At 42.4% G+C, this 57671-nt stretch carries 51 protein-coding genes and 3 tRNA genes (1 of these 54 running past the window's edge); 26 read left to right on the top strand and 28 right to left on the bottom strand.

Going from position 1 to position 57671, the window contains the following annotated elements; genetic code table 11:
- From G509_RS0109170 to fabD, 4 genes are all read left to right on the top strand, one after another.
- Positions 1-68: the 3' portion of an adenine nucleotide alpha hydrolase family protein gene (locus G509_RS0109170; RefSeq protein WP_026991253.1), read on the top strand. The gene continues 655 nt to the left of window position 1, outside the view; only the last 68 of its 723 coding nucleotides appear in the window; its start codon lies off the left edge, out of view; it ends in the stop codon at positions 66-68.
- A 38-nt stretch (positions 69-106) separates the two neighbouring features.
- Complete coding sequence (locus tag G509_RS0109165) at positions 107-1057, top strand: bestrophin family protein (protein WP_026991252.1); 951 nt, start codon at positions 107-109, stop codon at positions 1055-1057.
- Between the two features lie 315 nt (positions 1058-1372).
- On the top strand, positions 1373-1801 hold the full coding sequence (tnpA, locus tag G509_RS0109160) for an IS200/IS605 family transposase (RefSeq protein ID WP_026991251.1): 429 nt from the start codon (positions 1373-1375) through the stop codon (positions 1799-1801).
- Between the two features lie 205 nt (positions 1802-2006).
- A complete protein-coding gene (gene fabD / locus G509_RS0109155; RefSeq protein ID WP_026991250.1) occupies positions 2007-2888 on the top strand; it encodes an ACP S-malonyltransferase in 882 nt (293 codons plus the stop codon).
- Between the two features lie 280 nt (positions 2889-3168).
- Here fabD and galE read toward each other — a convergent pair whose 3' ends face one another.
- The 3 genes from galE to G509_RS0109140 all read right to left on the bottom strand — a co-directional run bounded on the left by galE (position 3169) and on the right by G509_RS0109140 (position 5849).
- On the bottom strand, positions 3169-4185 hold the full coding sequence (galE, locus tag G509_RS0109150) for a UDP-glucose 4-epimerase GalE (RefSeq protein ID WP_026991249.1): 1017 nt from the start codon (positions 4183-4185) through the stop codon (positions 3169-3171).
- 111 nt (positions 4186-4296) lie between these two features.
- Positions 4297-4719, bottom strand: a complete 423-nt coding sequence (locus tag G509_RS21775; RefSeq protein WP_035738792.1) for a hypothetical protein — start codon at positions 4717-4719, stop codon at positions 4297-4299.
- Positions 4719-5849: a DegT/DnrJ/EryC1/StrS family aminotransferase gene (locus tag G509_RS0109140; protein WP_026991248.1), complete on the bottom strand. Its 1131-nt coding sequence runs from the start codon at positions 5847-5849 to the stop codon at positions 4719-4721. Before G509_RS0109140 ends, G509_RS21775 begins: the two co-directional genes overlap by 1 nt.
- Before the next feature lie 102 nt (positions 5850-5951).
- Between G509_RS0109140 and G509_RS0109135 the strand changes: the two genes are divergently transcribed.
- Together G509_RS0109135 and G509_RS21770 are read left to right on the top strand one after the other, a co-directional pair.
- Positions 5952-7196, top strand: a complete 1245-nt coding sequence (locus G509_RS0109135) for a 3-deoxy-D-manno-octulosonic acid transferase (RefSeq protein ID WP_026991247.1) — start codon at positions 5952-5954, stop codon at positions 7194-7196.
- Positions 7177-7629: a GNAT family N-acetyltransferase gene (locus tag G509_RS21770; protein ID WP_242604885.1), complete on the top strand. Its 453-nt coding sequence runs from the start codon at positions 7177-7179 to the stop codon at positions 7627-7629. Before G509_RS0109135 ends, G509_RS21770 begins: the two co-directional genes overlap by 20 nt.
- Before the next feature lie 51 nt (positions 7630-7680).
- Here the strand turns inward: G509_RS21770 and G509_RS0109125 are convergent, their stop codons facing one another.
- The 7 genes from G509_RS0109125 to G509_RS0109095 all read right to left on the bottom strand — a co-directional run bounded on the left by G509_RS0109125 (position 7681) and on the right by G509_RS0109095 (position 13338).
- Entirely contained in the window at positions 7681-8115 is a 435-nt protein-coding gene (locus G509_RS0109125; RefSeq protein WP_026991246.1) for a carboxymuconolactone decarboxylase family protein, read from the bottom strand.
- An 80-nt stretch (positions 8116-8195) separates the two neighbouring features.
- Positions 8196-8768 (bottom strand): Crp/Fnr family transcriptional regulator, encoded by a 573-nt coding sequence (locus G509_RS0109120; RefSeq protein ID WP_026991245.1) that lies wholly within the window; start codon positions 8766-8768, stop codon positions 8196-8198.
- Between the two features lie 121 nt (positions 8769-8889).
- On the bottom strand, positions 8890-9366 hold the full coding sequence (locus G509_RS0109115; protein ID WP_242604886.1) for a cupin domain-containing protein: 477 nt from the start codon (positions 9364-9366) through the stop codon (positions 8890-8892).
- Between the two features lie 47 nt (positions 9367-9413).
- Entirely contained in the window at positions 9414-9818 is a 405-nt protein-coding gene (locus G509_RS0109110; RefSeq protein ID WP_026991243.1) for a Dabb family protein, read from the bottom strand.
- Positions 9819-9828: 10 nt separating this feature from the next.
- Positions 9829-11154, bottom strand: coding sequence for a hypothetical protein (locus tag G509_RS0109105; RefSeq protein WP_131450750.1), 1326 nt, complete (start codon positions 11152-11154; stop codon positions 9829-9831).
- Between the two features lie 127 nt (positions 11155-11281).
- A complete protein-coding gene (locus G509_RS0109100) occupies positions 11282-12652 on the bottom strand; it encodes an ATP-binding protein (protein ID WP_026991241.1) in 1371 nt (456 codons plus the stop codon).
- The gene (locus G509_RS0109095) at positions 12649-13338 is read right to left on the bottom strand and encodes a response regulator transcription factor (protein WP_026991240.1); all 690 of its coding nucleotides are present in this window, start codon (positions 13336-13338) and stop codon (positions 12649-12651) included. Before G509_RS0109095 ends, G509_RS0109100 begins: the two co-directional genes overlap by 4 nt.
- 140 nt (positions 13339-13478) lie before the next feature.
- Between G509_RS0109095 and G509_RS0109090 the strand changes: the two genes are divergently transcribed.
- From G509_RS0109090 to G509_RS0109070, 4 genes are all read left to right on the top strand, one after another.
- Positions 13479-15611 (top strand): S46 family peptidase, encoded by a 2133-nt coding sequence (locus G509_RS0109090; RefSeq protein WP_026991239.1) that lies wholly within the window; start codon positions 13479-13481, stop codon positions 15609-15611.
- 226 nt (positions 15612-15837) lie between these two features.
- Complete coding sequence (locus G509_RS23535) at positions 15838-16041, top strand: hypothetical protein (RefSeq protein ID WP_026991238.1); 204 nt, start codon at positions 15838-15840, stop codon at positions 16039-16041.
- Between the two features lie 140 nt (positions 16042-16181).
- A complete protein-coding gene (locus G509_RS0109080) occupies positions 16182-16706 on the top strand; it encodes a hypothetical protein (RefSeq protein ID WP_026991237.1) in 525 nt (174 codons plus the stop codon).
- Positions 16707-17357: 651 nt separating this feature from the next.
- Positions 17358-17843: a hypothetical protein gene (locus G509_RS0109070; protein WP_026991235.1), complete on the top strand. Its 486-nt coding sequence runs from the start codon at positions 17358-17360 to the stop codon at positions 17841-17843.
- Between the two features lie 116 nt (positions 17844-17959).
- Here the strand turns inward: G509_RS0109070 and G509_RS0109065 are convergent.
- The 4 genes from G509_RS0109065 to mutS form a co-directional block, all read right to left on the bottom strand.
- Positions 17960-18032 (bottom strand) — tRNA-Gly (locus G509_RS0109065).
- A 178-nt stretch (positions 18033-18210) separates the two neighbouring features.
- A tRNA-Leu gene (locus G509_RS0109060) sits at positions 18211-18296 on the bottom strand.
- A 16-nt stretch (positions 18297-18312) separates the two neighbouring features.
- Positions 18313-18385: transfer RNA gene (locus tag G509_RS0109055), tRNA-Gly, on the bottom strand.
- A gap of 146 nt (positions 18386-18531) precedes the next feature.
- The gene (mutS, locus tag G509_RS0109050; RefSeq protein WP_026991234.1) at positions 18532-21138 is read right to left on the bottom strand and encodes a DNA mismatch repair protein MutS; all 2607 of its coding nucleotides are present in this window, start codon (positions 21136-21138) and stop codon (positions 18532-18534) included.
- Positions 21139-21323: 185 nt separating this feature from the next.
- On the opposite strand from mutS, the gene G509_RS21765 reads away from it, so the two are divergent.
- From G509_RS21765 to G509_RS22830, 3 genes are all read left to right on the top strand, one after another.
- Positions 21324-21734: a hypothetical protein gene (locus tag G509_RS21765; protein ID WP_051200083.1), complete on the top strand. Its 411-nt coding sequence runs from the start codon at positions 21324-21326 to the stop codon at positions 21732-21734.
- 266 nt (positions 21735-22000) lie between these two features.
- On the top strand, positions 22001-22531 hold the full coding sequence (locus G509_RS0109040) for an RNA methyltransferase (RefSeq protein ID WP_026991233.1): 531 nt from the start codon (positions 22001-22003) through the stop codon (positions 22529-22531).
- 33 nt (positions 22532-22564) lie between these two features.
- On the top strand, positions 22565-25387 hold the full coding sequence (locus G509_RS22830; RefSeq protein WP_081663278.1) for an Ig-like domain-containing protein: 2823 nt from the start codon (positions 22565-22567) through the stop codon (positions 25385-25387).
- On the opposite strand, the gene folK is transcribed toward G509_RS22830, so the two are convergent.
- Positions 25376-26518, bottom strand: coding sequence for a 2-amino-4-hydroxy-6-hydroxymethyldihydropteridine diphosphokinase (folK, locus tag G509_RS0109030; protein ID WP_026991232.1), 1143 nt, complete (start codon positions 26516-26518; stop codon positions 25376-25378). The genes G509_RS22830 and folK overlap by 12 nt on opposite strands.
- 132 nt (positions 26519-26650) lie before the next feature.
- Between folK and sppA the strand changes: the two genes are divergently transcribed.
- Both sppA and G509_RS0109020 read left to right on the top strand, forming a co-directional pair.
- Complete coding sequence (gene sppA / locus G509_RS0109025; protein WP_026991231.1) at positions 26651-28426, top strand: signal peptide peptidase SppA; 1776 nt, start codon at positions 26651-26653, stop codon at positions 28424-28426.
- Positions 28427-28470: 44 nt separating this feature from the next.
- The gene (locus G509_RS0109020; protein ID WP_026991230.1) at positions 28471-31110 is read left to right on the top strand and encodes an AsmA-like C-terminal region-containing protein; all 2640 of its coding nucleotides are present in this window, start codon (positions 28471-28473) and stop codon (positions 31108-31110) included.
- Positions 31111-31300: 190 nt separating this feature from the next.
- On the opposite strand, the gene G509_RS0109015 is transcribed toward G509_RS0109020, so the two are convergent.
- Positions 31301-32095: a DUF2797 domain-containing protein gene (locus tag G509_RS0109015; RefSeq protein WP_026991229.1), complete on the bottom strand. Its 795-nt coding sequence runs from the start codon at positions 32093-32095 to the stop codon at positions 31301-31303.
- Positions 32096-32136: 41 nt separating this feature from the next.
- Between G509_RS0109015 and G509_RS0109010 the strand changes: the two genes are divergently transcribed.
- Both G509_RS0109010 and G509_RS23315 read left to right on the top strand, forming a co-directional pair.
- Positions 32137-33675: a GH3 auxin-responsive promoter family protein gene (locus tag G509_RS0109010; protein WP_026991228.1), complete on the top strand. Its 1539-nt coding sequence runs from the start codon at positions 32137-32139 to the stop codon at positions 33673-33675.
- Between the two features lie 77 nt (positions 33676-33752).
- A complete protein-coding gene (locus G509_RS23315) occupies positions 33753-33932 on the top strand; it encodes a hypothetical protein (RefSeq protein ID WP_131450779.1) in 180 nt (59 codons plus the stop codon).
- 85 nt (positions 33933-34017) lie between these two features.
- Here G509_RS23315 and G509_RS0109000 read toward each other — a convergent pair whose 3' ends face one another.
- The 7 genes from G509_RS0109000 to G509_RS0108970 all read right to left on the bottom strand — a co-directional run bounded on the left by G509_RS0109000 (position 34018) and on the right by G509_RS0108970 (position 43450).
- Positions 34018-36114 carry a glycoside hydrolase family 97 protein gene (locus G509_RS0109000; RefSeq protein ID WP_026991227.1) on the bottom strand — a complete coding sequence of 699 codons (2097 nt, stop codon included), beginning with the start codon at positions 36112-36114 and terminating at the stop codon, positions 34018-34020.
- A gap of 589 nt (positions 36115-36703) precedes the next feature.
- Positions 36704-37936 (bottom strand): ATP-dependent Clp protease ATP-binding subunit ClpX, encoded by a 1233-nt coding sequence (gene clpX / locus G509_RS0108995; protein WP_026991226.1) that lies wholly within the window; start codon positions 37934-37936, stop codon positions 36704-36706.
- Positions 37937-38012: 76 nt separating this feature from the next.
- Positions 38013-38687 (bottom strand): ATP-dependent Clp endopeptidase proteolytic subunit ClpP, encoded by a 675-nt coding sequence (gene clpP / locus G509_RS0108990; RefSeq protein ID WP_026991225.1) that lies wholly within the window; start codon positions 38685-38687, stop codon positions 38013-38015.
- A 94-nt stretch (positions 38688-38781) separates the two neighbouring features.
- Positions 38782-40107 (bottom strand): trigger factor, encoded by a 1326-nt coding sequence (gene tig / locus G509_RS0108985; protein WP_026991224.1) that lies wholly within the window; start codon positions 40105-40107, stop codon positions 38782-38784.
- Between the two features lie 127 nt (positions 40108-40234).
- Positions 40235-40573 (bottom strand): phage holin family protein, encoded by a 339-nt coding sequence (locus tag G509_RS0108980; RefSeq protein WP_026991223.1) that lies wholly within the window; start codon positions 40571-40573, stop codon positions 40235-40237.
- Positions 40574-40649: 76 nt separating this feature from the next.
- Entirely contained in the window at positions 40650-42194 is a 1545-nt protein-coding gene (locus tag G509_RS0108975) for an SGNH/GDSL hydrolase family protein (RefSeq protein ID WP_026991222.1), read from the bottom strand.
- A gap of 11 nt (positions 42195-42205) precedes the next feature.
- On the bottom strand, positions 42206-43450 hold the full coding sequence (locus G509_RS0108970) for an OmpP1/FadL family transporter (protein WP_026991221.1): 1245 nt from the start codon (positions 43448-43450) through the stop codon (positions 42206-42208).
- Between the two features lie 307 nt (positions 43451-43757).
- Here G509_RS0108970 and G509_RS0108965 point away from each other — a divergent pair, with 307 nt between their 5' ends.
- Positions 43758-45311, top strand: a complete 1554-nt coding sequence (locus G509_RS0108965) for a hypothetical protein (RefSeq protein WP_026991220.1) — start codon at positions 43758-43760, stop codon at positions 45309-45311.
- Positions 45312-45495: 184 nt separating this feature from the next.
- Here G509_RS0108965 and G509_RS0108960 read toward each other — a convergent pair whose 3' ends face one another.
- Positions 45496-46257 (bottom strand): alpha/beta fold hydrolase, encoded by a 762-nt coding sequence (locus G509_RS0108960; protein ID WP_026991219.1) that lies wholly within the window; start codon positions 46255-46257, stop codon positions 45496-45498.
- Between the two features lies 1 nt (position 46258).
- Positions 46259-46972 (bottom strand): pyridoxine 5'-phosphate synthase, encoded by a 714-nt coding sequence (locus G509_RS0108955; RefSeq protein WP_026991218.1) that lies wholly within the window; start codon positions 46970-46972, stop codon positions 46259-46261.
- Between the two features lie 99 nt (positions 46973-47071).
- On the opposite strand from G509_RS0108955, the gene G509_RS0108950 reads away from it, so the two are divergent.
- The 8 genes from G509_RS0108950 to murI all read left to right on the top strand — a co-directional run bounded on the left by G509_RS0108950 (position 47072) and on the right by murI (position 55350).
- Positions 47072-47731: a CBS domain-containing protein gene (locus G509_RS0108950; protein WP_026991217.1), complete on the top strand. Its 660-nt coding sequence runs from the start codon at positions 47072-47074 to the stop codon at positions 47729-47731.
- Positions 47732-47733: 2 nt separating this feature from the next.
- Positions 47734-48618: an NAD kinase gene (locus G509_RS0108945; RefSeq protein WP_026991216.1), complete on the top strand. Its 885-nt coding sequence runs from the start codon at positions 47734-47736 to the stop codon at positions 48616-48618.
- A gap of 158 nt (positions 48619-48776) precedes the next feature.
- Positions 48777-49466: a type IX secretion system protein PorG gene (gene porG, locus G509_RS0108940; RefSeq protein ID WP_026991215.1), complete on the top strand. Its 690-nt coding sequence runs from the start codon at positions 48777-48779 to the stop codon at positions 49464-49466.
- Between the two features lie 4 nt (positions 49467-49470).
- Positions 49471-50211, top strand: a complete 741-nt coding sequence (locus G509_RS0108935) for an undecaprenyl pyrophosphate synthase (protein ID WP_026991214.1) — start codon at positions 49471-49473, stop codon at positions 50209-50211.
- A 7-nt stretch (positions 50212-50218) separates the two neighbouring features.
- Positions 50219-52822, top strand: coding sequence for an outer membrane protein assembly factor BamA (bamA, locus tag G509_RS0108930; RefSeq protein WP_026991213.1), 2604 nt, complete (start codon positions 50219-50221; stop codon positions 52820-52822).
- 37 nt (positions 52823-52859) lie between these two features.
- Positions 52860-53948: an OmpH/Skp family outer membrane protein gene (locus tag G509_RS21750; protein ID WP_081663277.1), complete on the top strand. Its 1089-nt coding sequence runs from the start codon at positions 52860-52862 to the stop codon at positions 53946-53948.
- Positions 53949-53988: 40 nt separating this feature from the next.
- The gene (locus tag G509_RS0108920) at positions 53989-54498 is read left to right on the top strand and encodes an OmpH/Skp family outer membrane protein (protein ID WP_026991212.1); all 510 of its coding nucleotides are present in this window, start codon (positions 53989-53991) and stop codon (positions 54496-54498) included.
- A 66-nt stretch (positions 54499-54564) separates the two neighbouring features.
- A complete protein-coding gene (gene murI, locus G509_RS0108915; protein ID WP_026991211.1) occupies positions 54565-55350 on the top strand; it encodes a glutamate racemase in 786 nt (261 codons plus the stop codon).
- Between the two features lie 2 nt (positions 55351-55352).
- Here murI and G509_RS0108910 read toward each other — a convergent pair whose 3' ends face one another.
- The 3 genes from G509_RS0108910 to G509_RS21745 all read right to left on the bottom strand — a co-directional run.
- Positions 55353-55862 carry a gamma carbonic anhydrase family protein gene (locus G509_RS0108910; protein ID WP_026991210.1) on the bottom strand — a complete coding sequence of 170 codons (510 nt, stop codon included), beginning with the start codon at positions 55860-55862 and terminating at the stop codon, positions 55353-55355.
- Between the two features lie 65 nt (positions 55863-55927).
- On the bottom strand, positions 55928-56926 hold the full coding sequence (locus G509_RS0108905) for a PorP/SprF family type IX secretion system membrane protein (protein ID WP_026991209.1): 999 nt from the start codon (positions 56924-56926) through the stop codon (positions 55928-55930).
- Between the two features lie 235 nt (positions 56927-57161).
- Positions 57162-57671 (bottom strand): T9SS type B sorting domain-containing protein (locus tag G509_RS21745; protein WP_035738789.1); only part of this gene is annotated, 510 nt, incomplete at its 5' end.

The following is a 57671-nucleotide window of genomic DNA, read 5'->3' as shown; positions in this document are numbered from 1 at the left end:
AAAAGAGCAAAATGTCGGTTAACGAAGCATTGGGGATGCCGGTACTTTCGTTGTGCGAAACGATTTAATGAAGAAGAAAGAAAGATTAACTTAAGTTACCCCGGTTATGCTGTTAAAGAAAAGAATACCCTTGGAATATGTACTGGGCAAGATAAAAATAGAGCTTGCACTGGTAATACTATATACAGTTGGTTTTGAGGTGGTACACCATTTTTACCACGCCGTATCCATCAACATACCTATTGCCGTACCCAGTATATTGGGTACTATAATATCGTTGTTGCTGGCTTTTAAAAGCAATCAGGCGTACGACCGTTGGTGGGAAGCCCGTATTGTTTGGGGCGGTATTGTAAATGATTCGCGCACGCTACTCCGCCAGGTTATTATATTTTATAAAGACCCTGATTTCTCTGTAGAGGCTAACGAATTTAAAACCGGCTTTGCCAAGCGGCAGGCGGCATGGTGTTATGCACTGGCACAGGCGCTAAGGGGCAAAGACCCTATTAAGCCTTTAACCACATTGCTTACGCCGGATGAAATGCGCTTTGTAAAAAACCATAAGCACGTGCCTAATGCCATATTAATGCTGCACGGCAAAGAGCTTAAAAAAGCGTTGGAGCAAGGCAGGCTTAGCGTATACCAACAAGTAGAAATAGACAATACACTAACTCGATTGTGCGATGGAATGGGAAAATGCGAACGTATTAAGAACACCATTTTCCCTACCACGTACAGCATGTACATACGCTTTACGCTGTGCCTGTTTATCATGCTGCTGCCTTTTGGCCTTACTGATTATTTGGGCTGGCTGCAAATACCTGTGGTTGCTACCATTGGGGCAGCGTGTTTTCTGATCGAAAAAATGGCGATACACCTTCAGGACCCGTTTGAGAACCGCCCTACCGATACGCCTATGATCTCTATTTCTAACAACATAGAGAACAACCTAATGCAAATGGTAGACGAGTACCGCAACGAATTTGAAAGTGAGGCGAAGCCGGAAGATGTAAACCTGCACCATATACAGCCTGTTAAAAATGCTTACTTTGTTTTATAATAGTTATAGTTTTTATGTTTTGTTCCGCCTGTAAAAGGGCATTATGCACTCTGTGCGCAGGCACAGGGAGTTTGTGTTTCCGGTTTGTTACCGGTTGTTATGTATAGTTTGCCGCCCTGAGTAGTTACGGGGCGGCTTTTTTATGGGATTATAATCGTATTATCTCACTCGGTAATGCCTGGGGGTTAATATGTGCGACCCTTTCAGGGTCGGTATATTAGGAATGCATTTGTACATAGGGCGTTGCCCTATGCTAATTTGTAAGACCCTTTCAGGGTCATCTATAAATTTATATATTCGTATTTAAAATAGTATATGCCGCAATCGCTCGCTTACAATTATATCCATTTGGTCTTTAGCACAAAACACAGAGAGCATTTGATTTTACCAGAAATCGAATCTAAACTCTATGCCTACATCACCGGGATTTGTAAAAATTCAGAAAGCCCTGCACTACAAATTGGTGGAATGCCAGACCATATTCATATTTTATTTGTACTGTCAAAGAAAATATCTTTAGTAAAATTTATAGAAGAGATAAAGAAAACATCATCTAAATGGATTAAATCTATAGAAGGTGGACATCCTGATTTTTATTGGCAGGACGGTTACGGAGCATTTTCGGTAAGCCCAAAACATATCGAAATGGTTAAAAATTATATTCTTAGCCAGAAGGAACATCATAAAGAAAAAACATTTAAGGAAGAATACATTACATTTCTAAAACAATATAATGTTGATTGACGAACGATATCTTTGGGATTAGCTAATGTCGAGCCCTGAAAGGGCGGCAACAAATTAGCATGGGGCAACGCCCTATGTACAAATCGCATAGCTCACATTCCCCCCGACCCTGAAAGGGTCTAACATGCTAATCTCAATCAACTCTCGCCAAATACATAAAAAACATTATTTTTGCAGTCACAAATAAGCAAAAACACACAATAGTATGAAAGCATATGTATTTCCCGGGCAGGGCGCCCAGTTTACGGGTATGGGTAAAGAACTTTACGAAAGCTCGGCCGAGGCAAAAGAATTGTTTGAAAAAGCCAACGATATATTAGGGTTCAGGATAACAGATGTTATGTTTGAAGGCACTGCCGACCAGCTTAAAGAAACCCGCGTTACACAGCCTGCGGTATTTTTACATTCGGTTATACTTGCAAAAACGTTGGGCGAGAGCTTTAAGCCCGAAATGGTTGCAGGGCATTCGTTAGGCGAATTCAGCGCGCTTGTAGCTGCCGGTGCCTTAACTTTTGAGGACGGACTTAAACTGGTTTCGCAACGTGCCCTTGCCATGCAAAAGGCCTGCGAAATTACGCCAAGTACTATGGCTGCCGTTTTAGGTCTTGAAGATAAAATTGTAGAAGATGTGTGTGCACAAATAGATGGTGTTGTTGTACCGGCTAATTATAACTGTCCGGGCCAGCTGGTAATTTCTGGTGAAACTACTGCCGTAGAAGCCGCCTGCGAAGCCATGAAAGCTGCCGGTGCTAAAAGGGCCTTGATACTGCCTGTAGGTGGTGCTTTCCACAGCCCTATGATGGAGCCTGCACGCGAAGAGCTTGCTGCTGCCATAGAGCAAACCACGTTTACCAAACCAATTTGCCCGGTATACCAAAACGTACCTGCAACAGCGGTTACCGATGCCGATGAAATTAAACGCAACCTTATCATTCAGCTTACTGCTCCTGTAAAATGGACACAGAGTGTGCAGAACATGATTGCCGATGGTGCTACCCTGTTTACAGAAGTTGGCCCGGGCAATGTACTGCAAGGTTTAGTAAAAAAGATAAACAAAGAAGCAGAAACAGCATCTGCAGGAGTTTAGTATTCCGTTTGCAGTATTCAGTGGTCAGTCACAGTATTCAGTGTTCAGTCGCATTTTTCAGTGATTTGCTTTAACTGAACCCCACATAAAAACAAAATCCCAAGCCAGTAATGGACTTGGGATTTTTTATATTTGAGATTTTTCGACTACGCTGCGCCTACCTATCGGCAGGCAGGCTGCGCTCAGAATGACAAACTCATGTGAAACTGAAATTGCGACTGTAAAACTGCGACTGAACACTGAACACTGAATACTGTGACTGACCACTGTAAACTGCAAACTACTTACCGCGTACCTTCTGTTCCCATTTCCAGGCAGAGGCAAGGGCTTCGTCTAACGATAATTCGGCTTTCCAGCCCAGTACATCGTTAGCTTTGGTAGTATCGGCGTAAGCCTCAGTAACATCGCCTTCCCTTCTTGGCACTATTTTATAGTTAAGGCTTTTGCCCGATGCTTTTTCGAATGCCTTAATAACGTCGAGCACTGATTTTCCGTTACCGGTACCTAAATTAAACACCTCAACTTTATCGGTATTCTTTTTATCCGTAAGCCTTTTAAGAGCCGTAACGTGTGCTTTGGCAAGGTCTACAACGTGAATGTAATCGCGCACGCAGGTACCATCGGGCGTTGGATAATCATCGCCAAAAACCGATAGCTGCTCACGCAGGCCAATAGCCGTTTGTGTAATAAATGGCACAAGGTTTTGCGGTACACCAAGTGGCAATTCGCCAATATTGACTGATGGGTGTGCCCCAACCGGATTAAAATAACGCAGTAATATGGCGTTGATGTTGCTTACGTTAACCACATCGCGAATAATCTCTTCGCCTATTTGCTTGGTGTTGCCGTAAGGCGACATAGCCGGCTGTATAGGGGCATTTTCGGTAATGGGCATTTTTTCGGCCTGACCGTATACGGTACATGATGAGCTGAATATAAAATTAGCCGCATCTTTTTTCTGTAATTCCTGAAGGATGTATACTAAAGCACCTAAGTTGTTCTCGTAATACAGTAATGGGTTTTGTACGCTCTCTCCAACAGCTTTAGAAGCTGCAAAGTGTATTACGCCATCTACATCATTATATTTTTTGAAAAAGCTTTGTACAGCCGCCTTATCTCTAAGGTCAATCTGCTCAAAATCGGGCTTTTTACCCGTAATGGCAGCAATGCCGTCTACCACTTCTGCAGACGAGTTAGAAAGGTCGTCTATAACAACTACATCAAAACCTTCGTTTTGAAGTTCAACCACTGTATGCGAACCAATAAAGCCCAGGCCGCCGGTAACAAGTATTTTCATCTATTTAGATTTTTCGATTGTTGGTTAATCCGATTCTGCAAATAGTTATAACTGTTAAAGGAAACGTTTAATAAACCGATTTATTACAGTTTTAACCTATTAAAACCTGATCTATTTTTTTGGCGAAACGGTATAGTTAAAAAGGTGCCTGCCGTTTTTATCGCGGTAATCGTAGGTTAGCGCAACGTTGCCTTTTTTAAAGGTTTCCATAGCCGGGTTGGTATCCAGGTTATCCTGTGCCTTTTGCTTAAGCTGTACCTTAACCTCTTCTACATTATCCGGCAGGGCATCTACATTAGCGGTTGTAGCCGTGTAATAGTAAATAAGCGTTAAGGGGGTTTCTTTGGCAGCTGTACTGTCTAAACGTGTGCCGCTATCAATAACCATAGGGCAGGTTTTGTTCATTTGTACAGATATATCTTCCAGCTCGGCAAAAGCATCGTTTTTTGCACAACCTGTAAACAAAAAGGCAGCAGGCAGTATTAAGAAACACTGCCTGATACCTGAATATATTTTATTGAATCTGCTTTGCATTATGCAAGAAATTCTATTACGCTATCGGTAATAAATTTAATCTGCTCGTCATCCAGTTCGGTATGCATTGGCAACGCTATAACCTCTTTTACCAATTGGTTGGTAACCGGAAAATCAGCTTCGTTGTAACGGGCATCGGCGTAGGCCTTTTGGCTGTGTAACGGAATTGGGTAGTAAATAGCGCATGGTATGCCTTTATCAAGCAGGTGTTTCATAAGGCCATCCCTGTCGGCGTTAAGAATCCTTAATACGTATTGGTGAAACACGTGGCTATCTATAGTACCGGTTATAACCGGGGTAACAATATTAGTATGGCCTGCAAAGGCAGCACTGTATTTGGCAGCTGCTTGCTGGCGGGCCTGGTTGTAACCATCTAACAAAGGCAGTTTTGCGTTAAGCACCGCCGCCTGAATACTATCCAGCCTTGAGTTTACACCCACAACATCGTGGTGGTAACGCTCGTACATGCCGTGGTTTACAATACCTCTAAGGGTGTGTGCAAGGGCATCATCATTAGTAAAAATGGCACCACCATCGCCATAGCAGCCCAGGTTTTTAGACGGGAAGAACGACGTAGAGGCTACATCGCCAATAACGCCCACCTTCTTTTTAGAGCCGTCGGCATAAGTATAATCGGCGCCAATAGCCTGTGCGTTATCTTCAATAACATAAAGGTTGTGCTCTTTGGCAATTGCCAAAATAGCCTCCATATTAGCCGCCTGGCCAAAAAGGTGCACCGGAACAATGGCTTTAGTTTTTGGCGTAATGGCTTTTTTAATAGCATCTATAGAAATGTTGTAGGTATCTGCATCTACATCTACCAAAACGGGGGTAAGTTGTAGCAGGGCAATAACCTCTACCGTAGCGGCAAAAGTAAAATCGGCTGTAATAACCTCATCGCCGGGCTTAAGGCCAAGGCCCATCATGGCGATCTGCAGGGCATCGGTACCGTTAGCACACGGTATTACGTGCTTTGCGCCAAGGTACTGCTCCAAGTCTTTTTGAAACTTATGAACCTGAGGCCCGTTAATATATGCTGTGTTATCTAATACTTCCTGAATAGAAGTGTTTACGGTATCTTTTATACTTTCATACTGGCCTTTAAGATCGACCATCTGGATTTTTTTCATTATTCTGAAATTAATTAAATCAACGCAAAACTACTAATTTAATAACTCTGCACCAATCAAAATGGTATAAAGTATGTAATTTAGCACTCCAATATTTTACCTATGTTTTTACTGTACAGCCTGCTTACCCACATTGCCAGTTTTGCCCTAAAAATCGTTGCGCTTTTTAGCCCAAAGATCAGGCTTTTTGTGCAGGGCCGTAAAAACGTTTTCGAGGTTTTGGCGCAAAACATAAGCCCGGCTGATAAGACCATGTGGTTTCATGCCGCATCGTTAGGCGAATACGAGCAGGGCCTGCCCATTATGGAAAAAATGAGGCAGCTGCACCCCAACCATAAAATAGTGCTTACGTTTTTTTCGCCATCAGGATACGAGATCCGAAAGAACACCAAAACCGCCGATGTAGTGGTTTACCTGCCCTTAGATACCCTGGCAAATGCCAAAAAATTCGTAGCACTGGTACATCCATCTATGGCATTTTTTATTAAGTACGAGTTTTGGCCCAACTACCTTAACGAACTTAAAAAACACAATACCCCTACCTACCTTATATCTGGATTGTTCCGGCCTAACCAGGCATTTTTTAAATGGTACGGTGGTTTTTACCGTGAGGCTTTTAAGGCCTTTAACCACTTTTTTGTACAGTACGACAGCTCTAAGCAATTGTTAGCATCGATTGGTTTTACTAACGTTACCATAAGCGGCGATACCCGTTACGACCGCGTAAGCGAAATACTTAACCGCGATAACAACCTGCCTTTTATAGAAGAGTTCATTAACGGAAAAACAACTGTGGTACTTGGCAGCTCATGGCCGAAAGATGAAGCGCTTATACTGCCTTTTATTAATGCATCTGTAGATGTGAAATTTATTATCGCCCCGCACACTTTGGGCGAAGACCACATAAACGATATTAAGAACAGGCTTACCAAAAGCACGGTTCTATTCTCCGAAAAAGAGGGTAAGAACCTGGCAGAATATTCGGTTTTAATTGTAAACACCATTGGTATACTGGGCAAGATATACAGCTATGCCGATGTGGCTTATGTGGGCGGTGGTTTTGGCACTGCCGGGCTGCATAATATTTTAGAGCCTGCCGCTTTTGGCGTGCCGATAATTATAGGGCCCAATCACCAGAAATTTCCTGAGGCGGTAGCACTCGTGCAAATGGGCGGCGTTATTGCCGTTAAAGATAAGACGGAGATGGAAGACGCCCTGTCATCTCTAATTTATAACGACGATTACCGTTGGGAAACCGGGCACACCGCCGGTACTTTTGTAAGCATGAACCGCGGTGCGGTAAACATTATAATGAACCATATTAGTAATGATGCAGACCACCTTTAAACCCTTCGACGCTACTGATGCCCCTGCCGTAGTTGCCATGATGCAGGAGTTTTATGCCATAGATAATTACCCTATTGATGCAGCGGTTAGCAAAGGCCTGTTTTTAGAATTTATAGAAAACGACTCTCTTGGCCGTGGTTGGGTTATTGTACACAATGGCAAATCCGCCGGCTATATAATACTTACGTTTGTTTTTAGTTTTGAATACCAGGGGCGCATTGCCTTTTTAGATGAGTTGTTTGTTTCGCCGGAAGCGCGCGGTGCAGGCCTGGGCAAACTGGCACTCGATTTTATTGCCGAAGAGGCCAAAGCTTTATCTATTAAAATTATTTATCTGGAAATTGAGCCCCATAACGAGGCAGCGCGTAAGCTGTACCTTTCTAACAACTATACGGTACACAAACGCGGGTTGATGCGTTTGGTAACAAAATAAAAAATGCCCAAAATTATGTTTTGGGCATTTTTTATTCAATACAAATCAGCTTTACTCCGGCATCATGCCTGTGGTTATGGCTATACGGTTCCAGCTGTTTATTACAACAATATTCATAATAACCTGGGCGGTATATTTTTCGCCAAGTACGGCAACGGCTTCGTTATAAGTAGCATCAGAAACATGACCTGCAATCAGGGTAACCTCTTCGGTTAACGCCAGTATAGCCTGCTCTTCTTTACTAAAAAACGGCGTGTCTCTCCAGGCGCTAACAGTGTAAATGCGCTGCTCTGTTTCGCCATATTTGCGGGCATCTTTAGTGTGCATATCAAGGCAATAGGCACAACCGTTAATTTGCGATGCCCTTATTTTAATAAGTTCTTTATGTATTTTAGTAAGCTCTGTAGCGGCAAGGTATTTTTCTAAAGCAAGCATGGCCTGGTATCCTTCTTTTTCTACTGCAAATAAATTCATTCTTGTTTTCATGACTATGGTGTTTTAATTTGTTTGATACAAATTTCTATCATACACCCATCAAAAAACTTAATCTTGATTAAGAAAACACACTACACCTTTTTAGCCCTTACTTTACTTAAAAATTCGGGAGTAACCCCAAGGTAAGAGGCTATAAGGTATTGCGGCACAAGCTGTACAAAATCAGGAAACAGGTTGCTGAAGAAACGGTAACGCTCTTCGCCGGACATATTAAAGATATAATTGAACCGCATTAACGATGCCCCGTAAGCCGTTTCTAACACCAGCCTGAAATAGCGTTCCAACTGCGGAATTTTAGTCAGCAATTCTTCCTGTTGTGCTTCGTTTATAGCAATGATAGTGGCATTAGTTACCGCCTGCAAATTAAACACCGACGGTTTTTTGCTTTTAAAGCTCATATAATCGGTAATCCACCAGTTGTTAATACCAAACTGTATCATCTGGTCGGTACCCTTAGAGTTGGTAATATACAATCTAAGGCAACCCTCAAGCACAAAATATCTGGCGCGGCACGGCTCGCCCGCTTTAAATAAAAACTGCTTTTTGTTTAACAATGTTGGCGCAAGCAACTCTTCCATAAAGGCTTTATCTTCCGCGCTAAGCGTTACCTGCTTTTCTATATGGGCTATAAGTTGCGCTACCATTGCTACCTGATTTTTACCCAAATTTACTGTTTTTAACAACAGCATGCCCAACTATATAAAACAAGTAGCCCGAGGAAACAACGCCCCGGGCTACATAAATAAACCAACAAAAAAACCAATCTTAATTTTTTATAAAATGATCTTCGGCACCGTCTTTAAGTGGTATGTAAAGACGCTCCCATTTTTCGCCCTTAACCAAATCCCAGCTATGGCCTTTGCCTAAAGTATCTTCGGCTACAAGCACTACACCCGGCTCTATAATAAAGGTATCGCCGTTGCTAACTTTAAATTTAAGCTTGCCTTTAAGCGTAACCACATATTGCATGCGTGGTGCTGCGTGAGCCACTTTTTCGTAATCATCTACATGTGTCTGGGCAAAAAAGGTTTTAACATCCATGTTGGTTTTGTTGGGTATTTTACCTTCTTCAAAAGTACAGGTACCATCGGGCAGGTTGTACAGCCTTATGGCTTTAATGTAGCTTTCTTTATCGGCATCGGCTTTTTTAGCTTTAGCCTTTTTAGTTTTATCGCCACCACCAATAGTTGTTGTAGTAGCATTAATGCTTGTAGCTGCGGTAAGCAGGGTTAGTGCAGCCATAAAGAACATTTTTTTCATTTTGATGTATAAATTATGTTTGTTTGAAATTATTTAAGAACCGAATCGTGTACCTGCATTTTATCCCAGTACACACTGTATTTTTTTACTATCTCTAAGTGTTTTGGCAGCTTGCCGTAGGTTTCCAGGTCTTCGAGGCTATCAAAAGTCATTACCACATTGTAGCTAAAGCTGTTATCCAGTACTTTTCGTGGCGATGAATTAGCCGGTCCGCCATAATGAATTGATTTTAGGTACGGAAGCTTGCCCAGCTCTTCAAAAAATTGCGGGAAGTTGGCCACCTCCTGTGCAGTAAGGTCTTTTTTAAGCCAGAACAACAGGTAATGGTTGTAAAATTGTTTTGCGGGTGCAATCTCGTCTATAACCGTTTTGCTAAGTATTCCGCTTGCCAGGGCTGCAGCTGCAGTGCCTGTAATAAAATTTCGTCGTTGCATAGTGTTGTATTTAGTTAAAGTCTATTCTGTATTTTAATAGGTACATCATTTTGTGTCCCGATACCGATGGCTCCAGGTTGGCACCCTCTGTACCGCCAAACACAGGGCGGCGTTGCGCATCAAACGTAAGTTTAGACGAGTGGCCGTTAAACAGCAGGCTTACACCGGCATCATAAACCACCATAGCATCTGCAAGGGCATCAAATTTTGAGTATTGTACCGATGCTGCCGGAAGCAACTGCATGGTGTTTTTATCTTTGTTAAAGTAAGGCAGCGTGCCACCCAACTGGGCATAGTAGGTATCGCCCGTACCCATTAACGGATAGGCATTACCCGCACCGCTAAATGTGCCCGATGCAGCATCTACACCCGTTGCAGGGTTACTGGTGCCTGTTACTTTTACGTAGTTAGGGCCATAGTCGTTACGCATTGCAATGGCGTAGGCACTAAACGATGTACCGCGGTCTTTGTTAATAGGCACATCATAAAAGGCATCTACCGCAAGGTTAACCATATTGTCGTGCACATTTTGGCCGGCACTGTTGGTATGCCAAAGGGCATCATCCATAAACTCTGCACCTACACCAATGTTAAACACGCTTTTTTTACCAAGATAGGTTCCTGCCGAAAATGGTGTTTCGTTACTTTCCTTATCCATAAACTGCCATTTAAAATAGCCGCTTACCAGCTGGTGGGCAGCATCGGTATTAAAAACAGCCTGGTTAAGTTTTGGTGCCGATGAAGCATCTGTATACGGGTCGGATACGGCTACCCTATAATCCAGCCTGCCTACCTGGCCTTTTACATACACGCCCAGTTTACGAACGGTAACATCGGTAGAACCGGCATTGGCCGTAGCAAAAGCAGGCATATCGTACAATAGTGTAGCCATTGGACCGGTTGAAAAGCGCGAGAGCCCCGTCCAGGTACTGCGCCCACCCCCTACAGATATGTAATTGTTGAATTTGTATTCGGCGTAAGCATCAAGTAAATCCATATAAGTATTGGATTTAGAGTTAACGTTAACGCTGGACGGACCCATTTGCAGCACTACCGTTAGATTCTCAGTAGGGCGCATGGTCATTTTTGCACGGATACGCCTGATTGAAAAATCGTAAGAGCTGTTTTGCCTGTCGTCGTTAATTTTACTGCCGGGGTTAAGCTCGGTATAACGTGCCCAGAACTCCATATAACCGCTAAATTGTATAAAGCGGGTCTTCTCGGGGTTAAGGTAATATTTTAAGGCGGGATTTTTAAAATCGGTAGTTTGTGCGCTACCTTTAAACATGCACAAAGCACCTAATAAGAACAAGAAACTTAATTTCCTAAGTGTCATTTTTTCTAATGATTATCTATTGTTTTTCAGTGACCGTTTTAATGCTTAGCATTAAATACAGTACAAAGGTCTCCCTAAATACCCCTGAAGGGTATTAGAGATTAAATAGAAAAAAATTAGAATTTTATTAGAATACTTCTAAAGGAAGCGATATTGTAAAAGTTGTTATTCCGCCTGTAGATGTAACCGAGATAGTACCGTTGTGCAACAGTATGATTTTTTGGGTTAACGACAGCCCAATACCGTTACCGGAAGCCATTTGCTGGTTAAAACCCCTAAAAAACGGCTTGAATATAGTGGCCAGTTCTTCGGTAGGAATGTTCTCGCCCTCGTTACTAAATTGCAATACAATAGCGCTGTTAGTGTATTGAATTTTTACGCTGCACTGGTTGTTAGGCGAATATTTACAGCCATTATTAAACAGGTTGGCAAAGGCTACCTTGAGTAAATATTCGTTACCCATTATGGTTATGTCCTGGTCGTCATCGGCATCAATATCAAAATCGATATTAATGTGGTAGTTGGGGTTAGCCTGCTGCTCTATCTGTCGGGCATCCAGCAACACCTCATCGGCACGGATGCTTTTAAACGATATCTCAGATTTATCATACCCCGCACGTGCCAGATCCAACAGGCTTGTAGACAGGCGCACCAAACGCTTGGCATCATCCAGTGTATTGCTTATAGCATCGCGGTAATCCTGCGTGGTGTGGTCTTTGGATAAAGAAAGCTCCAACTCGGCAATTATTGCAGCAAGTGGCGTGCGCAGCTCGTGCGAAATATTAGACACAAAGCTTTTCTGGGTTTCGAAAGAACTCTCCAGCCTGTCGAGCATCTGGTTAAAGGTATTGGCCAATGCCGAAAGTTCGTCTTTACTGCCATTAACGTTTAGCCGCACATCGAGCTTGCTGGCCGTTATTTTATTTACCTTACGGGTAATATCTTTTACCGGTGCAAACGCCCTGATAGAAAAAAACAGCCCCGAAAAACATATTACCACAATAGATATAATGTAGGCATACACCATGTGATTGTACATATTGTCTATTTTATTATACCCGTAATGATCGTAAGATATGGCCGTAATAAGATAATGCTTGCCCCTAAAGGTATACCGCTCGCCCACGGCCTGCCACTTGCCTTTATAAAATTGGATTTCGCCTTTCTCTAAAATTTCCTGCAGCATTTGGGGCGTCTCCTTAATCAGGTCGCTCTTTTGGTTGTCGTGAAAAAGCAGGTTAAAATCCTGGTCGTAAATAGCAATTTCGGCCTCATTCATTACCCTAAGGTTGTTCTTATGAATTTCCTGCAAGGTCTGTGCACTGGCCTTGGCATCAAAAAGCAATTCGCCCTTTACAAAAGCCTTTATTTTTATACGCTGGTAAAACTCTTCTTCGCGGTCCTGTTTGGCATAATTGTAAATAACGGCGGCAAATAAAAACACAATGCCGGCAGTTATAATGGTAAACAGTATAGTAAGCTTAAGGGTAATTTTCATTCTTCAATTTTTAAAATAAACCCCATACCCGATTTGGTGTGAATGAGTTTTTTATCAAAATCTTTATCTACTTTTTTGCGCAGGTAATTAATATACACATCAATAAAATTGGTACCGGTATCAAAGTGGGTATCCCAAACTTTTTCGGCAATTTCGTTGCGCGATAGTACCCTGTCGGTATTCTGCATCATGTACTCCAAAAGCTTAAATTCTTTTGGGGTAAGGTTAATCTCCTTATTATCCCTTTTTACAATTTTAGAGTGCAGGTTCATTTCCAGCGTATCCAGTTTTAAAACAAAACTGTTGGCACTGGCACCGGCAATACTTTTGTAGCGGTTTAGCAACACACGCATGCGTGCCAGGAGTTCGCGCATTTCAAAAGGCTTAACCATATAATCATCGGCACCGGCATCAAAACCCTCAATTTTATCATCGGTAGTGCCCAGGGCGGTAAGCATAATAATGGGCATCTGGGATTTAAGTCCGCGAATTTCACGGCTCAAATCAAGCCCATCGAGTTTAGGCAATATAATATCGGTAATAACCAGGTCGTACTCATTTTGCAGTACCAGCTTCATGCCCTGCAGGCCATCATAAGCAATATCGCTGGTAAAATCCTGCTCGGCAAGGCCACGCTGTATCAGCTCGGCAACCCGTTTATCGTCTTCTATAATAAGTATGTGCATGCGCTGCAATTTAAAATGCAAAATTACCGCTATTAAACCAATTAATGTGCCAATAACCGCGTTAACCTAATTACAGGCACCTCTAAAACCAAATTTTTATAAGATAGTTGTATCTTGCGGGCGCTAATATAATTTATACTATGAGATTACTACGCTTGCTAATTGTATTGCTTGCCTTGCCCGCTTTTGCACAGCAGGGCGGCATGTGGATACCATCGCTCCTTAAGGGCATGAACGAAAAAGAAATGAAACACCTGGGCATGAAAATGACCGCTCAGGATATTTATGATGTTAACCACTCCAGCATGAAAGACGGTGTACCCCAGTTTAACGGCGGATGCACAAGCGAGGTAATATCGTCTCAGGGGCTTTTGCTTACCAACCACCACTGCGGTTTTGGCGAGATACAAAGCCACTCTACCATAGAGCACGATTACCTTACCGATGGCTTTTGGGCTAAGACCCAGGCCGACGAGCTGCCCAACCCGGGCCTTGAGGTTACTTTTATTGTGCGCATAGAAGATGTTACCACCAAAGTACTGGATGGCACATTAAACCTTGCCGAGAAAGACAGGGTACAAAAAATTCAGGATAACATTTCTAACCTAAGCAAAACATTGCCTAAAGAAAAATGGCAGGACAACAGCATTCGTACTTTTTACGAGGGCAACCAGTACATGCTATTTGTTACCGAGAGCTTTAAAGATGTAAGGCTTGTGGGTGCGCCGCCATCGTCTATAGGTAAATTTGGCAGCGATACCGATAACTGGGTGTGGCCACGCCATACCGGCGATTTTTCGCTTTTCCGCATTTATGCCGGTAAAGATAACCGCCCTGCGGCTTACAGCAAAGACAACGTGCCGTATGTGCCAAAGTATTACTTCCCCGTATCGTTAAAAGGTATTAAAGAAGACGATTTTACCCTGGTATTTGGCTACCCGGGCCGTACTACAGAGTACCTGCCTGCCGTTGCGGTTAAGCAAATTGTTGAGGTGCTTAACCCTGCAAAAATAGAAATTAGGGATGCTGCCCTTAAGGTAGCCGACAGCTTTATGCGTAAGGACCCGGCCATAAAAATTCAGTATGCCGCTAAATACGCCAGCATTGCCAACTACTGGAAAAAGTGGATTGGCGAAACCCAGGGCCTTAAAAAAACCAATGCAGTAGACCTTAAAAAGGCCTACGAAAAAGAATTTGCCGAGTGGGTTAAAAAAGCCGGTAAAGAAGCCGAATATGGCAAGCTGCTGGAAGAGTTTGACCGCTATTACAACGGCATGGAGCCTTTTGCCCTTGCCCGCGATTATTTTAACGAGGTAGTTATTAGAAATACCGAATTGCTTAATGTAGGTTACAGGCTGTTTCAGTTAGAGCAGGTGCTAAAAACCAAAGGATCGCAAACTTTTGGCGACCGCGCCGAGAAAGCCCTGGCTTCTTTTGAAGATATTTATAAGGACTTTAATAAAGATGTTGATGCCAAAATTTTTGAGCAGCTTATAACGCTTTACTTTACAAAATCGCCGGACAGGTTTTTACCAAGGGAGTTTTTAAAAGTCGATGCTAAAAAGCTTACTGCCGAAATCTATAAGAATTCTAAGCTAACCAGCATAGAGGGTGTTAGGAGCCTTATGGCGGGAGACCCGGGTGCCGTTATAGCAAAGCTAAATGACGATGATGGTTACAAATTTGTAAAAATACTTGCTGAGGCCTACCAGAAAAAAGTAACACCTAAGTATGATGAGATAAACCTTAAAATAGCATCGTTACAACGCACGTACATGAAAGCTATTTTAGAGCTTAGCCCTAAAGATGCACGCTTATTTCCCGATGCTAACAGCACCCTTAGGGTTACGTATGGCAAGGTTAAAGGCTACAAACCGGGCGAAGATGACACGTATTATGATGCCCAAACCTATTTAGACGGCGTAATTAAAAAATATGTACCGGGCGATTATGAGTTTGATGTGCCTAAAAAGCTAATAGACCTATATAATAAGAAAGACTACGGCCAGTATGGCGAAAAGGGCAAAATGCCGGTCTGTTTTATAGGCACTAATCACACTACAGGCGGTAACTCCGGCAGCCCGGCTATAGATGCAAATGGCAACCTGATTGGCCTTAATTTTGACCGTGTTTGGGAAGGCACCATGAGCGATATACATTACGACCCAAGTATTTGCCGCAACATTATGGTAGACATTAGGTATGTGCTCTTTATAATAGATAAATATGCCGGTGCAGGCCATTTGGTTAAGGAAATGAAGCTTGTAAAGTAGCGTTTAACCATGCATTTTGAATTTTATTTTATTGCACAACAAACAATTAAAGACAGGGTTACTAACATATTGTTGAGAAATTAGTTAAAAAACGCAAACGATTTACGTAATATTCTGAATACCAGCGTTAAAAGATTTACAAAAATTTTGTTCATAATTATTATGACATATCAAAAAATTTATATCTTTGCTCCGAATTAATAATTAACCTTTATAATTTAGTAAGATGAAAAAAGTTGTTTTAAGCTTAGCTCTTGTAGCTGTTGTATCTCTTGTATCATGTAAAAAAACTGAAACTGAAACTACTGAAACTACAGTAGATTCTACAGTTGTTGAAACTCCTGCTGAGCCAGTTGCTCCAGCTACTGCTGACACTACAGTTGTTGATACAGTTAAAACTACAACTACTGAAACTACACCAGCTCAGTAATTAGTTAAAAGCTAAAAGTATAAAAGCTCCGCATTGCGGGGCTTTTTTTATGGAGTTAGTTAACACACCCAACCTACTTTACTTCATTAAACAATCAGACTTCTACAACCAAGCAGAGAGCCAGACCCTAAGAACATTTTATGGATAATTACTTTAATTTTTTCTACTTGTTAGCAGCAGGCCTTTTACTTATACTTTTGGCGACCTATAATTACAGACGCTTTTATAAGACTAAAATTATAGCCTCATTTTTTGCAGATACTGAAAAGCATATCTTTTTGTTGGCAAAGACCGGTAAATATACTGTTGAGGTAATTGGAGCAGAGTTAGTAAACAAAATCTCTATTACCGTTATTAACCTAAGAGACAATAAAAAAGCCGATATTTACCAAGCCTTACTGAGACACAGAGGCATTAAAAACAGCAAAATTACAGAAGACTATTGCTATTTTATCGCTAACCAGGCAGGAGATTACTCTATTTCGATAAATAACAGAAAAACCGCCTCACCACACCTGTCTTTTATAATAAAAGAATACACATCAACATTTTCTTTTATAGCTATGCTGTTATGTGCAATACTTGGAGCAATGGCACTGCTGATCACTATTTTCTTTGCGCTTAGTTATTTTAGGGTTATACCTAAAATGACCGCAAATTTTTAATCGTTTGGATTAGATTTTCAAAACTCAAATTAAATAAAAAAGACTATGTATTATATCCAAATAGCTGTTGTATTACTACTACTAGCTTTTATAGTATATATTTATTTAAAGATAAGGAAAGATGCCAAAAATGCAAGTAATAGGCTGTTATCTATTGCTGATTATAAAACATTTCCTGATTTACAAATATCACACATAACCAATCGAAGTTTTTTTCTGGAACGAAATGAAAGCCTTCCGACACGTATGACCATGCATGTCGAAAAAAACCATATCTATATTTATTTCGGAACCAATACCTCTAACAGCCATTCAAATGGACCTTTTATCATTTGTAATGACCACAGTAAAGATTCTGATTTCTGGATTAAATATTATATAAAAAAAATACACCGACATTCAAACGGAACCATGAACATGGTTTTTTCAACAAAAAACAGCATACTGTTTTCTAAATATTCCATTACAATTAAATTTATAAGCGAGCAGGATTTTGAGTTTATTAAAATGAATATAATAACTTAAATTTACAACTACGATAGCGAGCAACCCGGATAGCGCGGATTTGCAATCCTTGCTGGCAAAGAATACAGAAGTACGAGTCGCAATCTGCACCCCTTGAGCCAACATTACAGTTTAAACAAGTAGGATATGAAAAGCCCAATAATCAATGCCGTTTGGGCAACCGCCTTAATTACTATCTTAGGCAGCTGTAGTAAAACAGAAACCTTTTCTTTAAACCAGTCAGGCATTTCTCAAAACGAGTTAAAGGAATTAGCTTTAACAAAAGGAGACACAATTGCCTACCACCAGTTAAGCATCGGATACATGGACTCGCCTAATGATCCAAATTTTTACACGGTAGCATCCACAATGGCTAAAAAACACAAATATCACGAAGCCTATTTAGACAGCTATTATACCCTGACCGACTACTACCACCGAAGCAATTACAGAAACCTGGACGATTTAGACATTTCTAAAAGAAAATTAGCAATTAGTTACCTCATTTTAGGTGCAGAAAATGGCAGCAAAGAATGCAAAAAACTATTAGGCCATTATTACATAGACGGTAAATATATAGCACAAAACATGAAAGAAGGGAAGAGATTAATACAAGAAGGAGAATTGTATTAAATCCGGATAGTGCGGATTTGCAATCCGCACTATCAAATCAGTAAGAACAGGCCACTTCCGAAAACCAAACCCACAAAAAAAGCCTCAACTTGCGTTGAGGCTTTTAAATAATTTTGAGCGAAAAACGGGATTCGAACCCGCGACCTCGACCTTGGCAAGGTCGCGCTCTACCAACTGAGCTATTTTCGCATTAATAAATAAACGTTGGTGCGTTTATTACGGCTGCAAATGTAATACTTATTTTTAAATTTGCAAACATTAGCAACAACAAAAGTTCAATAATTTACAGGTGCAGGCACACTGTTTATTACAAAACTAAAAGGCATAAAAAAAGCCTTAACAAAGTTAAGGCTTTTAAAAAAACTTGTACTCAAGGCGGGACTTGAACCCGCACGGGCATTACTACCCACTGGATTTTAAGTCCAGCGTGTCTACCAATTCCACCACTCGAGCATAAAAGTAGATTCTGAGCGAAAAACGGGATTCGAACCCGCGACCTCGACCTTGGCAAGGTCGCGCTCTACCAACTGAGCTATTTTCGCATTAAGTATAAGAACGTGTTGTGTTATTATTACGGCTGCAAATGTAAGACATATTTTGAGTCCTGCAAGCGTTTTCGATAAAAAAATTCCAACTAAATCATAACTTTCTGATAACGTTTAGCTTAAAAAGCCAAACTTTCTACAGGCTATTTAACCAGCATGCGTTTAATCTCGTTTAGCTTCATCAGGGCCTCTACCGGGGTAAGGGTATTAATATCCAGGTTTACTATCTCTTCTTTAATTTCTTCCAGTAACGGGTCGTCCAGGTTAAAGAAGCTTAGCTGCAGCTCGTCTTTAGCCGAAGCCTTTGCATTGCCCAGTGCCTCGCCGCTGTGGTCTTTCTCCAGCTTTTTAAGCAGCTTTTGCGCCTTTTGTATAACAGTTTGCGGCATCCCGGCCATCTTTGCCACATGGATACCAAAACTGTGTGCAGAGCCGCCTTTTACAAGCTTGCGTATAAACAGCACGGTATCTTTTAACTCTTTTACAGATACGTTAAAGTTTTGTATGCGGGTGTAAATATCCTGCATTTCGTTAAGCTCGTGGTAATGCGTGGCAAACAGTGTTTTAGGCTTTGCAGGGTGCTCGTGTAAAAACTCTGCAATAGCCCAGGCTATGCTAATACCATCATATGTACTGGTACCACGGCCAATTTCGTCGAGTAAAATAAGGCTGCGATCGCTCAGGTTGTTCAAAATACTGGCGGTTTCGTTCATCTCCACCATAAAGGTCGATTCGCCCATCGAAATATTATCACTTGCCCCTACCCTTGTAAAAATCTTGTCTACCACGCCCATGCGCACGCTTTGCGCCGGCACAAAGCTGCCCATCTGCGCAAGCAGTACAATTAATGCAGTTTGGCGCAGTATGGCCGATTTACCCGACATATTGGGCCCCGTAATCATAATCAACTGCTGCGACTCCCGGTCCAGGAAAACATCGTTGGTAATATAGGGCGTACCTACCGGAAGCTGTTTTTCTATAACCGGGTGGCGGCCCTCTTTAATTTCGAGGTCAAAACTATCATCTATTTCCGGGCAAACGTATTTATTTTCTATAGCCAGTTGCGCGAACGATGCCAGGCAATCCATCTGTGCAATAAGGCTGGCGTTAAGCTGCACCGGTTTAATGTAAGTAGCAATCCATACCACCAGTTGCTCAAACAGCTGCGTTTCGAGGTGGTGGATCTTCTCCTCGGCACCTAAAATTTTGGTCTCGTATTCTTTAAGCTCCTCTGTAATATAACGCTCAGCATTTACCAGTGTTTGTTTACGTATCCACTCTGCCGGCACTTTATCTTTATGCGTGTTGCGCACCTCGATATAGTATCCAAACACATTATTAAATGATATTTTTAGCGATGAGATGCCCGTAGCGGCCGACTCCCGCCTTTCGATACCTTCTAAATATTCTTTGCCGGAATAGGCTATTGCCCTAAGCTCGTCAAGCTCCGGGTGGATGCCCTTTGCAATGGCGTTACCCTTGTTTATGGCAACGGGTGCTTCGGGGTTAAGGGTCGTCTTAATTTTTTCGCGCAGCAATTCGCAGGCATGCAGGCTGTCGCCAATGGCTTTAAGCGCATCGTTCTTACTTTCCAGCGCCAATTGTTTTATAGGCACAATAGCCTCTAAAGAGTCTTTAAGGTTAACCACCTCACGCGGCGACACCTTGCCGGTAGCAATTTTAGAGATAAGGCGCTCCAGGTCGGATATTTGTTTTATCTGCTGCTGTATGCGGGTAAGTATGCTTTTATTTTCTTTTAGGTAGGCCACCACCTCATGGCGTGCCCTTACTTTGTTGGCATCTTTAAGCGGCAGGGCCAGCCAGCGCTTAAGCAGCCTGCTGCCCATAGGGCTTAGTGTACGGTCTATAACATCCAGCAATGTAACCGCATTGGGGTTGTTGCTTTGGTACAGTTCGAGGTTACGTATGGTAAAACGGTCCATCCACACGTAGGCATCTTCGGCAATACGCTGTATGGCAGTAATGTGCTGTACGCGGTTGTGCTGTGTTTCGCTAAGGTAATACAGCACCGCACCACTGGCTATAACACCTTCGTGAAGCTCTTCTACACCAAAACCTTTAAGGGAGTTGGTACCAAAGTGCGATGTAAGGCTTTCAAAAGCATAATCTTCTTTAAACACCCAGTCTTCCAGGTAAAAGGTATGGTAGTCATCGCCAAAAGCGGCCTTAAAATTGGCTTTTTCGGTTTTAGCAACCAATACCTCACTTGGGCTAAAGTTTTGCAGCAGCTTGTCTATATATTCCTCATTACCCTGCGCGGTTAAGAACTCGCCGGTAGAAACATCCAGAAAAGAAATACCCAATATCTTTCTGCCGAAATATACCGATGCCAAAAAGTTGTTGGATTTGCTGTGCAGCACCTCATCATTCATAGATACACCGGGGGTAACCAACTCGGTAACACCACGCTTTACTATGGTCTTGGTCATTTTTGGGTCTTCCAGCTGATCGCAGATGGCCACACGCAAACCGGCCTTAACCAGTTTAGGCAAATAGGTGTTTAGCGAGTGGTGCGGGAAACCCGCCAACGCCGTTTCGGTCTCGCTGCCTGCGCCCCTTTTAGTAAGGGTAATACCCAAAATACCGGCAGCACGCACGGCATCTTCGCCAAAGGTTTCATAAAAGTCGCCCACCCTGAACAGCAGGCACGCATCAGGATACTTATCCTTAATTGCGTTATACTGTTTCATTAACGGGGTTTCTTTTACTGTTTTTTCTTTAGATGCCAAAGCTGTAGGTATTTAATGTGTAGGTGGCGAAATTAATCAAAAAAAATGGCAAAATACAGGGTTGACCCCTACCCATTATACACCATTTATTAACCGCATTTATTTATGGGTTTACCTCAATTATAATTTAGGCACCGGGGTTACAGGTATCTTTATGCTATCAATTAAAAACAAAATCTTGATCAATGAAAAAATTTGTAATGGCAGCCTTACTGCTTGCCAGTGTTGCCGGTTTTGCACAGGATAAAAAAGAGCTAAAAGAAGGCCACAAGCCTAAGACCGAAATAACACCCGATGAGCAGGCAAAAAACCTGACCAAAGAGCTTGGCCTTAACGACAAACAGCAAGCTAAGGTTAAAGCTTTTTATACCGAAGAGCAAAAGAAAAGGGAAAGCAACAAGCCCGAAGGCGGCAAAAAAGGCGAAAAACCGGATGCTACTGCTATGGAAGCTAAAATGAAAGAAGAACAGGCGGCTACCGATAAAAAAATGAAAGGCATACTTACTGATGAGCAATACACGAAGTGGAAAAGCAATCAAAAAAACCAGGGACCTAAAAAACCCGTAGATAAAAAGGCAGACACTAAGAGATCTTAATTACACAACTATTTCTTATGCCGATAACCGCTCTCTGGGAGAAGAGCGGTTATTTTTTTGCACTATACTCAGCGTCGATTTATAGATTGTTGGATAATTAGATTGTTAGACAATAGTTACTGAGAAATCCATTCACTCTAAATCTAATATACTAACAACCTAAAATCTTATTAAATTCAATTCCGTCTAAACATCTAATTATCCAACAATCTAAAAATCCTCTTTAATTTTGCCTTAATTTTGCAGCTTCAAAATGTACTGCCTTTATGAGAAAAATAGCCAACAGCGAACTGAACCGCAAAAACACCGAAGAATTTAAAGAAGCGGCTAAAACGCCTATTATTATAATTTTAGACGATGTAAGGAGCCTGCATAATATCGGGTCGGTTTTTAGAACGGCCGATGCGTTCCTGGTTGAGAAAATATACCTGTGCGGCATTACCGCCACCCCACCCAATAAAGAAATACACAAAACTGCCCTTGGCGCCACCGAAACGGTAGATTGGGAGTATCAAAAAGAGGTTATTGATGTAATAAAATCGCTTAAAAACCAGGATGTTGAGGTTTTAGCTATAGAGCAGGTAGAAAACTCTGTATTTTTACAGGATTTTGAGCCCATAAATGGCAAAAAATATGCGTTAGTGTTTGGTAATGAGGTTAAAGGCGTAGCACAAGAAGCTATCGATCTATGCAGCGGCACTATCGAAATTCCGCAGTTAGGAACTAAACATTCCCTCAACATTTCGGTTTCTGCCGGAATAGTAGTCTGGGATTTGTTTAAAAAAACGGCACTATAACGTTTCAGTAGTTATTTTTCATATTTTTACGGGATGAAGAATTTTGTCCCGAAATATCTGAGAATTCAATTATTACTCCTTTTTTTTTGCGCTAACTCTTTTGCACAAAATAATGCCGCACCGGTTGTAACCGCAGTGGGCAACCAAGTATATTGCCCCGGCACACCCATTAACATTGTAACCGATTTTAATATTACCGATGCCGATGATACCGGCACCAACGCCGTATACATACAAATATCATCGGGCTATGTAAACGGGTCGGACAACCTGAGCCTTAACACTACCATTACCAACGTTACCAGCAGCTGGAATGCCACCGCAGGTAAGCTGACCATAAGCGGCGTTGGCGGGCAGCAGGTGCCGTATACAACACTTATAAATGCTGTAAAAAACAATGTAGTATACAACAGCACGGCAGCCAACCCAACCGGTTCGCGCTCCTTTTCCATCACACTTGGCGATGCCAATTACCTGCCTTCTACAGGGCATTACTATAAATATATTGCCTCTTTGGGCATAAGCTGGACAGCCGCTAAAACCGCAGCACAAAACACTACCTATTTTGGGCTTCAGGGCTATCTTGCCACACTGAGTTCATCGGACGAATCGCAGCTTTGCGGCGAGCAGGCTACGGGCAACGGCTGGATTGGCGGATCGGACGCGGAGACCGAAGGCGTTTGGAAATGGATGACGGGACCCGAAGCCGGTACCGTATTTTGGAATGGCGCTGCCAACGGCACTACACCCAACTACGAATACTGGAACAACGGCGAACCCAATAATTATAACGGTAACGAAGATTATGCCCATATTACCGCACCGGGCGTTGGTATTGCCGGCTCGTGGAACGACCTTAGCGTTAACGGCGACCCCGATGGTAATTACCAGGCTAAAGGCTATGTGGTAGAATATGGCGGCATGCCGGGCGAAACGGCTCCGCAAATATCAGGCAGTAGTACTATTACCATACCCACCATTACAGGCAACACACCGGGGGCCGTTTGCGGCAGCGGCACTATAGCCTTACAGGCGCAATCCAGCAACGGTAATGTATATTGGTATGATGCCCCAACAGGCGGTAACTTACTGGCATCGGGCAGTAATTTTACTACGCCAAATATAACCACGACCACAACGTATTATGTATCGCCTTACGATGCCAGCTGTACCACTGCAAACCGTACCTCTATATTGGCTGTAGTAAATTATATACCTGTGGTTACAACAACATCGCCGGTAACGGTGTGCAACCAGGGCAGTGCCACATTGCAGGCAAATGCTTTAATAAGCACCATTAACTGGTATGATGCCCCCACCGGCGGTAACCTTATTGGTACCGGCAACAGCATTACCAGCCCTGCCGTTACGGGTCCAACCACTTATTATGCCGAGGCTACCAGCAGCGAAGGCTGTATATCGGCACGTGTGGGCGTAAACGTAACCGTTACGCCATTACCTACACTAACCACCACCACCCCGGCCGACCTGTGCGGAGGCGGCACTGCAACACTTACCGCCACACCAAGTGCGGGTACCGTTAACTGGTACGATGCTGCTACAGGCGGTAATCTTATTGGTTCGGGTACAACAATTACGAGTCCGAACATTACGGCAACCACCACGTATTATGCCGAAGCGTTTGACAATACCTGTACCTCAACACGAATGCCTGTTACCGTAACGGTTATTCCGCAGCCGGTAATAACGGCTGTTAGCCCGGTGTATGTTTGCGTTCAGGGTACGGCGCTGTTAGAAGCTACTACTACAGTGGGTTCCATTAATTGGTATGATGCCCCTACCGGCGGCAACTTAATTGGCAGCGGAAATAGTATTACGAGTCCGTTTATTACAACCGATACCACTTTTTATGCCGAGGCCGATAACAGTGGCTGCCTTACAGCTACACGAACTGCCGTTGTAGCTACAGTGCTTTCTTTACCAACCGTAACAGTAACCACACCGGTTGCTATTTGTGGCGAGGGCACAGCGATATTAGAGGGCGTGCCATCGGCAGGGATAATAGACTGGTACGATGCCCCAACGGGCGGCAACCTTATTGGCAGCGGCAACAGCATTACCAGCCCTAACATTACGGCAGATACTACTTTTTACGCGCAGGCCATTAACAACAATTGCCCGGCAGCAGACAGGATAGCTGTAGACGTTGTTGTAAACCCGGTGCCGGTTTTAGGCGATGATGAAGCCGTGGAGTTTTGCGAAATTGCTACGTTAGATTTAGATGCCGGCCTGCCCAACCAACAGTACGAATGGTCTACAGGGGCAACTACACAAACCATAACCATAGACGAGGCCGGTACGTATAGCGTAACGGTAACGAACTCTTTTGGTTGCCCGTCTACAAAAGTATTTACGGCTACAACTATTGCAGCCCCAATAATAGACCGCATTGCTATAAACAACGAGAGCGCCACCATTATGATGGAAAACGGCACGGTAGATGATTACGAATTCTCTATAGATGGGATAAATTACCAGGCGTCGCCAAGGTTTTATAATTTATCAAGCGGGGTGTATTTTGCCTACGCCCGCTCTGTAATTAATTGTGGCGAAGACACAAAACGCTTTACCATTAACCTTATACCAAAGGCATTTACACCTAACGGAGATAACGTTAACGACCAGTTTACCCTGGCCGGCATGAGCAAACTACCCTATGCTACCGTAATTATATTAGACCGTTACGGCAAGATAATTACGCAGCTAAGCCGCCTTAACCCGTATTGGGATGGCACTTACAACAGCCGCCCACTGCCTGCCGATGATTACTGGTACATTGTAAAAGTTGATAATGCCACGCCCGAAATTAAGGGGCACTTTGCTTTATTGCGATAAGTTAGCCGCATTGTTTATCTGCTCCAGCAGCCACATATAATCGGGTTGGTGGTGCACAAAATCGCGGCCGCTAACATCTATAACCAATACATTTAGGCCCGTTGTGTGCTGTATGTATTTTAAGTAGCCTTTGTTAATATCTTCAAGATAATCGGCGGTAATATCCTGCTCGTAGCTGCGTCCGCGCTTTTTAATCTGCTCTAAAAGCGTTGCACTGTTTTGGTACAGGTACACATACAGGCCGGGGCGCGGAATTTCGCTGTACATAATATCAAACAATTTGTGGTACAGCTTGTATTCGTCTTCGGTAAGGGTAACTTTAGAAAATATAAGCGATTTAAAAATATGGTAATCGGCCACAACAAAATCGCTGGCAAGGTTAAACTGCGCCAGGTCTTCGGTAATTTGCTGGTAGCGGTCGGCCAAGAAAGACATCTCTAACTGAAAAGCATACCTCTCTGGCTCTGCATAAAATTTGGGCAAAAAAGGGTTATCGGCAAAACGCTCCAGTACGATCCTCGCATTAAAATCTTCCGATATCTTTCCGGCTAACGATGTTTTACCTGCGCCAATATTACCTTCAATGGCAATGTACTTAAATTTTTCGGGGTTTAAATTTGCCAATGGTGCCGGCAACTGCATTAAAAAATCGCAGGGGCTGTTGTCTTCCGCGGTATCAATCAGGGCATTTACATCCTGTTTTATAACGGGGTGCATCCAGTGCGGGGCAACATCCCGTAAGGGCAAAAGCACAAAATTGCGCAACTGCATCCGCGGATGCGGCACCTGTAAATGCGGCTCGTTTATAACATCGTTATTAAAGGCAATCAGGTCGACATCTATAGTGCGCGAAATGTGCTGCCCGTCGGCGCTGCGTACCCTGCCGCCCTGCTGTTCGGCCTGTTGCAGCCCCTCCAGCAACTCGTGCGCTGTTTTATTGGTATGCACCAAAATCGCACAGTTGTAAAAGGCATCGCCCACAAACCCCATAGCAGGATTTTCGTAAATGCCCGAAACCTTTACTACGGTAGCTACATGGCTGTGTATAAAATTAATACTGTCTTGCAGGTTTTGCAGGCGGTTGCCCAGGTTGCTGCCTAACGATAAAATAGCGGTGTTCTGAAATTTCATAGGCTACAAAGTAAGCAAACATTTTGCTGCCATTTTAAAATATTGGCAAGCTGTTAATAAAATTAAAACAATGCAATTTGCTGTGTAACATATAGCGTAATTTTGCGACCTATTTAGAAAATCGAATTCATTATGCAATTTTTAAAAAACGTACTCTCTACCCTTGTAGGTTTATTTTTGTTCTGTTTCCTGTTCTTTATACTGTTTGCCGTTATTATTGCGGCGGTTGGCAGTAGTGTTGAAAGCGACGATGTAGTGCAGGTAAAAGACAACTCTGTTATAGAGCTTGATATAGCCACCGTTAAAGCCGATTATGGCGGCAAGGTTACTTATAAAGATTTTGGGATGCTGGACTCTGAACCCAAAGACGGACTTTTTGATGTGCTTAACGCCATAGACGAAGCCAAAAAAGACGACCGTATTAAAGGCATTACCCTTACCAATACCAACTCTGCCCTGGGCATTGCGCAAAGCAAAGCACTAAGGGACAAGCTGGAAGAATTTAAAAAAACTAAGAAATTTGTAGTGGCTTATTCTGATGCGTTGAGCCAGACCGACTACTACCTTAACTCGGTAGCCGATACGCTGTACCTTAACCCGGTAGCCGACCTTGAGTTTAAAGGGTTATCATCTGAAGTGATGTTCTTTAAAGATTTTCAGGAAAAAACAGGCATTACTATGGAGGTTATCCGTCACGGTAAATACAAAAGTGCTGTAGAGCCTTTTCTTGCCAACGAAATGAGCCCTGCCAACAGAGAGCAGATAACGGCCCTGCTAACATCGGTATGGAGCAATATGGTGGCCGATATTTCGGCGAGCCGCAACATACCTGTAGACAGCCTTAACAGCATTGCCAACAACCTTAGTGCCCGTACTGCCGAGCTTGCCAAGCAGGTTAAGCTTATTGACAAAATTGGCTACGAAGACGAGTACCGCAACGGTATAAAAAAAGCACTTAAAGTTAATAAAACCGAAGAATACAACTCTATTGATATTTTAGATTATGTAAGTGCTACCCATTTAAACGCGCTACTTAGCGATGCAACCGATAAAATTGCCATAATTTATGCCCAGGGCGAAATTACAGGTGGCGAAGGCGATGTAAATGTTATTGGCGAAAAGGCCATGAGAGAATCATTCAAGGCGGCGCTGGAAGATGATAATGTAAAATCCATAGTATTGCGTGTCGATTCGCCGGGCGGTAGCGCACTTACATCCGAACTTATTTGGAGGGAAGTAGAACTTGCCAAGCTTAAAAAGCCGGTGGTGGTTTCTATGGGCAACTATGCAGCATCCGGAGGTTACTACATTTCGTGCGGTGCCAACAGGATTTTTGCTGAAGCCGGTACCATTACAGGCTCTATTGGCGTGTTTGGCGTACTGCCCAACTTTACCAAGCTTAGCAACAACATGGGCATACATACAGAGCAGGTTAACACGCACACCAATGCGGCAGGCTACAGTGTGTTTACCCCTTTGCAGGATAACACCCGCGAGGTTATACAGCAAAGCATTGAGCAGATATACGGCACGTTTGTAAACCGTGTTGCCACTGGCCGTAAAATGACACCCGAAGCGGTTGACGCCCTTGCACAGGGCCGCGTATGGACCGGTGCCGATGCACTTAAAAACGGACTGGTAGACGAAATTGGCGGCCTTGATGATGCCATTAAATATGCTGCCAAACTGGGCAAAACCACCAAATACACTACACAAAATTTTCCGGAGTTTAAAAAGTCGTTTAAAAAATACATAGCAGGCTTAACAAGTCCGTTTACACAGACTAAAGAAGAGTTTATTAAAGAAGAAGTGGGCGTGCAAAACTACGAAATGATAGAGCGCATAAGGCGTGCCACACAGCTTAGGGGCACACAGGCTATGATGCCTTTCGAAATAAATATAAGGTAAGATACGTTGTATTGTTTTATCTTTAAGCCCAAATTAGTACTGTTATGTTGAAAAAAGTTTTGAAATGGACGGGCATTGTACTGCTTGTCCTGATTATTGCCCTTGCGGCCGCGCCTTTTTTATTTAAAAACAAAATTAAAGCCATGGTTGCCAAGGCTATTAACGAGCAGGTAGATGCCACCGTGGCGTTTGAGGATGTTAGCCTTAGCCTGTTTAGTAATTTTCCGCAGGCCAATGTTACCATAGATAAGCTGAGTATTATAAACAAGGCCCCTTTTGCCGGAGACACCCTGGTTTACATGAACGAGATAAACCTTAAAATGTCGGTTAAAGAGCTTTTTAAAGGCGATGGCGAAACGATGGCGCTGCAATCGTTCAGCACCAAAAACGGGGTGGTAAACATACTTTTTAATAAAGACGGCGTGGGCAATTTTGATATTGCCATTAAAGATGAAGCCGAGAAGCCAGCATCGGCAGAAGCCAGCAAGCCCTTCGCGCTAAGCATTCAAAACTACGAGGTAGAAAACCTTAAGTTTAAATATTTTGACGAACGCTCTAAAATAAAAGTGGTTATAGACAGCCTTAACCACAAAGGCACCGGCAATTTTGCCGCTAATAAGCTGGACCTTGATACCCATACTACCGCCAAACTGACGATGGATATGGACAAGACCAACTACATGCGCAATGTAGCCCTTAAGCTGGATGCCGTTTTGGGTATGGACTTAGACAAGAGCATTTATACCTTTAAAGAAAACAAGGCATTTATAAACCAGCTGCCTTTAGAGTTTGACGGCAGCGTTGCAATGGTTGAAGCCGGGCAGCAGATAGACATGACGTTTAAAACGCCAACCTCATCATTCAAAAACTTTTTAGGGTTAATTCCGGAATCGTACTCCGGTAGTATTGCCAATGTAAAAACCAATGGCGATTTTACCATTAACGGTAAGGTAAACGGCCTTAACAGCGATAACAGCGTACCAAAATTCAACATTGCCATTGCATCTAACAATGCATCGTTTAAATATCCTGACTTACCAAAATCGGTAGAAAATATTGTTATTGATACTAAAATTATTAACGAAACGGGAGTGCTTAACGACACCTACGTTAACCTTGATAAACTGTCGTTCCGTATCGACCAGGATGTGTTCGATGCCAAAGCCAACATCAAAAACATTATAGAAAATGCCCTTGTAGATGCCCGTATTAAAGGTACCGTTAACCTGGGGAATGTAGCCAAAGCCTACCCGGTTAAGTTAGATATGCCGCTTACCGGTATACTTAAGGCCGATGTGGAGACTAAATTCGACATGAAATCGGTAGAGACGGGTGCGTACGAGAAAATTCAGAATAAAGGATTAATGAGCCTGAGCGGTTTTAACTACCAGGCCGATGGTTTTCCGCAGCCGTTTGTTATCAGCCAGGCCGATGTGCAGTTTAACCCAAGCCGCATAACCCTGAGCCGTTTTGATGCCAAAACCGGAAGCTCTGACCTTGCCATTAACGGTACGCTTGATAATTTTTACGGTTTTGTGTTTAAAGACCAAACCTTACAGGGCAACTTTAATATGAGTTCTAACAAGCTTGTGGTGTCGGACTTTATGGCTACCGAAACCAAAACTACCACCACAACCAAGAAAACCGAGGGCGAGGGTGAAAAGACTACCACAAAAAAAACCACAACATCTGATGCGGTTAAAATTCCGGCTTTTTTAGATTGTACTATAAACGCCAAGGCCAACACCGTGGTGTACGACAACCTGAACCTTACCAATGTGTCGGGTAAAATGATTATTAAAGATGAGGCGGTTGCCCTGCAAAACGTAAAAACCAATGTATTTGGCGGCGCTATTGGCTTTGCCGGTACGGTTTCTACCAAAGGTGCCACGCCTAAGTTCGACATGAACCTGGACCTTAACAGCCTTGATATTACACAGTCGTTCACCCAGCTGGAAATGCTTAAATCTATTGCACCTATTGCAGGGGTTATTAACGGTAAGATGAATTCTACCATTAAGGTATCAGGTAACCTGGATGCCAAAGAAATGACGCCCGACTTAAACTCCCTTACGGGAGATTTATTAGGGTCGCTGGCCAATACTACCATCAACACCCAAAATTCTAAGGTGCTTACGGCTTTAACCAGCAACCTTAAATTTTTAGATCCGTCTAAGTTAAACCTTAACCAAAAAATTAACCTGACGTTTAGCGATGGCAAGGTTAACATTAAGCCGTTTGCGCTTAAATACCAGGATATAGATATTAACATTCAGGGTACGCATGGCTTTGACCAGAACATGAATTACACCGTTGCGTTTGATGTACCTGCCAAATACCTGGGCAGCGAGGTTAACAGCCTTATAACATCGTTAAAAGCAGGCGACGCCAGTAAAATTAGCGTGCCGGTTAATGCGGTTATTACAGGCAACTTTAAAAGCCCTAAGGTTAGTACCGATATTTCTAAATCGGTTACCAGCCTTACGCAGCAGCTTATCAAACAACAAAAAGACAAATACGTAAATGAGGCTAAAGACAAAGGTAAAGACCTTTTAAATGGCATTATAAACGGTAACAAGCCTAAAGACACTACCAAAACTACTACCCCTAAAACCGACGAGGAAAAGGTAAAGAGCGGCATTAATGCAGTAAAAGACCTTTTTGGGAAGAAGAAGAAACAGTAGAGCCAGTATTCAGTGTTCAGTCGCAGTGAACAGTTAAGTTGACGGTTTACAGTTTTAAGCCTGCCTGCCGGTAGGCAGGTTGACAGACTTGATACAACAATATATAAAAAAATGCCTGGCAGAAATAATCTGCCAGGCATTTTTATTTTATAGATTCAGAAACAACTCAAAACCCCGCAACCGTCAACGGTTACACGCTTATGCGTACAACAAAACCTTCGTAAGAGCGTACGTTAAAAACGGTACCATCTTCAAAAATCAGGTACTGCCCTTTTATTCCGGACAGTTTACCGCTATAACTTGGCGTGGTAGCTAAGTTAAGACTGCTTATTTTTTTAGGATATTCCAGTACGGGGTAGTCTAACGTATATAATTTCTCAACAGTAGTTTCAAAAAAGGGCATTACCTCATCGGGTAAATTCCAGCTGGCTTCGTTACGGCGGGCTAACAGGTCTATAGGCGCTACATCGTTAAGCAGCATCTTTTTCCAGTTTATTTTATCCGAGAAATGCTGCTTAAGGGCAACCTCGGTAATTCCGGCAAGGTAACGGTTAGGTACCTCTACAAGGGGGGTGGCAAAGCTGGCACCCTGGTCTATCCAGCGGGTGGGCACCTGTGTTTTTCGGGTTACCCCTACCTTCATGTCGCTGCTCGATGCCAGGTACACTACGTGCGGCTGCAATTGTACTTTTTGTTCGTAGGCCAAATCGCGGTCGGCAACACCCAAATGAGCGGTGCTTAGCTCGGGGCGCATTATCCAGTCGCCTGCACTGGGTATGCTGTAAAAGCAGTCGTAGCAGTACCCCATGCGGTATATTTTTTTCTTTTTAGAGCAGTTGGTGCAGCTAAAACCCATAAAGTTAATTTCGAACTCTTTACCCAAAAGTTGGTTAACATGTAAAAAACTATCATCAAAAACCAGGTAATATTGTATTGGGCTACCCAACTCTGTTTGCATTTTTGTGAGAACTCCTTCGTATTGCATGAAAAATTTAGTATTTTTATGGCTATAAAGATAGCACAAATATGGCTTTGCCTATAATCAATTCGATAGCTTCGTGGATACTCAAAAAAAGGATCCACCAGATAGAGCTCTTTTTAAAGTACCCACACGAAGTACAGGAAGAACTACTGCACAACTTAGTTAAAATGGCCGAAAACACTGCCATTGGCCGTAAGTATGGTTTTGAATCGGTTAAAAACTACAGGGCCTTTACAGAGAGGGTCCCGGTTTCTACCTACGAAGATTTAGAGCCGCTTATTGAGCAAACCCGCACCGGCGAGCAAAATGTTTTTTGGCCTACACCCATTAAATGGTTCGCCAAAAGCAGCGGCACCACCAATGCCAAGAGCAAATTTATACCCGTAAGCTCTGAAGCGCTGGAAGACTGCCACTACAAGGCCAGCAAAGATTTGCTGTGCCTGTACCTTAACAACAACGAAGATTCTCAGCTCTTTACCGGCAAAAGCCTTCGCCTTGGCGGCAGCAAGCAGCTGTATGAAGATAACAACACTTTTTTTGGCGACCTTTCGGCCATACTTATAGACAACATGCCGTTTTGGGCCGAGCTTAGCAGCACGCCCAGCAACCGCGTGTCGTTAATGGGCGAATGGGAGAGCAAACTGGCCGCTATAGTGCAGGAAACCATACACGAAAATGTTACCAGCTTTGCCGGTGTACCCTCGTGGATGATGGTGCTGCTTAACCGTATACTCGAAGAAACCGGCAAGACCAACCTGCTCGAAATTTGGCCCAACCTGGAGGTGTATTTTCACGGTGGGGTTAGCTTTGCCCCGTATCGTGAGCAGTACAAAAAAATACTGCCCAAACAGGGTTTCCAATTTTACGAAATATACAATGCATCTGAAGGATTTTTTGCCATACAGGACAGCAACGACAGCGATGAGCTGCTGCTGATGCTGGATTACGGCATATTTTACGAGTTTATCCCGATGGATACCTTTGGCACGTTAAACCAGAGGGTTATTCCGCTATCGCAGGTGGAGGCCAATAAAAATTACGCCATTGTTATTACTACCAATGCCGGGCTTTGGAGGTACATGATTGGCGATACCGTACGGTTTACATCCATCAATCCCTACCGTATAAAAATTACCGGCCGCACCAAGCACCATATTAATGTTTTTGGCGAAGAGCTGATGGTTGAAAATACCGACAGGGCCATAGCCAAAGCCTGCCAGGTTACGGGTACGGAGGTAATTGATTATACCGTTGCCCCTATTTTTATGGAGGGTAAAGAAAAGGGTGCCCACGAGTGGATTATAGAATTTAAAAGCCAGCCTAATGATGCCGAGCATTTTAGGGCAACGCTGGATGAAGCCCTGCAAAGCTTAAATTCTGACTACGAGGCCAAGCGCTATAATAACATGACGCTAAACCCGCTGGTGCTTAACGTAGCACGCCCTAAATTGTTTTACGACTGGCTTAAAGAGCAGGATAAACTGGGCGGGCAACACAAAATACCGCGCCTTAGCAACGAACGCCATTACCTGGAACAGCTTAAGGCCATGCAGGCAGAAGGTAGCTTAACCGACCTTGCTTAAAACTTTAACACACACAAAATTAGCTACTTATTAAAATTTGGCATTACATTTGCCTTAAGAGATATAAAATATTTTAAATGAAGATGAATTTAATGAAGAAGAAATATTTATTTTTAGTTGGTTCGGCCCTTATCTTGTTAACATCGTGCAACACGGCACACCGCTACAACTGCGGCAGAAAACGCCGCTGCATACAGTACAACGAAACGGTAAATGTTTCGGCAAGTGTACCGCAAATGTTTAACAACGCACAATAAAAAAATGCCACTCTGCAACAGAGTGGCATTTTTTTATGGTTTGATTTTGGGATATATTATTAATTCCCTAATCCGGAATTAGCAATTATTTTATACTTATTGCAGCACCACCGCCCGGGGCAAGCTTTTGCTGCAACTTGGTTTTGCTGGTTACCTTAATGGTTTTAATGGCATAGCTTTGCGGATTTTTCTCGTAATGCGCATCGGTACCATCGGCATAAATAGTTGCCGTAAAGGTTTTGCCTTTTGGCAGAAACTCGAAGGTAATGTTGGCAGTACGTGCATTTTCATCGGTAATGGCACCTAAAAACCACTCGTCTTTGCCTTTAGCCTTACGGGCCATAGTAATGTAATCGCCCGGCTCTGCCTCTATAACATACGACTGGTCCCAATCTACCGCTACATCTTTAATAAACTGGAATGCATCCAGGTGCTTGTTGTAGGTTTCGGGCAGGTCGGCAGCCATTTGCAGCGGACTGTACATGGTTACATAAAGTGCCAGTTGCTTAACCAATGTGGTATGTACGAACGAATTATTATCGGGGTTATACGCACTAATTTTAGTCTGAAAGATACCCGGGGTATAATCCATAGGGCCACCCATTAGCCTTGTAAACGGCAAGATGGTAGTATGGTCGGCGTTGTTACCGCCAAACGATTCGTATTCGGTTCCGCGGGCAGCCTCGTTACCAATAAGGTTAGGATACGTACGCGCCAAGCCTGTAGGTCGCACCGCCTCGTGTGCGTTAACCATAATTTTATATTCGGCAGCCTTGGTAACGGCATACAGGTAGTGGTTGTTCATCCACTGGCCGTAGTGGTATTCGCCCCTCGGAATGATATCCCCTACATAACCGCTTTTTACCGCGTTGTAACCGTTATCTACCATAAACTGGTACGCTTTATCCATCCAGCGCTCGTAGTTGCGCACAGAGCCCGATGTTTCGTGGTGCATAATTATTTTAATGCCTTTAGAGGCCGCATAGCGGTGCAGTTCTTTTACATCAAAATCGGGGTACGGGGTAATAAAATCGAACACAAAATCTTTCGATTTTCCAAACCAGTCTTCCCAGCCTTCGTTCCAGCCCTCTACCAAAACGGCATCAAAACCGTGCTGTGCAGCAAAGTCAATATATTCTTTAACATGGGCCGTGTTGGCGGCATGCTTTCCGTTGGGCTTGGTTTTAGAATAATCCAGTTCGCCCAGGTGCACGTTGGTAAGGTCGTTATACGCCCAGGTGCTTTTACCGGTAATCATTTCCCACCAAACACCTACATATTTAACGGGCTTAATCCACGATACATCTTTAAACTTGGTAGGCTCGTTTAGGTTGTAAATGGTGCGCGACATAAGTATATCTCCAGCCTTATCGCTTACAAGCACCGTTCTCCACGGGGTTTGCGCGCTTGCCTGCAGGTAGCCTTTGTTGCCCTGTGCATCGGGCGTAAGCCACGATTCGAACACCATATTTTTATCATCGAGATTTAACGACATGGCCGAATAATCGATAAGTGCTGCCTCGTGTATGTTAATGTACAGGCCGTCTTTACTTTTCATCATCAGCGGCGTTTGCACACCTGTTGGCGAAAAGGTTTCCTGAGACGCATTTGGCGTTACTGCCGTTGTCATTTTGGCGCGAATTTCGGAAAGGTTAGACGTTGTAGTGCTGTATTCTTGCGTATCATAATCGCCCGGAAGCCAGAATGCTTTGTGGTCGCCCGCAAGGGCAAACTGTGTTTTTTCTTCTTTTATAACAAAGTAGTTAAGCTCGGGCTGCTCCGGGAACTCGTACCTAAAGCCAAGGCCATCGTTAAACACCCTGAAACGGATGCGGATGTACCTGCCCTTTTGCGCCTTTTGGCTAAGGGTAACCAACAGCTCGTTATAGTTGTTACGGATGCTTTTCTCCTCACCCCATACCGGTGCCCAGGTTTCATCAAAGGTGGCGTTTTCGGTTTTATCAACGGTAAAACCGCTAAGCATTGGGGCAACATCTTTAGTATCTATGCCCAGCTTGCTGGTTTTAATAACGGGTTTCTTTTTGTAGGTAAGCTCATACGTTGGCTCGCCGTTGGCACTAAGCTTAAAGGTAAGAACCACATTTTTATCGGGCGATGTTACCTGCTGCGCATGGAGTGCCGCACCGGCAAGTAAAAGAAAGGCCCAGAATAATTTTTTCATGGAGTTGTGTTTGAAATATTGATTATCTAATTGCAAACGATAAAATTACCCAAATAAACAATACAAAGGCGCACTATAACATTTTCGTAACCACGCAAAGGTTTGCGTGTTGAAAAGTTTCTCTTTAAGTCTTAAGGTCGAAGGTCGTAAAGTCGAAAGGAAAAATGCCATAAAGTCGTCAGGTCGAAAGTCTTCAAGTCATGGAACGCGGATGACACGGATTTCAGGACGCGGATTTTACGGATTTTTCAGGTAATGAAATTATGAGTGAAGTGAAGGAGTTGAGAAATTTTAAAGTTAGAAGCCGATGATTTATTGTAACATTTTTGACGTGGAATATTGAATCAAAATCTGCGGAAATCCGCGTCCTGAAATCCGTGTCATCCGCGTTCCATAAACTTCGACTAACTTAAGATCCAAAAGTGAAATATTAAGCTTTTTTAAAGATTTTACTTACTAAAAGTAAAGTTTAACATGATAAAAACTTTGATTTATAGCGTTTTTAAAAACCAAAAGTGAAATATTAAGCACAAAAAAGCCCCTTTCGGGGCTAATATACTGTGAACTGTCAACTAAAAACTGACTACTATTAAGATGCTGTTTTAAGCCTTTTAAGTAGCGTACGGTTTAAGTGATGGTCTACATAATCTTTATCAATGTCCAGGGTTCTTTCTTCAGAGCCCGGTAATTCGTACATAGCCTCTGTAAGGATGGCTTCGCAAAGCGAACGTAATCCCCTGGCACCCAGCTTGTACTCTAATGCTTTATCTACAATATAGTCTAAAGCATCGTTAGAAATCGATAGCTCCACGTCATCCATAGCGAATAACTTTTTGTACTGCTTAACCAGGGCGTTTTTAGGCTCGGTTAAAATTGCGCGAAGTGTATCTCTGTCTAACGGGTCCATGTGGGTAAGCACCGGCATACGCCCAATGATCTCAGGAATTAACCCAAAATCTTTAATATCTTTAGGGATAATGTACTGTAACAGGTTGTCTTTGTCGATGTTATCTATGTTTCTTGATGTGCTGTACCCTACTGCCTGGCGGTTAAGCCTTTTAGAAATGATGCGCTCTATACCATCAAAAGCACCACCGGCAATAAACAGGATGTTTTGGGTGTTAACCTCAATAAACTTCTGGTCGGGGTGTTTACGCCCACCCTTCGGCGGAACGTTAACTACCGTACCCTCAAGTAGTTTAAGCAATGCCTGCTGTACACCTTCGCCACTAACATCACGCGTAATAGACGGGTTATCGCTCTTACGGGCAATTTTATCAATCTCGTCTATAAACACAATGCCACGCTCTGCCTTAGCAACATCATAATCAGCCACCTGCAGCAAACGTGTAAGGATGCTCTCTACGTCTTCGCCCACGTAACCAGCTTCGGTTAACACCGTTGCATCTACAATAGCCAAAGGCACGTTAAGCATGCGCGCTATAGTTTTAGCAACCAGGGTTTTACCGGTACCGGTTTGCCCTGCCATAAGTATGTTGCTTTTTTCTATCTCTACATCATCGTCGCTTTTTTGCTGCGTTAACCTTTTGTAGTGGTTGTATACCGCAACAGACAGCACTTTTTTAGTCTGGTCCTGCCCTATAACGTACTGGTCTAAAAATGCCCTAATTTCTTTAGGCTTTTTAAGGTCCAGCTCTGCCGCCATAGCGGTAGACCCGCTTTGTTTTAGCTCCTCAAGCACTATGCCGTGAGCCTGTTCTATGCATCGGTCGCAAATGTGCGCACTAATGCCCGCAATTAATAAATTGGTCTCCGGCTTTTTCCTGCCGCAAAAAGAACATTCTAATACTTCTTTCGCCATCTTCGTTTATTGTGTTATACCATAACAGGGATACTCAAATAGCATCCCTGTTACTTATAACTCTTATTTTATAAATTTATTCTCTTATAAGTACTTCGTCAATCATTCCGTACTCTTTAGCTTCGGGCGCTTTCATCCAGTAATCGCGCTCGCTGTCTTTGTGTACTTTATCAAAGGTCTGTCCGCTGTGCTTAGAAATAATGGCATACAACTCTTCTTTAAGTTTAAGCATTTCGCGAAGGTTAATTTCCATATCCGTAGCAACACCCTGAGCACCGCCTGATGGCTGGTGAATCATTACCCTGCTGTGTGGCAGTGCCGAACGTTTGCCCGCAGCACCTGCACAAAGCAATACAGCACCCATAGAAGCTGCCATACCGGTACAAATTGTAGCAACATCGGGCTTAATATACTGCATAGTATCGTACATACCTAAACCGGCATATACGCTACCGCCCGGAGAGTTAATATAGATCTGGATGTCTTTAGAGGCATCTGTACTTTCCAGGAACAACAATTGCGCCTGAACGATGTTTGCAACCTGATCGTCTATACCCGTTCCTAAAAAGATGATCCTGTCCATCATAAGGCGCGAAAACACGTCTATCTGGGCAACATTCATCTGGCGCTCTTCCATAATGTATGGTGTAAGGCCGGTTGGGGTAACGCGGTTAACAATTTTATCGTAATATAGGTTATTAACGCCGTGGTGTTTGGTGGCGTATTTTTTAAATTCTTTACCGAAATCCATAGTCTTTTTAAAATTTTTAGTTTGTATAAAAAGCAATCAAAAAACGTCAGGACAAATACGGCCTGACGTTCAAATATAATCATTTTATGCGATATTACTCACCGTACATTTCTTTGATGAAATCCTGATAAGTAACTTCTTTTGTTTCGTGAGCTACTTTCTCTTTGTAAAGGTTAAGCATTTTTTCGCTCATTACCTGCTCAGACAGCCTTTTAACCTCTTCCTGGTTAGAAAGTACCCTTGCAACAATGCCCTCTACATCTTCCGGAGTTGGGTTTAGCTGGCCAAATTGTGCCATTTGTTTTTTAATAACTTCAGATGTATACGACTTTAAGTCTTCAAAAGTTATCTGCAGGCTGTTTTGTGTAAGCACTTTACCTTCAATTAGCTGGTAACGTAAACCACCTTCTGATTTTTTAAATTCAGCTTCGGCCTGCTCTGCCGTTAAAGGCTCTTTACCGGCTGATTGAAGCCATTTTGTAAGGAATTCTGAAGGAAGGTCGAACTTAGTTGTTGCAATAAGCGACTCAGTAACATCATTTAAGAATTTCTGGTCGGCCTGCTGCGCAAACTGCTGCTCTGCATCTTCTTTAATTTTAGCTTTAAGCTCTTCTACAGATGTTACTGCACCTTCGCCAAACAGCTTATCAAAAAGCTCCTGGTTAAGCTCTGCTTTCTCTGTAGTGTTAACTTCTTCTATAGTAAAGTTTACCTCAATATCAAGACCATGAACATCATCATGACCCACTTTAAGGTAATCCATTAGTTTATGGTCGTCGTCAAATAGGCCTTTGGTAGAAAGGCTAACAACGTCGCCTACTTTTTTACCAATAAATTTTTTAGCCGCTTTTTTATCTTTAAAAATATCTAAAGTAATGGTAGCAGGGCTGTTAATACCTTTTTCTTCGTTGCTAAAAGTACCGGCAATATCATCGCCTTCTTCTATAACATCTTTAGGTACTAATTTACCGTATTGTTTTTGTATGCGTTCTACCTGCTCATCAAGCATGGCATCATCTGCAATAATATTGTAACGAACTACATTGTTTTTAGCACCAAGGTCTACCGTAAATTCAGGAGCAAGGCCTAATTCAAATTCAAAAGAAAAATCTTCGGCATCCCAGTTAAAATCTTCGGTAACTTTAGGTAACGGATTTCCAAGAATATCAAGCTTTTCTTTAGCAAGGTAATCGCTAAGCGACTTTTGCAACACTTTGTTAACCTCTTCTAACAATACTGCTTTACCGTATTGTTTTTGTATCTGGCTCATTGGCACTGCACCTTTCCTAAAGCCGGGAATAGAAGCACTCTTTTTGTAGTTTTGTAAAATCTTATCTACATTATTCTTGTAGTCGTTTTTTGTAATTGCTACTGTTACAACAGCGTTTAATGCATCTACCTGCTCTCTTGTAATATTCATTAGTTCAATTGTTTTATATCCATAAAATTATGGCTGCCAAAATTAAAGTTTTTTTGCAACCCATACAAATTTTAAAATGCCGCTCGCCGGCATTATGACAAAAGGAATAGCAATAATTGTGACAAATTTATTTTTCTGACAAACTGGCTACCAACGACTGGCAAAACGACAGCACAAGGCTAAACAGCAGGGCACGCCAAAAGTCGGCAATCTCAAAGCCATCTACCAATTGGGCACATAAAAGCACTATTATGGCGTTTATGACAAGCAAAAACAAACCCAGCGTAAAAATAGTGACAGGCAGTGTAAAAAGCACCAATATTGGCTTTATAAAGATGTTGAGCAGCCCCAGTACCAGCGCTACAATAATGGCCGTAAAGAAACTGTTTACCCGCACGCCCGGCATAAAATAAGCCAGCAGCACTACAAATACGGCTGTGAAGAAAATACTGATTAACGTTTTCATGTGTGATGTATAATTTAGATAAAAATAAAAAAAGCACCGGATATCTCCGATGCTTTTTACAATATATTCTGAAAATTTAGTTTGAAGGCAGTATGGTAGGCCCAGGATAATAGCCTGCATTTATTGCCGGTAATTTAGCATTGTAATGCATGTTTATAACCTTAATAATTTCGTTAGCCACAACAGCATAGCCCCTTGCATTTGGGTGTACACCATCTAAAGAAAACAAGGCAGTACTTAAACGCGCGGTGCTAAAATAGCCAGCGTTATAGGTCTGTCCGTCGTCTGTTGTTAAGCCGGTTACCAGTTGGGCAAGTATAGCATTCATATCGGCAAGCGCCAGGCCTTTAGCCGTTGCAACCTGTTTGATAGTATTGTTAAACGAGTTGGTAGCCGTGTTTATCATGGCAATTTCTGACGGTATAAGCACGCTGCCATCCTGTAACGGATAGGTTACGCCATACACGTTGAACGGAGCCGGAACGTTTGCCGGAGCCGTGCCAATTAGCGAGCTTGCCGGCAGCAGAATAAGATCTGTAGCGGTAGCCTGCCTGGCCTGGCCGTAAACCGAACCTATAAATGCAGCCGTTGCAGGCGGGTAACCCGCAGATGTAAAGGCTGCCGTTAACTGAGGTGCAAGGTTAGTAAGCGTTTCATCGGTAATAAGTATAGGGTTGCCTTCGGTTTCAGAAAGCAGGTTAAGCCTGTCTCCCTGACCAAGTAGCGTAAGCACCTGTTTCATTGGGCCGTAAAGCGATGTATTTAATTGCTGCACTGTTGCAGAACCTCCTAAAGAAGCCGTTGTTAGCGGATTGAAAGGCACTGTTGTAAAATACGGTATAGAGGTAACATTTGGTATAGTAGCGATTACCCCTTTTGCACCACCGCTAACCAATGTATTTACAATGGTAGAATAAGCACTTGCAAACACACCCGGATCTGTAATATCGTTCTGGGCATAGGTAGCAGGGTTTTGGTTACCCGCCTGGTTTACACCCGTACCACCGGCAATAGCATACAGCAACACATCGTTACTGCCAATCCAGTTGGTAAAAAAGGTTGGATTTAAAGACATAGCATCGGCCAGTACGGTTGTAGAGGCTGATGTGGCGTGGCGCACAAAATACGGGTTAGCCTGCCCCAATGCAACACCGGCAGCATTACCGTAGCCGGCAGCTAAAAGATGGTACGATTTTGCACCCGGCACACCCATATTATTATACGCCTTAGCCTGTGCTGCAAGCGTTACGGTAGAAGTACCCGCAATAGGCTCCGGTGCTCCGGCAGAGGCATCTAAAATTAATCGGGTATTAAAACCCGGCAGGCCACTAATGCCCCCAAGGTTGTTAACATCCTCTTCATACGACGGCTGTGTAAAAGCACCGCCACCCACTACTGCAAATTGCTGTGCCAGCAAGCTTGGGTATGAATACGACTGGCCAATACGCGACACCGTGCCATCCATATAACCGGCGGTAAGCGAGTTACCAACAGCTACATAGGTTGTAAAATCAGCATCGCCTGCGCTGTAATCAGCATTGGTTACTTCGTTTTCAAACTCCGGTTCGCAGGCTGCAAAACCGGCAGCAAGCACTGCTAAATATATAAATTTATTTTTCATGGAATTTTTAATTAAAAGCTATACGTTAAACCAAGGCCCGGAGAAAACACCGTGTTTTTGTAGGTACCGCCAAACGATACAAGGCTGCCATCTTCGCTGTAATAATTGTATGAATTATTAGTCTCATCGAAGTGAAGGTAAAGGAACGAGAAGTCGATACCCAGTTTAGGATTAATCTGGTAGGTTAAACCACCGGTAAAGCCCATAGAATCGTTTCTTGGTGTTTCCGGAGCAAAATAGCCATCCTGTACAGGGCTTTCGTCAAAGTACCAACCAGCACGGAACGCGAATTTTTCATTCGGTTTAAACTGTGTACCAAACCTGTACGTACCGGCATCTTTATAGTTACGCGGGTTAACCGATGTTGGCGTACCGTTAGCAAAGCTAATAGTCAATGCATCATACACATGCCAAAATGCCATATTATAATCAAAAGCTACTAACCATTTATCTGTAATTTCTACCGATATACCCGCAGTTAACTCAGCAGGCAATGGTAAATCAGCATCAAATTGTGTGTTTTGGTAGGTACCTTGTGCAAAGGCAGGCAAATCGTGGAAGGTAGCATCGCCATCGCGGGCTTCCATCGTAATTTCGCTCCTGTAGTTAACACCAAGCCTTACACCATCAATCGGGTTAAACATAAAACCGGCATCCCAGCCCCAGGCAGTAACACCTTTGGCATCAACGGTAACGTCAGACCTGTTACCCTGCTCATCGGTAAGGCTCCTGGTTAGGTTACGGTTAAAGTTTACACTACCGGTAACAAATATAGGCCCACCACCAACACTAAAACGGTCGTTAACCTTAATGGCAACGGTTGGCTGTATGTAAATTGCCTGAAGGTCTATATTATTTACAAGGTGTGATCCCTGCCAGTCCTGATCCCACTCTACGGCGCTGCCGTATGGGCTATATACTGCAAGGCCAACGGTTAACCAGTCGGTAGCGCGGTACGAAGCATATACCTCGAACGGGGTGCCAAAGTTATCTGTAGAGTTGGTCCAGTTGTACGTTTCGTTCTGGAACTTGGTTTTTGCAAACAGCCCATTTGCTCCGGCCGAAAAGTTAAAACGGTCTTTTAAGTAAGCGGCTCCAGCCGGGTTAAAAAACAATACCTCGGCACTGTTTACCACAGCAACGCCGGTATGGCCCATAGCCAATTGTTTTTGTCCCTGGAGGCTAACACGGTATCCACCTGCAAAGGCAGAGCTTGCTGCCAGCGCCATCATTGTTAAGGATAATAGTTTTCTCATAGGTTTGTAAGAGGGTTAATTTGTCAATTTAATAATCTTTACTTCAAATTTATAATAAATTATGGATTCTACAACGATTGAGGCAAAAATATTATGCATTCATAATAATTTATTTATCAAAAATTACATATAAATTCTGATAAATACTCACAAATTTTCATTAAATTTTAGCAAATCAATAGTTAAAAAATTCAGCAAATAACTATAAATCTACCTTTTAACTCAAATTCAACATATATTAATTAAAACACAAAGTTTGTGGCTCCCTCAAAATTTGGTAGTAAATTCCGTCATATTTATCACAAAAATGCGAATTTTAAAAAAAATAGCCATTGTTGCGCTTAGCCTTATACTGCTGCTTGTGCTTGCCAATTACGGTGTTAGCTACTACATTTCTAAAAAACTGCCTTCCATCTTAAAAAAGGAAAAGGATTTTCCGTACAATGTTAGCTACACCAACCTTGACATTGATGTGCTTGGCGGAAGCTTTATTATGCGTAACGCTGCCCTGGCACCTAAAGACAGTATTGCGGCAGCGGTTAAAAATGGCATTTTTGGGCAGATAGAATCTATTGGCGTTAGCGGCATTAGCTTATGGCAGTTTTTTAAGAACGACCGCATTGTTGCCCGGAGCGTTACCATAGACAAGCCCGAGATTATAATGTACCATCGCGAAAAAAAATATAACATAGAAAGCGATATAGAAAAACCGTTTAGGCAGGCCATACAAACCGGAAGCCTTACCATTACAAGGGGTAATTTTAAAATGTTGGACGAAAAGAAAGGTTTTAAGCTTAAAGCCAGCAACATTAATTTTAACCTTTATAAAATTAAGGTAGACAGCACTACGGTAGATGATAACGTACCGGTACGCTACCGCGATTACCGCCTTACCTGCGACAGCCTCTTTTATGATGCCGGCCCGTACTACACCATTACTGCTAACAAGATTAACAGTACCGATAGTACCCTGGCCATCAACAGCTTTAAGATGCTGCCCAAACAATCGCGCAAACAATTCTCTAACAGCCTGCCTAAAGAGCTCGACCAGTTTAACCTTAAGGCTCAAGATATATCGATACCCAAGCTCGACTGGGGTTTTATACGAGATACGCTGTACGTACACACCCCGCAGGTGGTGCTCAATAAAATTGATGCTAATATTTACCGAAGCAAAGAACCCGCAGACGACCCAAGCCGCAAAAAGCTTTACAGCGAATTGCTGCGCTCGTTAAAATTTGATTTAAAGGTAGATAAGCTGCTTATTAAAAATAGCCTTGTGGTGTATGAGGAACAGCTTAATTTTAATAAGCCTGCTGCAAAGGTTAGCTTTTCGAAATTTTATGCCACGGCAGCCAATATTTACAGCCCTGTTAACAAAGGTAAACTGCCGCGCACTACTATAGATGTGGAATGCCTGTTTATGAAATCGGCGCCGTTAAAGGTTAACTGGTCTTTTTCCACTCCCGATGTTAGCGATGCCTTTACTATTACCGGCCGCCTGCAAAATATAAAGAGCGAAGAGGTCAATCCGGTCTCTAAACCGTTAATGAATGCCACCACTACCGGCACTCTTAACGATGTGCGCTTTGTTTTTAACGGTAACCGCGAAAATGCCACGGGTACTTTTTCTATAGATTATGATGATCTTAAGGTGGGCATTTATAAAAAAGACGGTAAAAAGAAAAACAAGGTGGTAAGTGCCCTGGGCAACCTGCTGGTTAAAAATGATACCGATGGCGAACTTAAAAAAGTGAATGTTGCCGTTGACCGCTCTAAAGACAAATCGGTCTTTAACTTTTTATGGAAGTTTGTAATGCAGGGACTTAAACAAACCGTGCTGCCGAAGATTGTGACGTAGTTTTAAGCTATCAGTTTCCATTCGCAGTCGCAGTTTTCAATCGCAATATGCCATTCCGACGAACGAGGAATCTTAATCTAAATTGATTATTGAGATCCTTCGACTCCGCTGCGCTGCGCTCAGGATGACATCCCGTATCCAACACGACTGAAAACTGTGACTGCGACTGCCTACTGAAAAGTCATTACTTTAAAAACTCCAAAGTATACTCTAAAAACTCTTTAGGGTTTTCGGCATGTACCCAGTGGCCGGAGTTGGATATGGTTTTAATTTCGAAAGCAGGAAAATGCAATTTTATCAAATCAAGGTCAGTGTCCTGAATGTATTTAGACCTGTCGCCTCTTAAAAAAAGTGTTGAACCGTTAAACACACTGCCTTCCGGCAGCACTTCGCCAATACTATCTATAGAGGTATTAAAAACCGACAGGTTAAACCTAAAATCCAGCTGGCCCGGCTTTTTCCAATAGAGGTTTTTCATTAAAAACTGGCGTGTACCGGCATCATTAATATATTCTGCCATAACAGCCTCAACTGCATTACGGTCGGGTTTTTGGCTAAAATCTACCGCATTAAGCGCAGCAAGTTCGGTCTGGTGGTGCGGCTGATAATATTTAGGCGCAATATCTGCTACCACAAGCTTATCCAGCAATTCAGGGTGCTTAATAGCTAAAAACATCCCAACCTTACCCCCCATCGAGTGGCCTATCAGGTCTATTTTTTCTAAATTATTTTCGGCACAGTACTCAACAATATCCTGCACCATAGCATCATAAGTAAAAACATCGCTATGAAAACTCTTGCCGTGGTTGCGCATATCCAGCGCATGCACCTGGAAACCGTTGGCAGCATATTGCCCGCCCAGGGTTTTCCAGTTATCGCTCATGCCCATAAAACCATGTATAATAACAAGGGGTTTGCCCTCGCCCTCTATTCTTGAGTGCAACATATTATTTTAATTTTTGCAGGTACATATTAACCACATTATCCAGGCCAAGGTACAAAGCCTCAGCAATAAGCGCGTGGCCTATAGATACCTCCAGCAACCCGGGAATGTTTTGTTTAAAAAACTTAATATTATCCAGGCTCAGGTCGTGCCCGGCGTTAAGGCCAAGGCCCAGTTGTTGCGCCAGTTCGGCAGCAGCCACATAAGGCAGTATACCTTTTTCGTTACCCAAACCATATTCGTGGGCAAAAGCTTCGGTATACAACTCAATACGCTCGGCACCGGTTGCCAGTGCACCCTCAACCATAGCAAGGTCCGGATCTACAAAAATAGACACGCGAATACCGTTTTGCTTAAACTCCTGTGTAACTTCCTGTAAAAAACTTTTATGTTTTATAGTATCCCAGCCGGCATTGCTTGTAATGGCATCATCGGCATCAGGCACCAGGGTAACCTGCGTGGGTTTTGTTTCTAAAACCAGGTCTATAAATTCGCGAATGGGGTTGCCTTCTATATTATATTCGGTGTAAACCACCGGCACAAGGTCGCGCGCATCCTGGTATCTTATGTGTCTTTCATCGGGCCTTGGGTGTATGGTAACACCCTGTGCACCAAATTTCTGAACATCTGCCGCTACCTGTAGCAGGTTAGGTACATTGCCGCCGCGTGAGTTTCTAAGGGTGGCAATTTTGTTTATATTTACGCTTAATTTAGCCATATATGTTGCAAAATATCTTTTGTAACACAAAAATACAAAGTAAAAGGGGCTGATTATGCTTATTTTTCATTATTTTGCATATAAATTATTGTGACCCCCATGAACGAAATTACCGATTTTTTAAACACTAACATTAAAGCGCTGAGAACCACCGATACGGTTGCCGATGCGCAGGACCTGTTTGCCGAATATCCATTTTCGCACTTTCCGGTGCTGGAAGACGGTGTATATATTGGCTGTGCCGGATCTGAAGATGTAGAGCTGATGGATATTGAAAAGACCATGGACGATATCCGCTTTAATTTTGAGCGTTTTTTTGTTAGGGACACTACTGTGTGGCTGGATGTGCTTGAGGTTTTTGCCAAGAACGAAACCAACCTTGTACCTGTGCTTAGCGCCGAGAACAAATACCTGGGCTACTACGAAATTACCGATATTATCAAATTTTTTGACCAGACCCCTTTTCTTAAAGAGGCCGGCGGCATACTTGTGGTAGAAAAAGGTGTTTTAGAGTACAGCATGAGCGAGGTTGCCCAAATTGTAGAAAGCAACAACGGCAGGCTATTGGGCCTTTTTGTATCTGAAGCCAGCATGGATAAGGTACAGATTACCGTTAAAATTAGCCTTGGCGGCCTGAGCGAAATTATTCAGACCTTTAGGCGCTATAACTACGATATTATTACAGAGCACCAGGAAGATGCTTACTTAAATACGCTTAAAGACCGCTCTGACTATCTTGATAAATACCTCAATATCTAATTATGAAAATTGCTGTTTACGGCCAATATTACAAAGACAATACAGAGGATATTATACAAAAGCTGCTTGCGGTTTTTACTACCTACAACCCTGAGGTTGTTTTTGAGAGCAACTATTACAACGTACTTAAAGAAAAAAATTTACTGGATAAACCTTTTAGTGTTTTTACCGGCCACGAAGACCTGGACGAAGGTTTTGATATGTTTATAAGCATTGGCGGAGACGGCACTATGCTGCGCGCCGCTACACTGGTTAGAAATAAAAACATACCAATAATTGGTATTAACGCAGGCAGGCTGGGCTTTTTAGCCACCGTACAGCAGGAAAACATAGAAACCCTACTGCCCCTTATTTTTGAAAACCAGTATAAAATTTCGCCACGCAGCCTGCTAACCATAGATTATAAAGGCAAAAGCCTTAACCCTGATTATTTAGATTATGCCCTTAACGAGATAACTGTTAGCCGCAAAGACACCACCTCTATGATTACCATAGATGTTAAACTTAACGGAGACCATTTAAACTCGTACTGGGCAGATGGCCTTATAATCTCTACCCCTACAGGGTCTACAGGGTATTCGCTTAGCTGTGGCGGCCCTATACTAACGCCCGATGTAAACAGCCTTGTAATTACCCCTATTGCCCCGCACAACCTTAATGCGCGCCCGCTGGTAATACCCGATGATACCGAGATTGAGCTTACGGTAAGCAGCCGCGAAGAGCAGCACCTTATATCGTTAGATTCTCGCATAGAATCTGTAGATGTAGAAACGGTGCTTAGCATTAAAAAAGGCAGCTTTAAAATTAACCTTGTCGAGTTTCCGCAGGAAAAATTCCTGGATACCCTTCGTAAAAAACTACTTTGGGGCGAAGACAAACGAAATTAATTTTTGCCAAATTACCTCTGCATACATACTACATTAGCACTTCTTCCGTTTTCAAGTCTGTACATTTTACGATTTGTAAAATTAAATAGCTTGTAAAATGTATATAGTTAGGCTATTTAGAAATCTATATTGTTATATTTGCACCCAATTTTCATTTAATGAAACGCATACTATTTGTATTATTCTTAATTGTAACAGCTACACAGGCACAAGCCCAGATTAACGAACTGGGGCTTTTTGTTGGTGGTGCCAATTACATTGGAGACATAGGGCCAACAACTTATGTTGCGCCCGAAAAGCTTGCATTAGGCCTTGTTTATAAATGGAACCGAAGCCCGCGCCATGCCTGGAGGGCATCGGCAACGTATGGCCGCATTACATCTAACGATGATAACTCTGATGTGCCCGGCCGTAAACAAAGAGGCAAGCAGTTTGAAAATGAAGTAAAAGAAGTATCTTTAGGCCTTGAATTCAATTTTCTTGACTTTAATTTGCACGAAGAAGGCTTTAAAATGACACCTTATATATACGGTGGCCTTAGCTACTTTATGTATGATGAGAATATTATAGAAAGCAACAGCCAGAGAGCTAAAGACGTAGATAACGGCAGTGGCCTTGCCATACCCATGACGGTTGGCGTAAAGGCGCACATTGCCAAAAACTTTGTGCTTGGGTTTGAAGTTGGTGCACGCTACACGTTTACAGATAATTTAGATGGCAGTAACCCGTCTGACAATAAATACGCCAATTTAAGAATAGGCAACCTGGAGAGTAACGACTGGTACGTATTCTCTGGCTTTACATTAACCTATACCTTTGGTATAAAACCTTGCTACTGTTCGCAATAATATGATGGATAACACTACCGCATTAAATACCGATAATTTACCTACGCACATAGCCGTTATTATGGACGGTAATGGCCGTTGGGCTAAACTAAAAGGCATGATGCGCATTTTTGGCCACGAAAATGCAATAAAATCGGTACAGGAAACGGTAGAAGGATGCGCCAAACTTGGCATTAAATACCTTACATTATATGCGTTCTCTACAGAGAACTGGAACAGGCCAAAGCTGGAGGTAGATGCTCTTATGCACCTGCTTATGAATTCTTTGAAAAAAGAATTGCCAAAAATGACTAAAAATAATATTAAGCTTAACACTATAGGCAATGCGGCACTCCTCCCTGAAAAAGCCCGCAAACAGCTGTTTGAAGTAATAGATAAAACCAACGCTAATACCGGCATGACACTTACTCTTGCGCTAAGCTACGGCTCGCGCGAAGAGCTTATTAATGCCGTTAAACAAATTAGCGAAAAAGTAAAACACAATAAATTAAACACAGCTGACATTAACGAGTCTGTAATACAAAGCCACCTTTACACCAGCAACATGCCCGATGCCGACCTTATTATTAGGACCAGCGGAGAGCAGCGCATTAGCAATTTCCTGCTTTGGCAGGCTGCCTATGCCGAGTTGTATTTTACAGAGGTACTTTGGCCCGACTTTAGGGAGAAGGATTTGCACGATGCCATTATCAGCTACCAAAAAAGAGAACGTAGATTTGGAAAAACCAGTGAACAAGTTAAATAACACAATAATGTTTCGACGAAGCATTGCATTATTTATTGGAATTTTATTTTTTGCAACCACTAACAGTGTTTTTGCACAGGATGCTGCCAGGCTGGAGTCTGGCCAGTACATTCTTGCAAACATTGCTGTTACCGGCAAAATGAGCTATAATGAGCAAACTGTTGTTACTTTTACAGGCCTGGAAAAAGGCCAGTCTATTAACGTACCCGGAGAAGAAATTAGCGCCGCTATTAAAAAGCTCTGGAAACTGGGCCTTTTTAGCGATGTTAACTTTTATGTAGACAGGATACAGGGCGACAGCATTTACCTGGAGCTTGCTATTAACGAGCTGCCTAAAATTAGCGAAGTTAGAATTCAGGGTGTAAAAAAAGGTAAACAGGAAAGCCTTATTAAAGATACCGGCCTTACTAAAGGCAAGGTGGTTAACGAGAACCTGCTTACCACTACCAAAAACTACATTGAAAACAAGTATAAAAAAGATGGTTTTTACAACACTAAAGTAGCCATTAATGTTATACCGGATAGTAACGCCGTTAAAATGGTGGTTAATATAGACAAGGGCAAAAAAGTTAAGATAAAATCTATCAACTTTACCGGCAACCAGCAGCTTAGCAATGCCAAACTTAAAAAAGCGATGAAAGATACTAAGGTTAAGGCTTTCCCTAACCCGTTGCGTATTTTTAAGTCGTCTAAATTTATCGAAGATAAATACAACGCCGATCTTGCTAACATTGTTAACAAATACAAAGAAAAAGGATATAGGGATGCCCGTGTAACATCAGATACTGTTGTTTACAATCCTAAGAAAAACATGGTGTCTATAGACATCAATATAGAAGAAGGCCATAAATACTACTTTGGCGATATTAAATACCTTGGTAATACCGTATATACTAACCAGCAGCTTAACCAGATCCTGGGCATTAAAAAGGGCGAGGTTTACAATGGTGTATTGCTACAGGAGCGTATTGCCGATCCTAAGCCCGATGCTAACGATATTACCAACCTTTACCAGAATAATGGTTACCTGTTCTCTAATATCAACGCAGTAGAGGTTAAAACAGCTAACGATACCATAGATTTCGAAATCCGTATCGTAGAGGGGCCTATAGCTTACTTTAACAGGATTACGGTTGTTGGTAACGATAAAACTAACGACAGGGTTATTTACCGTGAGCTTGCCACAAGGCCGGGCCAAAAATGGAATAAAGAAAACGTAATTAATACCATACGAGAGCTTGGTGCACTGGGCTTTTTTGATGCCGAGACTATCCGTCCGGATGTTAAAAACCCTGACCCTGCTACCGGAACGGTAGATGTAGAGTGGAATGTTACCGAGAAAGGATCGAGCCAGATAGAACTTCAGGGTGGTTACGGTGGCGGTGGCTTTATTGGTACACTTGGGCTATCGTTTAACAACTTCTCTATGCGAAACATCTTTAAAAAAGATGCGTATACCCCGCTGCCAATGGGCGACGGTCAAAAACTATCGTTACGCCTGCAGGGTAGTACCTACTTCCAGACGTATAGCTTATCGTTTACAGAACCTTGGTTTGGCGGTAAAAAACCAATACAGTTGTTCTCGTCATTATCGCACAGTAAGCAGTTTTTATACAACTACTCAAGCAGCGATGTAGACAGAGACAGGAGCTTTACCATATCATCCATAACAATGGGTGTATCTAAAAGGCTAAGCCAACCCGATTTTTATATGAGGCTTTCGCACTCGTTAACATTTCAGTATTATGATTTAAATAATTATAACACAGGATTGTTTACCTTTGGTAATGGAACATCTAAAAACTTAGCGTATACAATTGAGCTTACCAGGGACAACAGGGGGAGAAACCCTATTTACCCTACTTACGGTTCATTATTTAGCTTAAGTTTCAGGACAACATTCCCGTACTCATGGGTTAACGGTATAGATTATGCAGATCTTCAAAATCAGGCACAATATAAATCGGTAGACAGCAATGGCAATTATTTAGATGCCAATGGCAACCCAACATCTGTATTAGGCGATGCTGTTGCAGATCAGGCCAAAATTGACCAGAAAAGGTTTAACTGGCTGGAGTACTATAAAGTTAAGTTTAAGGCCGACACCTATACTAAAATAGCGGGCGACCTTGTACTGCGTTCTTTGGGTGAATTTGGTTTTATGGGCGCATATAACTCAGAAAGAGGCCTTGTACCTTTTGAAAGGTTTTATGTTGGTGGAGACGGTATGGCTAACTATGCGCTTGATGGCCGCGAGGTTATACAGCTAAGAGGTTATCCTAACCAGTCGTTAAGCCCTGTAGACGAAAATGGAACACAGATAGGTGCAACAATTTATAACAAATTTACGTTAGAGATGCGTTACCCTATTACCCTTAAGCCACAGGCATCTATTTATGGTTTAACCTTCTTAGAGGCAGGTGCATCTTATGATGGATTTAAAAATTACAACCCATTTGCACTTAAGCGTTCGGCAGGTTTTGGCCTTAGGGTGTTTATGCCGGCGTTTGGTTTATTGGGTATAGACTTTGGTTATGGTTTCGATCCGCTACCAGGATACCAGCAGGCCAACGGATGGGAAACGCATTTCATCATCGGTCAGCAGTTCTAAAAAATTTGGCATGATATTTTCTAATACGTAGATAGCTATGAAAAGAATTTTATTAACATTACTTACTGTTTTCTCGTGCATTGCTTTAAATGCGCAGGGTGCTAAAGGCATAAAAATTGGTTACATAGACATGGATTATATCCTGGACAAAGTGCCGGATTATGCCGAAGCTAAAAACCAACTGGAACAAAAAGCCCAAAAATGGGCCCAGGAAATGGGCGTTAAACGTAATGATATTAATAAGCTTAAGGAAAGCCTACAGGCAGAAAAAGCCCTGCTTACCAAAGAGCTTATAGAAGAGCGTGAAGAAGAAATTGCCTATCTTGAAAAAGACCTTATAGAATATCAGGACAAGCGCTTTGGCCCTACAGGCGACTTAATTACCCAAAAATCGGTGTTGGTAAAACCAATACAGGATCAGGTTTTTAGTATCGTTCAGGATTTAGCCGAAACCAGGAAATTCGATTTTATCTTTGATAAATCGTCTGACATGACCATGATGTTTGCGGCAAAAAAATACGACATAAGCGATTTTGTGGTTAAGCGCCTTACAAGATCTGCCAAACGCGAAAAACTAACCGGTAAAGAAGTTAAGCAGCTGGACGAACAGGAAAAACAGGAAGAGCTTGAAGCCGACCCGGAATATGCCGACAGAAAAAAAGCTACTGAAGACAAACAGGCAGAAAGACAGAAAAAATTAGATGAGAGAAAAGCAGCCCAGGAAGCTAAAAAAGCAGCCTACGAAACAAGGCGCCAACAATTAAAAGAAGAGCAGGCAGCTAAAAGAAATGGTGGTAAAACACCGGCAACAACAAAACCTGCTACAACCACCCCTGCCACCGAAGGTAACGATACTACTACCGGTGTAAAAGAAGACGAAGAAACTGCCACTGCTAAACCGGCCGATGCTACCTCTACAGACAAACAAAACTCTGCTCAGGCAGCAAAAGAAGCGCGCCAAAAAGTAATAGAAGACAGAAAAAAAGCAATAGAAGAACGCAAGAAACAAATTCTTGCTGAGCGCGAGGCCGCAAAAAAAGAGCGCGAAGAGAAAAAGAACGGAACAACAACACCTGCCGAAACACCGGCGCCACAGCCTACAGATAACACCGGGGGCGAAGACTAAATAGAAACTAAAAACAAAAATTAAATAAATACCGTAAATGATGAAACAACTGAAATCTTTATTAATTGCTGCAGTACTTTTTGCAGGAGTAAGCCAAACCGCACAGGCACAAGCAAAAGTAGCGCACATTAATGTTACTGAGCTTATGACTAACATGCCTGATATGAAGGCTGCCAATACACAACTTGAAAAAATTACTAAAGGTTATGATACTGATTATAACACAATGGTAGACGAGTACAGGAAAAAAGCAGCTCAGTATCAAAAAGAAGCTTCTACCCAAACTGATGCTATAAATGCAACAAGAAGCCAGGAGATGGATGATATGCAAAAAAGGATTCAGGATTACCAACAAAATGCCACAAAAGAGCTTCAGAAAAAACAAGAAGATATCTACAAGCCTATTTTAGAGAAATCAAGGGCTGCTATCCAAAAAGTTGCTAAAGCTAAAGGATACCAGTATGTACTTGATGCTTCTACAGGTAGTGGCGTTCTGTTTGCAGAAGGTCCGGATTTACTTGCAGATGTAAAAAAAGAACTTGGCTTTTAATACAAAGCTTTAAAGTGATAAATTAAGAAACGGCTCTATATGGGCCGTTTTTTTTATATTTGCCCTATGGATAAAAGCAATAACCCCATCGGACTGTTTGACTCGGGCATAGGAGGAACTTCTATCTGGAAAGAAATCCACTGCCTTTTACCACACGAAAACAGCATTTATCTTGCCGACAGTAAAAATGCCCCGTACGGCCAGCGCCCCAAACAAGAAATAATCGACCTGAGTATTAAAAACACTGAGTATCTTTTAGATCACGGTGCCAAGATAATAGTGGTTGCCTGCAATACAGCCACCACAAATGCCATTACAGAACTTAGAGAGAAATATAAAGATGTAAATTTTATAGGTATCGAACCAGCCATTAAACCTGCCGCCATACACACACAAACGGGCGCTATCGGCATTTTAGCAACCAAAGGCACACTTAGCAGCGAATTATTTACAAAGACCGTATCGGGCTTTAAAAACATTCATGTAGTAGAACAGGTGGGTTATAACCTTGTGGCATTAATTGAAGATGGCAGGATTAATTCGCCCGAAATTAAAGAGTTGCTTAAAGAGTACCTAAAACCTATGATAGAGGCACGTATAGACCATTTGGTATTAGGATGCAGCCACTACCCCTATCTGATACCCCAAATACAGGAAATACTCCCTAAAGACGTTAAAATAATAGATTCCGGCGAAGCCGTTGCCAGGCAAACTAAAAAGGTATTGCAATCTGCCGGATTGCTTAATCCCTCTTTAGATAAAAGCCATCAGGTATTCTATACCAATTCAGACCCGCAGGTGTTGAATTCGATATTAAAAAATAGATATACTGTAGAGCAACAGGACTTTTAAGCCTACTTAAACCACGAAGAATACATAACATAGTTATTGGATATTCGCTCAATCTCGCTGGCAAAGTTAGACTCATTGAGGTCTTTAACCTTTTTAGCAGGCACACCGGCATATATAGTTCCAGACTCTACTATTGTATTTTGGGTTACTACTGCACCCGCAGCAATAATACAATTGCTCTCTATAACGCAATTATCCATAACAATGGCACCCATACCTATAAGCACGTTGTCTTTTACGGTACAGCCGTGCACAATAGCATTGTGCCCAATAGACACATTGTTACCAATAATGGTTGGATGCTTTTGATACGTGCAGTGTATAACCGCCCCGTCTTGTATATTTACTTTGTTACCTGTTTTAATAAAGTTAACATCGCCCCTAACAACAGCATTAAACCAAATACTGCATTCTGAGCCAAAAGTAACATCGCCCACAATGGTAGCATTTTCGGCAACAAAACAATCTTCGGGTATTTGCGGATATTTTCCGTTTACTTCTTTAATTACCATATACATCTAAAAAAACGTCCCGATAAAAACTTATCGGGACGAAATTAATAATAGTTACCTTATAATTAGTTAACTGCCGGACAGTGGCAATCAAATTTCTCTCTTTTACAAAATAGGTTAAGACCTATTGTAATTTGGTGAAAACCTGTGTTATCAAACTTAACATCTCCTGTTAGGTAAGAGTAAGTATAAGCAAACATAAAGTTTTTATAGTTTATACCCAAAATTGGGGTAATATATTGCAAATGCTGCTCTTCTATACTTCCACCGGCAACGGCTTGGTATTGTGCACCATCAAGGCTTCTTCTGTAAGATAGTCCACCCCATAGCCTACCAAAATCCATTTCCTTGTAAAGCTTAAGGTTAACGTCTATGGTTTTTTCTTTAGTCTGGTCTACAGCCTGGAATAAAATAGACGGTTCCCACTGTAATGCATCGTTAAAGCCAAACACATAACCTACACTAAATAAATATTTTCTTAAGTTATCACTTTCAACATCTGTGTATAGATCCCTTTTACTTGCAATAGCATTTTTTACTGTAAAATGAGCAAAGAAGTCAAGGTAATTGTATGATGCACCTACGTCTACGTTAAAGTATGAATCTTTTTGTTTCATACCACCATCAATAATAGGGTCAAAATCAGGCTCAAATTCAGTCTCATCAAGACGGCTCTGCACCAATCCTGCACTCATACCAAACGATAATTGATTAAGATCATAATCACTTCTTGAAAAACGAATGTGGTGAGCATAGGTTAACTTTGCTCCTGTTTGAGAATGGTAACCGTTTTTATCGTTAAAAACAATGGCACCAATACCAGAATTTGTACCTACAGCCGTATTAAAACTTAACGTTTGCAATTGTGGAGCATCACTCTGATCAAACCACTGCTGACGTGCGGTAAGCCTTATCTTTGCACAATTTGCTGCCCCGGCCATGGATGGGTGAAGTAAATATAAATTGTCTGATAAATAATCAGCATAAACTGCAATACCTTCCTGTGAGAAAGATAGTTGAGTCAATAACAATCCAAAAATGAGATAAACCTTTTTAAAATTCATGTTAACCTTATCGTTTAATGAGAAATGTGCTTTTTATTAGTTGTTTTGGCAATTAGCGTTAAATAAGTTTATTTCAATTACAAGTTTTGTATCCTTAGCAATGACCTTACTTTACAGTAATTTTCCATAGCGGTCAAATATATAAATTTTTGTGTTAGGTTGGTTACATTATATCAATAATATTGTAAAAAATGCTGTCATCTCTGACAGCATTTTTACAATAATTGCTCATTGTTTATCGCTTAAGGCTAAAGTGTGCCTTAAATTCTTTAGTTACATTACCATCAGGGTAGGTAACGGTAAACCAGTAGTCGTCAGCCGGTACAGGCTGGCCGTTATAAGTACCATCCCATCCTTCGCCTTCGTTTACATCCGATTCCGGGCTTAGCTGTTTCAGCAGCTTGCCGTAACGGTCGAAGATAAAGATCCTCGCCTCCGGGTAGTTTTTAAGCCCTACGATGTTCCAGGTGTCGTGGTAGCCATCGCCGTTTGGTGTAAAGAAGTGCGGGTAGTCGATGATGCTTACCGCCGGGATCTCAAATATATCACATGAGTTCGCTGTCTTAACATCCCTTACATAGATCGTCTGCTCGCCCATCGGTACGTTGGTAAATACATTGGAGTTTTGCCAAGGGCCTTCCGGGTACAGGCTGTACTGGTACTCGCCGTAGCCTTCTACCAATACTGTTATGGTCTGGTTCTCGTTAAAGGCATTGCTCACTACGTAGCCTTCGCCTATTTTAAC

The sequence above is a fragment of the Flavobacterium subsaxonicum WB 4.1-42 = DSM 21790 genome, assembly GCF_000422725.1.
GTDB lineage: Bacteria > Bacteroidota > Bacteroidia > Flavobacteriales > Flavobacteriaceae > Flavobacterium > Flavobacterium subsaxonicum.
Note: the sequence above shows the minus strand (reverse complement) of the source record. Positions and strands in the feature narration are given on the sequence as shown.

Excerpts from the sequence above, each read along its gene's own strand:
- G509_RS0109165 (WP_026991252.1), top strand. The coding sequence starts at position 107 with ATGCTGTTAAAGAAAAGAATACCCTTGGAATATGTACTGGGCAAGATA.
- tnpA (WP_026991251.1), top strand. The coding sequence starts at position 1,373 with ATGCCGCAATCGCTCGCTTACAATTATATCCATTTGGTCTTTAGCACA.
- fabD (WP_026991250.1), top strand. The coding sequence starts at position 2,007 with ATGAAAGCATATGTATTTCCCGGGCAGGGCGCCCAGTTTACGGGTATG.
- galE (WP_026991249.1), bottom strand. The coding sequence starts at position 4,185 with ATGAAAATACTTGTTACCGGCGGCCTGGGCTTTATTGGTTCGCATACA.
- G509_RS21775 (WP_035738792.1), bottom strand. The coding sequence starts at position 4,719 with ATGCAAAGCAGATTCAATAAAATATATTCAGGTATCAGGCAGTGTTTC.
- G509_RS0109140 (WP_026991248.1), bottom strand. The coding sequence starts at position 5,849 with ATGAAAAAAATCCAGATGGTCGATCTTAAAGGCCAGTATGAAAGTATA.
- G509_RS0109135 (WP_026991247.1), top strand. The coding sequence starts at position 5,952 with ATGTTTTTACTGTACAGCCTGCTTACCCACATTGCCAGTTTTGCCCTA.
- G509_RS21770 (WP_242604885.1), top strand. The coding sequence starts at position 7,177 with ATGATGCAGACCACCTTTAAACCCTTCGACGCTACTGATGCCCCTGCC.
- G509_RS0109125 (WP_026991246.1), bottom strand. The coding sequence starts at position 8,115 with ATGAAAACAAGAATGAATTTATTTGCAGTAGAAAAAGAAGGATACCAG.
- G509_RS0109120 (WP_026991245.1), bottom strand. The coding sequence starts at position 8,768 with ATGGTAGCGCAACTTATAGCCCATATAGAAAAGCAGGTAACGCTTAGC.
- G509_RS0109115 (WP_242604886.1), bottom strand. The coding sequence starts at position 9,366 with ATGGCTGCACTAACCCTGCTTACCGCAGCTACAAGCATTAATGCTACT.
- G509_RS0109110 (WP_026991243.1), bottom strand. The coding sequence starts at position 9,818 with ATGCAACGACGAAATTTTATTACAGGCACTGCAGCTGCAGCCCTGGCA.
- G509_RS0109105 (WP_131450750.1), bottom strand. The coding sequence starts at position 11,154 with ATGACACTTAGGAAATTAAGTTTCTTGTTCTTATTAGGTGCTTTGTGC.
- G509_RS0109100 (WP_026991241.1), bottom strand. The coding sequence starts at position 12,652 with ATGAAAATTACCCTTAAGCTTACTATACTGTTTACCATTATAACTGCC.
- G509_RS0109095 (WP_026991240.1), bottom strand. The coding sequence starts at position 13,338 with ATGCACATACTTATTATAGAAGACGATAAACGGGTTGCCGAGCTGATA.
- G509_RS0109090 (WP_026991239.1), top strand. The coding sequence starts at position 13,479 with ATGAGATTACTACGCTTGCTAATTGTATTGCTTGCCTTGCCCGCTTTT.
- G509_RS23535 (WP_026991238.1), top strand. The coding sequence starts at position 15,838 with ATGAAAAAAGTTGTTTTAAGCTTAGCTCTTGTAGCTGTTGTATCTCTT.
- G509_RS0109080 (WP_026991237.1), top strand. The coding sequence starts at position 16,182 with ATGGATAATTACTTTAATTTTTTCTACTTGTTAGCAGCAGGCCTTTTA.
- G509_RS0109070 (WP_026991235.1), top strand. The coding sequence starts at position 17,358 with ATGAAAAGCCCAATAATCAATGCCGTTTGGGCAACCGCCTTAATTACT.
- G509_RS21765 (WP_051200083.1), top strand. The coding sequence starts at position 21,324 with ATGAAAAAATTTGTAATGGCAGCCTTACTGCTTGCCAGTGTTGCCGGT.
- G509_RS0109040 (WP_026991233.1), top strand. The coding sequence starts at position 22,001 with ATGAGAAAAATAGCCAACAGCGAACTGAACCGCAAAAACACCGAAGAA.
- G509_RS22830 (WP_081663278.1), top strand. The coding sequence starts at position 22,565 with ATGAAGAATTTTGTCCCGAAATATCTGAGAATTCAATTATTACTCCTT.
- folK (WP_026991232.1), bottom strand. The coding sequence starts at position 26,518 with ATGAAATTTCAGAACACCGCTATTTTATCGTTAGGCAGCAACCTGGGC.
- sppA (WP_026991231.1), top strand. The coding sequence starts at position 26,651 with ATGCAATTTTTAAAAAACGTACTCTCTACCCTTGTAGGTTTATTTTTG.
- G509_RS0109020 (WP_026991230.1), top strand. The coding sequence starts at position 28,471 with ATGTTGAAAAAAGTTTTGAAATGGACGGGCATTGTACTGCTTGTCCTG.
- G509_RS0109015 (WP_026991229.1), bottom strand. The coding sequence starts at position 32,095 with ATGCAATACGAAGGAGTTCTCACAAAAATGCAAACAGAGTTGGGTAGC.
- G509_RS0109010 (WP_026991228.1), top strand. The coding sequence starts at position 32,137 with ATGGCTTTGCCTATAATCAATTCGATAGCTTCGTGGATACTCAAAAAA.
- G509_RS23315 (WP_131450779.1), top strand. The coding sequence starts at position 33,753 with ATGAAGATGAATTTAATGAAGAAGAAATATTTATTTTTAGTTGGTTCG.
- G509_RS0109000 (WP_026991227.1), bottom strand. The coding sequence starts at position 36,114 with ATGAAAAAATTATTCTGGGCCTTTCTTTTACTTGCCGGTGCGGCACTC.
- clpX (WP_026991226.1), bottom strand. The coding sequence starts at position 37,936 with ATGGCGAAAGAAGTATTAGAATGTTCTTTTTGCGGCAGGAAAAAGCCG.
- clpP (WP_026991225.1), bottom strand. The coding sequence starts at position 38,687 with ATGGATTTCGGTAAAGAATTTAAAAAATACGCCACCAAACACCACGGC.
- tig (WP_026991224.1), bottom strand. The coding sequence starts at position 40,107 with ATGAATATTACAAGAGAGCAGGTAGATGCATTAAACGCTGTTGTAACA.
- G509_RS0108980 (WP_026991223.1), bottom strand. The coding sequence starts at position 40,573 with ATGAAAACGTTAATCAGTATTTTCTTCACAGCCGTATTTGTAGTGCTG.
- G509_RS0108975 (WP_026991222.1), bottom strand. The coding sequence starts at position 42,194 with ATGAAAAATAAATTTATATATTTAGCAGTGCTTGCTGCCGGTTTTGCA.
- G509_RS0108970 (WP_026991221.1), bottom strand. The coding sequence starts at position 43,450 with ATGAGAAAACTATTATCCTTAACAATGATGGCGCTGGCAGCAAGCTCT.
- G509_RS0108965 (WP_026991220.1), top strand. The coding sequence starts at position 43,758 with ATGCGAATTTTAAAAAAAATAGCCATTGTTGCGCTTAGCCTTATACTG.
- G509_RS0108960 (WP_026991219.1), bottom strand. The coding sequence starts at position 46,257 with ATGTTGCACTCAAGAATAGAGGGCGAGGGCAAACCCCTTGTTATTATA.
- G509_RS0108955 (WP_026991218.1), bottom strand. The coding sequence starts at position 46,972 with ATGGCTAAATTAAGCGTAAATATAAACAAAATTGCCACCCTTAGAAAC.
- G509_RS0108950 (WP_026991217.1), top strand. The coding sequence starts at position 47,072 with ATGAACGAAATTACCGATTTTTTAAACACTAACATTAAAGCGCTGAGA.
- G509_RS0108945 (WP_026991216.1), top strand. The coding sequence starts at position 47,734 with ATGAAAATTGCTGTTTACGGCCAATATTACAAAGACAATACAGAGGAT.
- porG (WP_026991215.1), top strand. The coding sequence starts at position 48,777 with ATGAAACGCATACTATTTGTATTATTCTTAATTGTAACAGCTACACAG.
- G509_RS0108935 (WP_026991214.1), top strand. The coding sequence starts at position 49,471 with ATGGATAACACTACCGCATTAAATACCGATAATTTACCTACGCACATA.
- bamA (WP_026991213.1), top strand. The coding sequence starts at position 50,219 with ATGTTTCGACGAAGCATTGCATTATTTATTGGAATTTTATTTTTTGCA.
- G509_RS21750 (WP_081663277.1), top strand. The coding sequence starts at position 52,860 with ATGAAAAGAATTTTATTAACATTACTTACTGTTTTCTCGTGCATTGCT.
- G509_RS0108920 (WP_026991212.1), top strand. The coding sequence starts at position 53,989 with ATGAAACAACTGAAATCTTTATTAATTGCTGCAGTACTTTTTGCAGGA.
- murI (WP_026991211.1), top strand. The coding sequence starts at position 54,565 with ATGGATAAAAGCAATAACCCCATCGGACTGTTTGACTCGGGCATAGGA.
- G509_RS0108910 (WP_026991210.1), bottom strand. The coding sequence starts at position 55,862 with ATGGTAATTAAAGAAGTAAACGGAAAATATCCGCAAATACCCGAAGAT.
- G509_RS0108905 (WP_026991209.1), bottom strand. The coding sequence starts at position 56,926 with ATGAATTTTAAAAAGGTTTATCTCATTTTTGGATTGTTATTGACTCAA.